The organism is Bacillus sp. HMSC036E02 (genome assembly GCF_001836235.1).
In the GTDB taxonomy this organism is placed as follows: domain Bacteria; phylum Bacillota; class Bacilli; order Bacillales; family Bacillaceae_G; genus Bacillus_A; species Bacillus_A cereus.
This window is the reverse complement of record NZ_KV827817.1, coordinates 1-48,214: the sequence shown is the minus strand read 5'-3', so window position 1 is coordinate 48,214 and position 48,214 is coordinate 1. Positions and strand designations below refer to the sequence as shown.

The following is a 48,214-nucleotide window of genomic DNA, read 5'->3' as shown; positions in this document are numbered from 1 at the left end:
AAACACAAGTCATTTGACTTGTGTTTTTTTGTATTGTTAAAAAGAATGGGAAAGAAGTAATGGTAATACAAACACGTTGCCCAAGAGTTAATCATATTATATAAAAGATGGGTGTATATTTTTCTGTAAATTGTTAAGGATTAGAAGTATAAAATAGGTTCACTTAAATAGGGAGGGAAGGTTATGAAATTACAAAGTGAAGTCTGTATTGTTTGTGAGACGAAAAGAAAAGAAGGTATATATGTTTATAATAATTTAATATGCTATGAATGTGAAAAGGATATGGTGAATACAGAGACAGATGATCCGAAATATATACATTATTTAAAGCAGCTTCGAAAATTAGAAGTATCATATTTTTAAATAGGCATATGCCTATTATTTTTTTTGTTCTGTATAATAGATAGAGAATGAATAATAAGGAAGAGATGTAGATGAATCAAAATCGTATGCCTTTATATGAGGCGTTAATAGAGTTTAAAGAAAGAGGGCCGTTATCTTTTCATGTTCCAGGTCATAAGAATGGTTTAAACTTCCCTCAGGAGGCAATAAGAGAGTTTAAAGATATTCTATCTATTGATGTAACTGAGTTAGCAGGACTAGATGATTTGCATAGTCCGTTTGAATGTATAGATGAGGCACAACAATTATTGGCTGAAGTTTATAATACAAAGAGGAGCTATTTTTTAATTAATGGTTCAACAGTCGGGAACTTAGCAATGATTTTGTCTTGTTGCGGGGAACATGATATTGTTCTTGTACAAAGAAATTGCCATAAATCAATTATTAATGCTTTAAAACTTGCGGGAGCAAATCCCATTTTTTTAGATCCATGGATTGATGAAGCTTATAACGTACCGGTGGGAGTTCGTAACGAAATTATTAAGAAAGCAATTGAAAAGTATCCAAATGCGAAAGCGCTCATTTTAACGCATCCTAATTATTATGGTATGGGGATGGATCTAGAGGCAAGCATCGCTTTTGCACATGCACATAAAATACCTGTTTTGGTAGATGAGGCACATGGGGCACATCTGTGCTTGGGAGAACCATTCCCGAAGTCAGCATTAACATATGGTGCAGATATTGTAGTTCATTCTGCACATAAAACATTACCCGCAATGACAATGGGTTCCTATTTACATATAAATAGTCACTTAGTAGACGAAGAGAAGGTTACTACTTATTTAAGTATGCTACAATCTAGTAGTCCATCGTATCCAATTATGGCTTCCTTGGATATAGCACGCTTTACAATGGCGCGTATAAAAGAAGAAGGTCACAGTGAAATTGTTGAGTTCTTACGAAAATTTAAGGAACAATTACGTTCTATTCCTCAAATCGCCATTTTAGAATATCCGTTGCAAGATGAGTTAAAGGTCACCGTACAAACTCGTTGCCAGTTATCAGGGTACGAATTACAGTCTGTATTTGAAAAGGTCGGTATATATACAGAGATGGCTGATCCGTACAATGTCCTATTTATTTTACCCTTACAAGTAAATGAGGGATATATGAAGGTTATAGAGATGATCCGAGTAGCATTGCAACATTATGAGGTGAAAGACAAGAGGGAATCTATTCGTTATACTTATAAAGGTGAATTCTCTCTTTTACCGTATACGTATAAACAACTAGATGGATATGAAACAAAGATAGTATCTATAGAAGATGCTGTTGGAATGATAGCGGCGGAAATGGTGATTCCGTATCCACCTGGAATTCCATTGATTATGTATGGAGAGAGAATTACTTCAGAGCATAAAGAGCAAATTATGTATTTAGAGAGAGCAGGAGCTCGTTTTCAATGTAATACGAAATATATGAAAGTGTATGATATAGAAAGTAGGTTTTAGGATGAAGGGATTATTTGTAACAATTGAGGGCCCAGAAGGTTCAGGTAAAACAACGTTAATCAAAAGCTTATTGCCATATTTTGAAAAAAAAGCACAAAAGGTAATGGCGACAAGAGAACCAGGCGGTATTGCAATTTCTGAGGACATTAGGACGATTTTACATAAACAAGAATATACGATGATGGAAGCACGTACAGAAGCGCTTCTTTATGCTGCTGCGCGCAGACAACATTTAGTAGAAAAAGTTATGCCAGCACTTAATGAGAACTACCTCGTGTTATGTGATCGTTTTATAGATAGCTCTTTAGCATACCAAGGCTATGCAAGAGGATTGGGTATGGATAAGGTATTTGAAATAAATCGTTTCGCAACAGAGGACTGTATGCCTAGTTTAACAATTTATCTAGACATTGAGCCTGAGGTTGGTTTGGCTCGGATTGAAAAAGATGCAGGACGTGAAGTAAATCGACTAGATATGGAAGATATCTCTTTCCATAAACGTGTGCGCGAAGGGTATTTACAAGTTGTAGAACGTTTCTCGGATCGTATTGTATTGGTAAATGCTGATCAGCCGATGGAAAAACTTATAGAAGAAGTTGTTCAGATTATAGAAGATAAATTGTTATAATAGAAGGAAAGAATGAAATAAGTGAGGTATGCATTATGACGAAGACGTGGGAGCAGCTTTCTGCTATACAACCCATCGGTGTAAAAATGTTGATGAATAGCATTGCAAAAGAGCGTATATCCCACGCTTACTTGTTAGAGGGAGGGAAAGGGACAGGAAAGTTTGCGACAGCAATTCAAATGGCAAAGAGTTTCCTCTGTTCTGAGCGAAATGGGGTAGAGCCCTGCCATGTATGTACAAACTGTAAGCGAATTGATTCAGGTAACCACCCTAACTTACATATTGTAAAACCAGACGGATTATCTATTAAAAAGCAGCAAATTCATGATTTACAAGAAGAGTTTTCAAAAACAGGATTAGAGGCAAATAAAAAATTATATATTATTGAGCACGCAGATCGTATGACAGCAAATGCGGCAAATACACTTTTGAAATTTTTAGAAGAACCAAGTAGTGATACAACTGCTATTTTACTTACTGAACAAAGTCATCAAATTTTAAATACGATTTTATCTCGTTGCCAAGTTGTTACGTTTAGACCGTTACCTACGGAATCTTTAATTAGAAGATTACAGGATGAAGGGATTACAGCATCTTTATCGACACTTGCTGCTCAACTTACAAATAGTTTTGATGAAGCTTTAGCTTTATGTAGTGATGAATGGTTTGCACAAGCACGAGCTTTAGTGATAAAATTATGTGAAGCGCTCGAAAAAGATAAAACCTCTATTTTTTTTGTACAAGAAAAATGGGGAAAACACTTTGGAGAGAAAGAACAATTACAGCAAGGTTTAGATATGTTACTCCTTATTTATAAGGATTTATTATATGTTCAACTTGGAGAAGAAGATCGTCTTGTTTTTCATGATCAGAAAGAGATGTTTGAATCGTTTTCCTATGCTCAGAAGCGCATTGTATCAGCTCTCTTTAATATATTAGAGGCAAAAAATAGAATCAACGCTAATGTAAATGCGCAGCTTGTGTTCGAACAGTTAGTGTTGCGGTTGCAGGAGGGATGACCGTTTTGTATGATGTAGTAGGTGTTCGCTTTAAGAAGGCCGGAAAGGTATATTACTTTGATCCAAATCAGTTCGATATCTCTGAAAATGAGTTTGTCATTGTAGAAACGGTAAGAGGTATTGAATACGGAAAAGTAGTTATTACCAAAAAACAAGTTGATGAAAACGACGTTGTATTACCGCTAAAAAAGGTTATTCGTATTGCAAATGAAAATGATCGTACCATTGTTGAAGAGAACAAACATGCTGCCAAAGAAGCATATCAAGTCTGTCAACAAAAGGTAGTAGAGCATAATCTTGATATGAAACTTGTAGATGTAGAGTATACATTCGATCGTAATAAGATTATTTTCTATTTTACTGCGGATGGTCGGATCGATTTCCGCGAACTAGTGAAGGACTTAGCCGCAATTTTTAGAACAAGAATTGAACTAAGACAAATTGGTGTTCGTGATGAAGCGAAGATGCTAGGTGGTATTGGTCCATGTGGTCGTATGCTTTGTTGTTCTACTTTTTTAGGGGATTTTGAACCTGTATCCATTAAAATGGCAAAGGATCAAAATTTATCATTAAATCCTGCAAAAATCTCTGGTTTATGTGGTCGCTTAATGTGTTGCTTAAAATATGAGAATGATGAATATGAGGCAGCAAAGGAACAACTTCCTGATTTAGATCAACGTATACAAACCCCGCATGGTACTGGCCGTGTTATCGGATTAAATATTTTAGAAAGATTAATTCAAGTGGAACTAGTAGACAAGGAACGGATAGTAGAATATACGTTAGATGAGTTAGTGAATAAAGGGGTCGTTTCGAGTCAAACCACAGATTAATGAGGTGGGTGCTTGTGGAGAAAAAAGATATTTTTGAATCGGTTTCTAGTATGGAAGAGCAAATTGGACATTTATATAAACAGTTGGGAGAGTTAAAACAGCATCTTGCAGAGTTGTTGGAAGAAAACCAGCATATAAAAATGGAAAATAACAATTTGCGACACCGTTTTGAAGAAGTGCAGAATAAAGAAAAACAAAAAACTCAAAAACGTAAAGAAGTGAAGCCGAAAACAGATATTGGTGAAGGCTATGACAATTTAGCGAGACTGTATCAAGAAGGTTTTCATATTTGCAATCTACATTATGGAAGTGTACGTAAAGAGGGAGATTGTTTATTCTGTCTGTCATTCTTAAATAAAAAGTGAAATTACCTTTCCAATTATAATTGGAAAGGTAATTTTTTATACATGAAATAGGGTAGGTTAAGGGTAAGAAAAGGAGCAGTATATGAATTTATATGAAGATGAACGTTTAGATTACTTATTAGCACAAGACATGAAGATTATACAAAGCCCATCAGTATTTAATTTTTCTTTAGATGCCGTTTTACTTGCAGATTTTGCATGGGTACCAATTCAAAAGGGGAATTTACTTGATTTGTGTACAGGTAACGCGGTTGTTCCCCTTCTATTAAGTACAAGAACAAAAGGAAATATTACTGGGGTGGAAATTCAAGAACGCTTATATGATATGGGAGTAAGAAGTGTTCAATACAATGGGTTGGAGGAAAGAATTCACCTCATACATGGAGATTTGAAAGATATGCCAGAGAAACTTGGGCGTCATCAATATGATGTTGTTACATGTAATCCACCATATTTTCAAACACCTCAAACTTCAGAGAAAAATATGAATGAACATTTAGCGATAGCTCGTCATGAAATTATGTGTACATTAGAAGATGTTGTATCTGCAAGTAGTCAGTTAGTAAAACAAGGTGGGAAAGTAGCGTTTGTACATCGTCCAGGGCGATTACTAGACATTGTCACATTAATGCGTAAATATAAAATTGAACCAAAGCGTGTGCAATTTGTTTATCCTAAGGTTGGAAAAGAAGCAAATACATTGTTAATTGAAGGAATTAAGGATGGAAATGCAGATTTGAAAATTTTACCGCCTCTCGTTGTATATGAGAACAATAACGAATATACAAAGGAGCTACGTTCGATTTTATATGGAGAAGAATAAGCACTTTTTTTATGTGGTAGAGTGCTCTGATGGAAGTTATTATGCTGGATATACAAACCATATAGAAAAGAGAATTCAGACTCATAATAGCGGCAAAGGGGCTAAGTATACACGCGTCAGGCTTCCTGTTGTTTTAAAATATGTAGAGACCCACGATGATAAGCGTACAGCTATGCAAGCGGAGTATTACTTTAAGCAATTAACGAGAAAACAAAAAGAGGCATATATGCAAAAAGGAGAACGTTATGTGGCAACAAAAAAGCTTTCAACAAAATGAAAAGGGAGTTTTATATTTAGTACCAACTCCTATTGGAAATCTAGAAGATATGACATTTCGTGCAATCCGAATTTTAAAAGAAGTTGATTTAATTGCTGCTGAAGATACGAGACAAACGAAAAAACTTTGTAATTATTTTGAAATTGAAACACCTGTTACGAGTTATCATGAGCACAATAAAGAAGTAAGTGGGAAGAAACTATTAGAGAAATTAGAGGATGGAAAGAATGTAGCACTTGTTAGCGACGCTGGTATGCCGTGTATTTCTGATCCAGGTTACGATATTGTCGTTGAGGCAGTAGCTGAGCAATATCATGTAATTCCGCTTCCAGGAGCAAATGCAGCCCTTACAGCATTAATTGCATCCGGTCTTGAAACAAAGCAGTTTTATTTCTATGGTTTCTTGCAGAGAAACAAAAAGGAACGAAAGATGGAGTTAGAAAAGCTTCGTTATGTACAAACTACAATGATGTTTTATGAAGCGCCTCATCGTTTAGACGATACTTTAATTTCGATGCAGGAAGTGTTGGGAAATAGAGAGATTGTATTATGTCGAGAGTTAACGAAAAAATTTGAGGAATTTATTCGAGGGACAATCGAAGAAGCAATTGAGTGGACGAAGCAAAATGAAGTACGTGGTGAGTTTTGTATTTTAGTAGCTGGTTCAACAGAAGAACCTGCTCCAGAAGAACAATGGTGGGAATCTCTTTCGGTATATGATCATATTGAATATTATATAAATGAAAAAAGTATGAATTCAAAAGAAGCGATTAAAACAGTCGCTAAAGATCGAGATTTGTCGAAAAGAGATGTATATCAAATCTATCATGTCGATAAAAAATAAGCTTCTCATAATTGAGAAGCTTATTTTGCTGTTTCGATATAATCTTGAAGTTCGTTTAAGATTTGCTCAGCGCCTTCTTTGCTTAAGATGATTTTACCTTCAGCTAAAGAAAGGTTACCGTCAGATACTTCACCAGTTACTTGGCAAGTCATGTTTGGTTTATATTTCTTTAAGATGATTTTTTCGTCATCAACATAGATTTCAAGAGCGTCCTTTTCTGCAATACCTAAAGTACGGCGTAATTCGATTGGAATTACTACACGACCTAATTCATCAACTTTACGAACAATACCAGTAGATTTCATAATTTTTTTCCTCCTAAATAAATAGTTTATAAGTTTCGAGTCTATTTTTAGATTCGTCATTTTTCGACAAAATACCCTATGGACATATGATACCAATCATTTACATTTCCGTCAATTCTTAAATTCTATATTTTTTAAAAAGATTTATAGATTTCTTATTTCTTATATATAATAGATTGAGAGGAAATTCCATAATTATTTACATTATTTTCTGAAAAAACAATAAATTAAAAGTGGAGATTGTATATTTTTGTGAAATATGAGCAATAGATGATAAAGATATCGAGCATTAAGACCTAAATTTAAAATTAGGTTGGCGTAAAGAAGATAAGTTAGATTTGGGCTGCTCGTAAAAGCCCAATTAATGTGGGCTAATAATTAGTGGGGAGGAACAAAAACCCTACTGATTAAAGTTTCACTTTATATATGAGTTTTTGATATACTGTTTATAAATACATATGAGGTTATTCGGGAGGTTCAAAACAATGACAGAGGAAAATAAGTCCTTTTATATTACTACCCCAATTTATTATCCAAGTGGAAAATTACACATTGGACATGCTTATACGACAGTAGCAGGAGATGCGATGGCACGATATAAGCGTATGCAAGGTTATAATGTGCATTATTTAACAGGAACTGATGAGCATGGACAGAAGATCCAAAAGAAAGCAGAAGAGTTAAATATTACGCCACAGGCATATGTTGATAACATTGTTGCAGGAATTAAAGAGCTTTGGGAGAAGATGGATATTTCTTATGATGATTTTATTCGTACAACTGAAGATCGTCATAAAGATGTTGTCGAAAAAATCTTTAAGCAATTAGTAGATCAAGGTGACATTTATCTTGATGAATATGAAGGTTGGTATTCTGTACAAGATGAGACGTTCTATACAGAGCATCAATTAGTAGATCCAATTATGGAAGGCGACAAAGTAGTTGGAGGAAAAAGCCCAGATAGTGGTCATGATGTAGAACTTGTTCGTGAAGAATCTTATTTCTTTAGAATGGGTAAATATGTCGACAGACTATTAAAGTTCTATGAAGATAATCCACATTTCATTCAGCCGGAGTCTCGTAAAAATGAAATGATTAATAATTTTATTAAACCAGGATTAGAAGATTTAGCGGTTTCTCGTACTTCATTTGACTGGGGAGTTCGTGTTCCTGGTAACCCAAAACATGTTATTTACGTATGGGTTGACGCATTATCTAATTATATTACGGCGTTAGGTTATGGAACAGCAAATGAAGAGAAATATAAAAAATTCTGGCCTGCAGATGTGCATTTAGTTGGGAAAGAAATTGTTCGTTTCCATACAATTTATTGGCCGATAATTTTAATGGCATTAGATTTACCTCTTCCGAAGAAAGTCTTTGCTCATGGCTGGATTTTAATGAAGGATGGAAAGATGAGTAAGTCAAAAGGAAACGTAGTAGATCCAGTTACATTAATCGATCGTTACGGATTAGATGCATTACGTTATTACCTACTTCGTGAAGTTCCATTTGGATCTGATGGTGTATTCACACCAGAAGGATTTGTGGAGCGTATTAATTTCGACTTAGCAAATGACTTAGGTAATTTATTAAATCGTACAGTAGCTATGATTGATAAGTATTTTAACGGAGAAATCCCTGCATTTAAAGAAAATGTGACGGAATTTGATGAAACGTTAGTAGCGTTTGCACAAGATACTTTGAAAAAAGTAGAAGAAGCAATGGAGAATATGGAGTTCTCTGTAGCGTTAGGATCTATTTGGCAACTAGTTAGTCGTACGAATAAATATATTGATGAAACACAACCATGGGTATTAGCAAAAGATGAGAATGATCGTGAAAAGTTAGCTTCTGTAATGGCTCATTTAGCAGAAGTACTTCGTCAAACAGGTATTATGCTTATGCCATTCTTAACAGTAGCACCAAGCAAGATGTTTGCTCAGCTTGGCCTTACTGATGAAGCTCATAAATCTTGGGAAAGTCTATCTACAATTGGCTGCATTCCAGCTGGAACAAAAGTAGAAAAAGGAAACCCAATTTTCCCTCGTTTAGAAATGGAAGTGGAAGTAGAGTACATTAAAGAACAAATGAAAAGCTCTGCTCCTAAAGTAGAAGAGAAAAAAGAAGAAGAACCGAAGGCAGAAGAAATTACAATTGATGATTTCTTTAAAGTAGAATTACGCGTAGCTGAAGTACTATCTGCTGAACCTGTGAAAAAAGCAGACAAGTTGTTAAAAATTCAACTAGACTTAGGCACAGAAAAGCGTCAAGTTGTTTCTGGAATTGCAAAATTCTATTCGCCGGAAGACTTAAAAGGTAAAAAGGTTATTTGTGTAACAAACTTAAAACCTGTAAAATTACGCGGTGAATTATCGCAAGGTATGATTTTAGCGGGTGAAGAGAATGGCGTATTGTCATTAGCATCAATTGACCAAAATCTACCAAATGGTACAAAAATCAAGTAATTAAGACAAGAAAAGAGATGTTTCACGTGTAACATGTGTGAAGCGTCTTTTTTCTTTTTACACTCTCTATTTTTGCATTAAGATTGTAGTATTGTTATCGTTAAGTTATTAAAGAACTTATTTTTGTAGAATAAACTTGATTTCAATATAAAAGGAGTTATGTATTATGTTGTTTGATACACATTCACATTTGAATGCAGAGCAATTCGAAGAAGATTTGCAAGAGGTTATTGCCCGAATGAAAGAAGCGGGAGTTACTTATACAGTTGTTGTTGGTTTTGATGAAGTAACGATAAAAAAGGCGATGGAATTAGCTGAAGCCTATGATTTTATTTACGCTGCGGTTGGCTGGCATCCAGTTGATGCAATCGACATGACAGAAGAACATTTAGCTTGGTTAGAAGAACTTGCTTCTCATCCTAAAGTCGTTGCACTTGGAGAAATGGGCTTAGATTATCACTGGGATAAGTCTCCAAAAGAAATACAGAAAGAAGTATTTCGTAAACAAATTGCATTAGCGAAAAAAGTAAATTTGCCGATTATTATACATAACCGCGATGCAACTCAAGATATTGTCGATATTCTAGAAGAAGAGAATGCAGCTGAAGTAGGAGGCATTATGCATTGCTTTAGCAGTAGCGTAGAAGTAGCAGAGCGATGTGTTGATATGAACTTTTTAATTTCGTTAGGTGGACCAGTTACATTTAAAAACGCTAAGAAACCGAAAGAAGTTGCTACGGAGATTCCATTAGAGAAATTGTTAATAGAGACGGATTGTCCCTATTTAACGCCGCATCCATTTCGCGGGAAACGAAATGAACCGAGTTATGTAAAACTCGTAGCAGAAGAAATTGCGAATTTAAAAGGAATTTCTTATGAGGAAGTAGCAGAAATGACAACTAAAAATGCAAAAGTTTTATTTGGTGTTGAATAAAAAGAACGGGGGAAACCTGTTCTTTTTTATTTTGAGAAAAACTAGTAGAAGTAATGAAGAAAATAAATGTGAATGATGAAGTGTTACAATAAGGACAGGGAACAAAGATTTTTCTATTCTATTTTTTAAAATATAAGAATGGGGAAAATAATAATGGAAAAGTCGTCATTTTTTTGTTTTACTAAGTAGAGACGAAATGAGTGTGGAGGCAAGCATGAAAATAAAAGAGATTATCGTTGTAGAAGGTAAAGATGATACAGTTGCGATTAAGCGTGCTGTTGATGCGGATACAATTGAAACGAACGGTTCAGCAATCGGTGATCATGTTATTGAGCAAGTTAAATTAGCGCAGCAAAAAAGGGGCGTTATTATTTTCACAGATCCGGATTATCCTGGAGAGCGTATTCGAAAAATTATTTCTGACAAGGTTCCTGGCTGTAAGCATGCTTTTTTACCGAAGGAAGAAGCGCTTGCTAAAAGGAAAAAGGGTGTTGGGATTGAACATGCTTCTAATGAGTCGATTCGCCGTGCTCTAGAGAATATACATGAAGAAATGGAAGCTTACACAAGTGAAATTAGTTGGAGTGATTTAGTCGATGCAGGCTTAGTGGGCGGAGAAATGGCAAAGAGCCGCAGAGAAAGAATGGGTAAGCTATTAAAGATTGGTTATACAAATGCAAAACAGTTACATAAACGATTACAGATGTTTCAAGTTTCAAAGGAATCATTTGCAGAAGCTTATAAGCAAGTAATACAGGAGGAAAAAAAATGAAGGATATCGCAACGCCAAATCGTACAAAAGACATTGTTGAAAAGTATGGATTTTCATTCAAAAAAAGTTTAGGACAAAACTTTTTAATTGATACAAATGTATTAAATCGTATTGTCGATCATGCAGAAATTGGTTCAGAAAGTGGTGCAATTGAAATTGGACCAGGTATTGGTGCATTAACAGAGCAATTAGCGAAGCGTGCTAAAAAAGTAGTGGCTTTTGAAATTGATCAAAGACTATTACCAATATTAGATGAGACGTTAGCGCCATATGGTAATGTTACAGTTATTAATAAAGACGTACTAAAAGCAGATGTACATGAAGTATTTAATGAGCAATTTGAAGAAGGGCAAGATGTAATGGTAGTAGCTAACTTACCGTACTATATTACAACGCCAATTTTATTTAAATTGCTTGAAGAAAAGTTACCAGTTCGTGGATTTGTTGTTATGATGCAAAAAGAAGTTGGAGATCGTTTAGCTGCTAAACCTGGAACGAAAGAGTATGGTTCTTTATCGATTGCCATTCAGTACTATACAGAGGTTGAAACAGTTATGACTGTACCGCGTACAGTGTTTGTACCACAGCCAAACGTTGATTCTGCAATTATCCGCCTTCTAAAGCGTCCTAAACCGGTTGTAGAGGTGACAGATGAAACGTTCTTCTTTGAAGTAGTACGAGCAAGTTTCGCACAGCGCCGTAAAACTTTAATGAATAATTTATCAAATAATTTAAATGGTTTCCCGAAAGATAAGGAGTTATTGGATCGAATTTTAACAGAAGTAGGAATTGATCCAAAGCGAAGAGGCGAAACGCTATCTATTGAAGAGTTTGCAACATTAAGTAATGCATTAGTTCTTCATAAATTATCATAAGAATATGAAAGGGACAGTTCAAGTTGAACTGTCCCTTTTGTCACCTTTCTCTCTCTAAATTCATACTTTAAAAACAGGTAAGATGGCCTAATGAGTTTGGAGGTAGGAGAATGGTTTTACATGTTGGAGAATTAGTGGAACGATATTCTCATAAGAGGGATATTCTTTTTCGTATTATAGAAATAAAAGGCGAGATAGCTATATTGTTTGGAGAAGAAATTAGACTGGTGGCGGATGCGCCACTTGAAGATTTAATTAGTATAGATCAAAGAGAACATAAAAAAAGGGTGAAGCGTGAGAAAGAAACAATGGAGCGCACGTATCGTTTGTTTCAACAAGATTATGTACTGATGAAACAAAGGCATGAACATACTTCAACTGGTGGATACACAAGTGAGGTAAATTATTTTCAAATGCCGGGACGTGTATTGCATATAGATGGAGACCCTTTATATTTGCGCAAGTGCTTAGATTTATATAATAAAATTGGCGTTCCTGTTCAAGGTATTCATTGTAAAGAAACGGAGATGCATGAAAAAGTAGTAGACTTAATAGATCACTTTCGCCCAGACATTCTCGTTATTACAGGACATGATGCATATACAAAATCAAAAGGAGTGAAGGGAGATTTAGCGGCATATAGGCATTCAAGGCATTTTGTACAGGCTGTTCGTGAAGTGCGAAAAAAATATCCATCATTGGATCAACTTGTTATTTTTGCTGGGGCATGTCAATCACATTTTGAGGCACTAATTCGTGCAGGGGCCAATTTCGCTAGTTCACCATCTAGAATTAATATTCATGCACTAGATCCTGTATATGTAGTTGGTAAAATTAGTTTTACTTCATTTATGGAGAGAGTCAATGTATGGGATGTCGTACGTAATACAATTACTGGTGAAAAGGGACTAGGTGGAATTGAAACGAGAGGGATTTTACGAACGGGATTACCTTTTCAACATTACGAAGAGTAAGCAGGATACATATGTATCTTGCTTTTTGTATGGAAGGATTTAAATGAATTTGGATAAAAAGAGGTAAGAACGTAAAGACTACGTAATGATACTTTTACAATATAGTATTTCTTCTATCTATTCAAACGCAGGATGATATTAGCTGTGAATCGCGGTTAATAATTAGGATAGATATATCGTGCTTTAAGTGTTCAATCTAAATTACAGCGAGGTGTAGCGAAGTATATGTCAAAACGTTTAGATGAAATTAAAAGCGAATTAGATCACCATCTTGGACAGCGACTTATGTTAAAAGCAAATAGTGGAAGAAGAAAAACTGTGGAGCAATCAGGTGTACTAGCAGAAACATACCGTTCCGTTTTTGTTGTACAATTGGATCAACAAGAAGATGCGTTGCAACGTGTATCTTATAGTTATGCAGATGTTTTAACAGAGACAGTAGAGTTAACATTTTATGGAGACCCTCATAATGAGGTCATTTTATAATCTGTATATCATTACATATATTCCCATAAATGAAAAGCTATATTATTTTGCATACTAACTATACCGTAGCAAAATAAGGAGGGACTCTGCATTGAGTAGACGAAGAGGTGTCATGTCAAACCAATTTAAAGAAGAGCTAGCAAAAGAGCTTGGCTTTTATGATGTTGTTCAGAAAGAAGGATGGGGCGGAATTCGTGCGAAAGATGCTGGTAACATGGTGAAACGTGCTATAGAAATTGCAGAACAGCAATTAATGAAACGAAACCAGTAGTTGTAAGATACTTTCTATGCTACGGTAGCCGAGGAGACATTCCTCGGCTTTTTGTACTCTAAAAGGTGCCATCATTTTACATAAGTAGTTTCATTCTGAATGCTTTTCGTTATAATTAGGGAAGTGTCATCGTCTTACTATAAATTTATGGTAAAATAAACGATAAAAGATTGAGTACATAGAGTGGGTGAATAGATTGAAGCTACTAGTGAAAGCACCAGCAAAGATTAATCTGTCGTTAGATGTACTGGGAAAAAGACAAGACGGATATCATGAAGTGAAAATGATTATGACAACCATTGATTTAGCAGATCGTCTAGAACTAACGGAATTAGCAGAAGACCGTATTGAAATTTTATCCCATAATCGGTATGTCCCAGACGACCAACGAAATTTAGCTTATCAGGCAGCGAAATTATTAAAAGAGAAGTTTAATGTAAAAAAAGGTGTATCTATTACTATTGAAAAAACGATTCCAGTAGCAGCTGGATTAGCAGGTGGAAGTAGTGATGCAGCAGCGACATTACGTGGTCTTAATAAATTATGGAATTTAGGGCTTACAATTGATGAGTTAGCAGAGCTTGGTGCAGAAATTGGATCAGATGTATCGTTCTGTGTATACGGAGGCACAGCAATTGCCACTGGAAGAGGAGAGAAAATTGAGCATATAAAGACTCCGCCTTCTTGTTGGGTTATTTTAGCGAAACCACATATAGGTGTATCTACTGCTGATGTGTATGGAAATTTAAAGTTAAATCGAGTTACACATCCAAATGTAGATAAAATGGTTGATGTCATAAATTCTGGTGATTATAAAGGAATTTGTGATACTGTTGGTAACGTTTTAGAAGATGTAACATTTGGAATGCATCCTGAAGTTGCCCGTATTAAATCACAGATGAAGCGATTTGGAGCGGATGCTGTATTAATGAGTGGAAGTGGTCCAACTGTATTTGGACTTGTACACCATGATTCACGAATGCATCGCATTTATAACGGATTAAAAGGATTTTGTGAACAAGTCTATGCGGTACGTTTATTAGGAGAGCGAGAAACGCTTGAATAAAGACGTATAATACGTTATGATTTGTTTAGAATATTCGTGATTTGAGGTGAGAGTATGAAAATTAGAAGAAGTACAAGATTAGTCGATATGACTTATTACTTGCTACAAAACCCTCGTCAGCTAGTATCTCTCACTTTTTTTGCTGAAAGGTATCAATCGGCTAAGTCTTCCATTAGTGAAGATTTAGTTATTATTAAGCAAACGTTTGAACAACAAGGGGTCGGCACATTGCAAACGATACCAGGAGCAGCAGGAGGAGTGAAATATATACCGTATATAAGTGAAGAAGAGGCAGATCTAATTATTGATGAGCTTTGTGGCTTATTTGAAAACCCAGATCGTATTTTGCCTGGCGGTTACTTATACATGACAGATTTATTGAGTAATCCTCGCCATATTAATGGCGCAGGTCGTTTGTTTGCTTCTGTTTTTGCTAGGCAACCAATTGATGCAGTTATGACGGTGGCAACGAAGGGGATTCCACTTGCTTATGCAGTGGCAAATTACTTAGATGTACCAGTTGTAATTGCAAGGAAAGATAATAAGGTAACAGAAGGTCCGACTGTTAGTATTAACTATGTGTCGGGTTCTTCTAAACGAATTCAAACAATGACGTTAGCAAAACGCAGTCTTCCAGAAGGGTCGAATGTTTTAATTATTGATGACTTCATGAAAGCTGGCGGAACAATTCAAGGTATGATGAGTATGCTAGAAGAATTCAAGGCTAATGTTGTTGGTATTGGTGTATTAGTAGAATCCACAGATATTGAAGAACGACTAATTAATAATTTTGTATCATTAATTCGTCTATCGGAAGTTGATGTGAAAGAAAAAACGATTCAAGTGGAAAAAGGGAATTATTCTCTTGCGCCATTTGATGAAGGGCTTGTAGAGGCGGAATAAAAGATAGAGCAGATAGCTCTATCTTTTTTATTTTATTTATAGATTATAAAATAGATGGACAAACTGCCTTTCGTACACTATTTTTAAAGAGTAAAATAAATAATAAAAGGGTGAAAAGTATGAAAGTTGTTCAAACAAGCAAGGCACCACAAGCAATTGGACCTTATTCACAGGGGATTATTGTAAATAACATGTTCTATAGCTCAGGACAAATTCCATTGATGGCAAATGGGGAGCTTGTAACAGGAGATGTAACAGTACAAACAGAACAAGTATTTCAAAATTTACAAGCGGTATTAGAGGAAGCAGGTGCTTCATTTGATACAGTCGTAAAAACAACAGTATTTTTAAAGGACATGGATGATTTTAATGCTGTGAATGAAGTGTATAGCTCTTATTTCTCTACTCATAAACCAGCTCGATCTTGTGTGCAAGTAGCAAAATTACCGAAAGATGTTTCCGTTGAAATTGAAGTAATCGCCCTAGTTAAGTAACCTTTTGTAAGCGATAACCTCCACTAATCTCTATATTCAACTACTTTAAAAATTTTTATCTTAAAAATTTTTAAAAAATTAAAGGGAAAATAGAAAATTTGTGGAATTTATACAAATATATCGCTTATTTAGAAAAGGGTGGTGAACACAAGATGGAAGTGACTGACGTAAGATTACGCCGCGTAAACACAGAAGGCCGCATGAGAGCAATTGCCTCTATTACTCTAGACCATGAATTTGTTGTTCATGATATTCGTGTAATTGATGGTAATAATGGATTATTTGTAGCAATGCCAAGTAAACGTACTCCAGATGGAGAGTTCCGTGACATTGCACATCCAATTAATTCTGGTACACGCTCTAAAATTCAAGATGCGGTTTTAACAGAGTATCATCGTTTAGGCGAGTTAGAAGAGGTTGAGTTTGAAGAAGCAGGTGCTTCGTAAAATTCGAATGAAAAGGGCTTTTGACAAAAAGCCTTATAATTTTGTAGCAAACTCCTGTAAGCATTTACAGGGGTTTGTTTTTTTTTGCTTTATATTTGGAAACTTCATAATTTATTAACATAAAAAGAAGAAACTACTAATTTTTTCAAAATCATTTTAAATAGTATAGCTTATTTCTTAAAAAAGATACTAAAGAGTAAAACATCTTATAAGAATTATGGTAAAATTTAATAGTTAAAATGTGTTTCTTGAAATATATGATGATTTAGGATAATATCTTTAATGGATAAATAGGTTGCGATGGAGGGTCTATATGTCAAACAGATTTGCAGTGATTCTAGCTGCAGGTAAAGGCACACGTATGAAGTCAAAGCTATACAAAGTGCTGCATCCTGTATGTGGAAAACCTATGGTACAACACGTAGTCGATCAAGTATCTCAATTAGGATTGCAGAAACTTGTAACGGTTGTTGGACATGGTGCTGAAATGGTACAAGAACAGCTAGGGAACGTAAGTGAGTTTGCATTACAAGCAGAACAACTTGGTACAGCACATGCTGTAGATCAAGCTGCAAATGTACTTGCAAATGAAGAAGGAACAACTTTAGTTATTTGTGGTGATACGCCTCTAATAACTGCTGAAACAATGGAAGCATTACTTCAGCAACATAAAGAAGCAGGAGCAATGGCGACGGTGCTAACAGCATACATAGAAGAGCCTGCTGGATATGGCCGTATTGTTCGTAATGAGAATGGTCATGTTGAAAAGATTGTTGAGCATAAAGATGCAAATGAGAAAGAATTAGCTATTAAAGAAATCAATACAGGTACGTATTGTTTTGATAATAAGGCTTTATTTGCTTCACTTTCTAAAGTTTCAAATGATAACGTGCAAGGTGAATATTACCTTCCAGATGTTATTGAGATTTTAAAAAATGAAGGTCATATCGTATCAGCTTATCAAACAGAGCAGTTCGATGAAACGTTAGGTGTTAACGACAGAGTCGCTCTATCGCAAGCGGAAATTATTATGAAAAACCGTATCAATCGAAAGAACATGGTAAATGGTGTTACAATTATTGATCCAAGTAACACTTATATTTCTGCTGATGCAATTATCGGTAGCGATACAGTTCTTCATCCAGGAACAATTATTGAGGGGAACACTGTAATTGGTTCTGATTGTGAAATTGGACCGCATACAGTAATTCGCGATAGTGAAATTGGAGATCGTACGACAATTCGACAATCTACTGTACATGATAGTAAGCTTGGTACAGAAGTATCGGTTGGTCCATTTGCACATATTCGCCCAGATTCAGTTATTGGAGACGAAGTACGCGTTGGAAACTTCGTGGAAATCAAAAAAACTGTCTTTGGTAATAGAAGTAAAGCTTCACACTTGAGTTATATCGGGGATGCACAAGTTGGAGAAGACGTGAATCTTGGTTGTGGTTCAATTACGGTGAACTATGACGGTAAGAATAAATTCAAAACTGTGATTGGTAATGGGGTATTTATTGGATGTAATTCAAACCTTGTTGCTCCAGTAACAGTTGAAGATGGTGCTTATGTGGCGGCAGGCTCTACAATTACAGAGAATGTTCCATCAAAAGCATTATCGGTAGCACGTGCACGTCAAGTTAACAAAGAAGACTATGTTGATCAATTGCTGAATAAGAAAAAATCATAATAATGTGGAGGGTTAATCTAGATGTCGACTCAATATCTAAATTCTAATTTGAAAGTATTCTCTTTAAACTCTAATAAGGAACTTGCTGAGCAGATTGCAAAGCATATTGGAGTAGGACTAGGAAAATGTTCTGTTGATCGTTTTAGTGACGGAGAAGTTCAAATTAACATTGAAGAAAGTATCCGTGGTTGCGATGTATTCATTATTCAATCTACAAGCTTCCCAGTAAACGAACATATCATGGAATTACTTATTATGATCGATGCATTAAAACGTGCATCTGCGAAAACAATTAATATTGTTATTCCTTACTATGGTTATGCGCGTCAAGACCGTAAAGCGCGTTCTCGTGAACCAATTACATCGAAACTTGTAGCAAACTTGCTTGAAACAGCAGGTGCAACTCGTGTAATCACTCTAGATTTACATGCTCCACAAATTCAAGGGTTCTTTGATATCCCAATCGACCACTTAATGGGTGTACCGATTCTTTCTGATTACTTTGAAACAAAAGGTCTTAAAGATATCGTAATCGTGTCTCCTGATCATGGTGGTGTAACTCGTGCGAGAAAAATGGCAGATCGTCTAAAAGCGCCAATCGCTATTATTGATAAGCGTCGTCCTCGCCCGAACGTTTCAGAGGTAATGAACATTATCGGTAATATTGAAGGCAAAACAGCGATTTTAATTGATGACATCATTGATACAGCTGGTACAATTACATTAGCAGCAAACGCTCTTGTTGAGAACGGTGCTTCTGAAGTATATGCTTGCTGTACACACCCAGTATTATCTGGTCCAGCAATTGAGCGTATTCAAAATTCAAATATTAAAGAGTTAGTTGTAACGAACTCTATCGTATTACCGGAAGAGAAGAAAATCGACAAAGTACATGAACTTTCAGTTGCTCCATTAATCGGAGAAGCAATCATTCGTGTATACGAAGAAGAATCTGTGAGTGTATTATTCAATTAATTGGATAGAATGAGACGTAACCAAAATTGGTTACGTCTTTTCGTATCGAAAAAAGAAAGTAGTGGTACAAGAATGAAATTGATAGTAGGACTTGGGAACCCAGGTAGAGAATATGAATTAACAAGGCATAATATTGGATTTATGGCCATTGATGAACTTGCGAAGCGTTGGAACATTTCTTTGAATGAACAAAAATTTAAAGGTGTATTTGGTGCAGGGTTTGTTAATGGAGAAAAGGTAATCTTATTAAAGCCGCTAACATACATGAATTTATCTGGGGAAAGTATTCGTCCACTCATGGATTATTATAAAATTGATGTTGAGGACTTCGTTGTTATGTACGACGATTTAGACATTCCTGTAGGTAAATTGCGTCTTCGCATGAAAGGTAGTGCTGGTGGACATAATGGTGTAAAGTCAACGATTTCGCACCTAGGAACACAAGAATTTCAACGTATCCGTATGGGAATTGATCGCCCGAAAAATGGAATGAAGGTAGTCGATTATGTATTAGGACGCTTTACATCTGAAGAGATTGCGGATGTTAACCATTCTATTGAAAAAGCAGCGGATGCATGTGAAGAGTGGCTAAATAAGCCTTTTCTTCAAATCATGAATACTTTCAATAGTTAAAAATGAGATTGGGAATATTTCTCTTTTGTTTTACCCATACTAGTAGTAATTGAATTTTTAGGAGGCTAGTATGGAAGGGTATTATTATTGCAGACACTGCGGAGGTAATGTAGGCTCCATTAACGCAGAAAAAGTATATAGCGACGTTTTATTTCAACTAACGGAGCAAGAAGTAGTAGAAATGATTCATTTTCATGAGAATGGAAATATATATATAAAAACGATTTGTGAATCGTGTCAAGAAACGCTCGCATCTTATCCTGAGTATTATGAGTATGAAAAATTTCTGCAATAAAATGTTGTCGCTTTGGCATGTCCAAAGCATTTTTCTGTTTTCCTTTTCCAAAATATTTGCATAAAATAGAATGACTTGCTCTTTATGTTGAGAGGAGTTTTAAAAATGATAGGTTTATTAGAGCAATTTTATAAAAATGAAGAGATACAATCGGTTATTAATGGGCTAGAAGATGGGTTAAAAGAACAACTTATATCAGGGATGGCAACGTCTTCTCGTTCATTATTAATGGCGGCTTTATATAAAAAAACAAAAAAATCACAATTAATCGTGACACATAACTTATACCAAGCACAAAAAGTACATGAAGATTTAGTGGCGTTACTTGGTGAAAAAGATGTGTGGTTATATCCAGTGAATGAACTGATAGCATCGGAAATTGGAGTTGCAAGTCCAGAATTGAAGGCGCAACGTATAGAAGTGTTAAATCGCTTGGCTGCGGGAGAGAATGGAATCATTGTAGCGCCAGTGGCAGGATTGCGTAGATTTTTACCAATAAAAGAATTGTGGAAGCAAAAGCAAGTTGAAATCAATCTAGGGCAAGAGATTGATTTAGATGCGCTCTTGCATACTTTACATCATATTGGCTATGAACGTAAGTCGATGGTAGAAGCTCCAGGGGAGTTCAGTTTGCGTGGGGGAATATTAGATATTTATCCTTTAACTGAAGAACTACCATTTCGTATTGAATTCTTTGATACAGAAGTCGATTCTATTCGATTATTTGATGTGGATGAACAGCGTTCTCAAGGTAAAAAAGAAAGCGTTAGGTTTGGTCCGGCAACAGAGTTTTTATTTTCACAGGAAGAATTAAAATCAGGAATTCAGCATCTTGAAGAAGGCTTGACTAAGACGATGCAAAAACTTTCTGATGATAAACTAAAGACTAAAGTGCTTGAGACGGTAAGTCATGAAATTGAGATGTTGAAAAACGGGCAAAGTATAGAACAGATGTTTAAATACTTATCTATTTTCTATAAAGAACCTGCTAGTCTGATAGATTATTTACCAGAAGATGGTGTTGTAATTTTAGATGAGATTTCCCGTATTCAAGAAACAGCATCACATCTTGAAACAGAAGAGGCGGAATGGTATATATCACTTCTTGGTGAAGGAACAATTATTCAAGATTTATCTTTCTCTCACCCATTCGAGGGGTTTCTTCATCATAAAAAAAGAAGTTTTGTATATTTAACGTTATTCTTGCGTCATATCGCACACACACATCCGCAAAATATTGTTAATGTAACATGTAAAACAATGCAAGATTTCCATGGACAGATGAATTTGTTAAAAACAGAAATTGATAGATGGAATGAAGGGCATTTTACGACTGTTGTACTCGGAACAGATGATGAACGTGTGAAAAAATTACAACATATTTTAAGTGATTATGATATTGAGGCAGATATTGTAGAAGGTACAGATATTTTATTGCCTGGAAGGTTACAAATTGCTGTAGGTGATTTACATGCAGGATTTGAAATGCCGATGCAAAAGCTTGTTGTCATTACTGAAAAGGAGCTTTTTCATAAGAAAGTTAAAAAATCAAAACGTAAACAAAAGCTATCGAATGCTGAACGTATTAAAAGTTATTCGGAATTAAAAGTTGGAGATTATGTAGTTCATGTAAATCATGGTATAGGTAAATTTTTAGGTATTGAGACATTAGAGATTAATGGTGTTCATAAAGATTATTTAAATATTAAATATCAAGGTAATGATAAGCTATACGTTCCAATTGAACAAATTGATCAAGTTCAAAAATATGTAGGATCTGAAGGTAAGGATCCGAAAGTTTACAAATTAGGTGGGAATGATTGGAAAAAGGTTAAAACGAAAGTTGAAAAATCTGTACAAGACATTGCGGATGACCTAATTAAACTATATGCTGAGCGCGAAGCTTCAAAAGGCTATGCATATACGCCAGATACGGCAGAACAACAAGAGTTCGAATCATCTTTCCCATACCAAGAGACAGAGGATCAGTTACGTTCTATTGACGAGATTAAAAAAGATATGGAACGCGGACGCCCGATGGATAGGCTCCTTTGTGGTGATGTAGGGTATGGAAAGACTGAGGTGGCTATTCGTGCGGCATTTAAAGCGATTATGGATGAAAAACAAGTTGCAATTTTAGTACCGACAACGATTCTTGCGCAGCAACACTATGAAACAATTCGAGAGCGTTTTCAAGATTATCCAATCAATATAGGCTTATTAAGTAGATTCCGTACGAGGAAACAACAAAATGAAACAATTAAGGGCTTAAAGGATGGAACAGTAGATATTGTAATCGGAACACATCGTATTTTATCTAAAGATGTTACTTATAAAGATTTAGGGCTTCTTATTATTGATGAAGAACAAAGATTTGGTGTGACACATAAAGAAAAAATTAAACAATTGAAGGCGAATGTTGACGTATTAACATTAACGGCAACTCCGATTCCGCGGACGCTTCATATGTCTATGCTTGGTGTGCGCGACTTATCTGTTATTGAGACACCACCAGAAAATCGTTTCCCAGTCCAAACGTATGTAGTCGAGTATAATCCAGCGTTAATGCGAGAGGCGATAGAGCGAGAGCTTGCAAGAGGTGGTCAAGTTTACTTCCTATATAACCGTGTAGAGGATATTGAAAGAAAAGCAGATGAAATTTCGATGTTAGTTCCAGATGCCCGCGTAACGTACGCACATGGGAAAATGAACGAAAGCGAATTAGAGTCTGTTATGCTATCATTTTTAGAAGGACAGCATGATGTTCTTGTAAGTACAACAATTATTGAGACGGGTGTAGATATTCCGAATGTAAATACGTTAATTGTATTTGATGCAGATCGTATGGGATTATCACAGTTGTATCAGCTTCGTGGGCGTGTTGGACGTTCTAATCGTGTTGCATATGCATACTTTGCATATAAACGTGACAAAGTGCTGTCAGAGGTTGCAGAGAAGCGTCTACAAGCAATTAAAGAGTTCACGGAACTTGGATCTGGTTTCAAAATTGCGATGAGAGATTTATCTATTCGTGGAGCAGGTAATTTGTTAGGGGCAGAACAGCATGGATTTATTGATTCTGTCGGATTTGATCTATATTCTCAAATGTTAAAAGATGCAATTGAACAGCGTAGAGGAACAGATGGGGCTGAAAATATAGTTAATGTTGAAATTGACTTAGAGGTAGATGCATACTTACCAGATGCTTATATTTCAGATAGTAAGCAAAAAATTATGATGTATAAACAATTTAGAGGTGTTTCTGCAATTGAGGATATTGAAGAATTGCAGGAAGAAATGATCGATAGATTTGGCGATTATCCACAAGAAGTTGGTTATTTATTACAAATTGCAAATATTAAAGTGTTGGCAATGAAAGAACAAATTGAATTAATTAAGCAGAATAAATTTGAAGTAACATTCCTGTTTTCTGAACAAGCAAGTCAAAATATTGATGGTGGAAAATTATTCATGCTCGGAAATAGTTTTGGACGTATGATTGGTTTAGGAATGGAAGGATCACAATTGAAAATTGTTATGAAAACAAATGGCTTAGAGACATCGAAGTGGTTAACGATTGCTGAAAATTTATTAAAAGGCTTACCAGATGTAAAAAAAGAAGTAATAAATGCCTAAAATAAGATAAAAAAATACAATTCGACGTGCATAGAAGAACTAATGTGTAAAATACTATATCTAACAGTTGGTGATTTTTACATGAACAGGTAAATTCACCACTTTGATCATCAGTAGAAAGTGAGGCAGCATTAGAATGAAAGCAACTGGAATCGTACGTCGAATTGATGATTTAGGCAGGGTCGTAATCCCGAAGGAAATTCGTAGAACTTTACGTATTCGAGAAGGAGACCCACTAGAAATATTTGTTGATCGCGATGGAGAGGTAATTTTAAAGAAGTATTCTCCAATTAGTGAGCTAGGTGATTTTGCAAAAGAATATGCTGATGCTTTATATGACAGCTTAGGACATAATGTGCTTGTGTGTGATCGAGATTCTATCATCGCAGTATCAGGTGTATCGAAAAAAGAATACTTAAATAAAAGTGTTGGCGATTTAATTGAAAAAACGATGGAAGAACGAAAGTCTGTTATTATGACGGATGAAAGTGATATTTCCATTATTGATGGTGTAACAGAAAAGGTTCATTCTTATACAGTTGGACCAATTGTTGCAAACGGAGATCCGATTGGAGCTGTCATTATTTTTTCAAAAGAAGCTATTATAAGCGAGATCGAGCATAAAGCGGTTAATACTGCTGCCAGTTTCTTAGCGAAACAAATGGAACAGTAAGGGTATATTGATTTTAGAAGTAGCAATCTTTCCTAATTATGATCTTTCTTTTTGAGAAATCAATTATTTGGAGATATATGTATATTGAATGAAGGTAGCACTTTGCTACCTTTTTTCGTTGAATATTTTTAACGTGTAGGAACTCATTATTACCCGTGTTGGGAAGGGAGTTTGTTCTTTTCTTTATGATATAATACGAGAGGTGAGAATAGAAAAAGGAGTTTTCTTGTATGGAAGCGAAGAAGTATCAAGCCTTTTGGCGTGGGGCTATTATATTAACGATTGCAAGTTTCGTTACAAAAGTATTAAGCGCTTTTTACCGTATTCCATATCAAAATATAGCGGGGGATATTGGGTTTTATATTTACCAACAAATTTACCCGTTTTATGGATTTTGTTTAATTTTAGCTACTTATGGATTTCCTGTTATCATTTCGAAAATGGTTGCAGAACGATTAGAGCGGGGAAAACAAAAAGAAGCAGAAGAAATTATTTGTGTATCTTTTTGGTTCTTATTAGGAATTGGTTTTATAGGCTTCTTGACATTGTTTTTTGGGGCCGAAACAATTGCGGTAGCTATGGGCGATATACACTTAGATAAGTTACTACGTGTTATTTCATTTTCATTCTTATTGATGCCATTTTTGTCTGTAGCAAGAGGGTATTTTCAAGGATTTAATAATATGATGCCAACGGCTGTTTCGCAAGTAATAGAACAAACAATTCGAGTTTCTATTATTGTATTTTTATCGCTATTCCTAATTGCTCACGGATTTGATTTATATACAGTTGGTGCAGGGGCTATGTTAGGCTCAATTGCGGGTGGTCTTATTGGGATTATTGTACTTATATTGTATATGCGTCAAGATTTTCGTTCTATATTCTTCAAAAGTGCAGCGAGAATTAAGGGTAAAAGGAAGATAGTTAAAATCCTTTTTTGGCAGGGGTTAGCGATTTGTGTTAGTAATTTAGTGCTTATTTTTATACAGATGGCTGATTCAGTGTCCTTTTACAGCTTACTTATTGGTGTGGGAGAACAGGCTGAAAATGCAAAGGTATTAAAGGGTGTTTATGATAGAAGTATTCCGCTAATGCAATTAGGTACTGTTGTGACGACTTCTTTCTCGTTGTCACTTATTCCGATTATTACAGCGGCGAAGGAAAGAGGAGATCTTTCCTTTATTCAAGAAAAGGTAAAGTTAGCAGTGAAAATAACATGTGTTATTGGACTTGCAGCAGCTATTGGACTAACTTGTATTATTCAACCTACGAATATTATGTTGTTTGAAAACAGTGATGGATCAGATGTTTTATCTATTTTATCGTTATCTATTTTATTTAGTTCATTGTCAATTACGACAGCTTCTATTTTACAAGGATTGGGGCAAACGTTTAAGCCAGCATTATTTGTTGTATTTGGAGGTTGCTTAAAGTTAGCGTTAAATTATATATTCATGCCTTATTTGGGTGTGAAAGGTGCAGCCTTTGCGACTTTATGTGCGTTAATTATAATCTCTGGACTAAATACTTTGTTGCTTACGAGAGCTGTATCAGGGTCACTTATCAATAAGCGAAATATGTTAGGGATAGTAATTAGTGGTATCTGTATGGGATTTGTATTAATGATATTCACACGTGTGTTACAGATGTCTGGATTAGTAATTGATACGGAACATAGAGGAAGCGCGACACTTGAAGCGTTGTTAGGTGTAGCCATTGGCGGATTGACATATATGTTTTTTATTTTGAAATTACGTGTATTTACAAAAAAAGAATTAGGAACCGTTATGAAACAAGAGAAAAAAGAAGGTTCATTGAAGAAGAGTGGATAGAGGTGACTGGTTGTGAGTGGAATCATTACTATTTTAGGTTTAGGAGCTGGTGAATTAGATCAGCTAACGATGGGTGTATATCGAAAAATAAAAGAAGCAGACCATCTGTTTGTTAGAACGAAAGAACATCCAGTTATAGAAGAATTGGAGAAAGAAGGCGTACAATATACGTCTTTTGATGCTGTATATGAAGCACATGATACGTTTGAAATTGTATATGAAACAATTGCGAATAAATTGCTAGAACAAGCTGAAGGTACAGAAATTATCTATGCTGTTCCCGGGCATCCACTTGTAGCAGAAAGAACAGTTCAGCTACTGTTGGAAAAAGGAGAAGTTTCAAATGTTGAAGTGCGAATTGAGGGTGGACAAAGTTTCCTTGATCCTATGTTTGCAAGTCTAAAGATTGATCCGATTGAAGGATTCCAATTACTTGATGCTACATCATTTGAAAGAGGGCAATTAGAACTGCGTCAACATTTAATCTTTTGCCAAGTATATGATGCATTCGTTGCATCTGATGTGAAATTAACATTAATGGAGATGTTACCAGATGATTATGAAGTGTATATCGTAACAGCTGCAGGAACTTCATTTGAACAAGTAAAGAAGGTACCGTTGTACATGTTAGATCATGAAACGGAATTGAATAATTTAACGAGTGTGTACGTGCCGCCAGTTCAGGAGCGTGCGTCCTTGTATCAACAGTTTGATGTTCTTAGAGAAATTATTGCGGAACTTCGTGGTCCAAATGGTTGTCCGTGGGATAAAAAGCAAACACATCAATCATTAAAGAAATATTTAATTGAGGAAGCTTATGAAGTGTTGGAAGCAATCGATGAAGAGGATGATGATCACTTAGTAGAAGAATTAGGTGATATATTATTACAAGTTATGCTTCATGCTCAAATCGGAGAAGATGAAGGTTGGTTCTCTATAGATGATATCATTCGAACTCTATCTGAGAAAATGGTTCGTCGCCATCCGCATGTGTTTGGAAATACGGATGTAAACAGCGCTGATGAAGTGATTGCAAATTGGGAAGAAATTAAAAAACAAGAAAAAGGATTCGTGAAAGAATCTGTTTTAAATGGTGTTCCCAAAAGTTTGCCGCAGTTACTACGCGCCTATGAAATTCAGAAGAAAGCTGGTAAGGTTGGATTTGATTGGGTTGATGTGCAACCGATGATAGAGAAAGCTTTGGAAGAATGGCAAGAGTTCCAACAAGAGGTTACAAATATGGATGAGAAAAAGATGCTGGGTGAGTTTGGTGATTTACTATTTGCATTTGTTAATATAGCTCGTCATTACAAAATAGATCCAGAAGAGGCGTTACGTTCAACTAATGAGAAATTTACTGGTCGTTTTTTATACATGGAGGCAAAAGTAGCTGAAATGAATAAAGAGATGAAAGATTTATCATTAGAACAGTTAGATGTTTTATGGGAAGAAGCGAAACAGACAGAGCGTTAATAGGGGGATTTGATATGCGTCTAGATAAGTTTTTAAAAGTATCACGTTTAATTAAAAGAAGAACATTAGCGAAAGAAGTAGCTGATCAAGGAAGAATATCTATTAATGGTCAAGTGGCAAAAGCAAGTTCTGATGTGAAAGTAGCTGACGAATTAACAATTCGTTTTGGTCAAAAAATAGTGACTGTGAAAATAAATGAATTAAAAGAAACAACTAAAAAAGAAGATGCAGCAAATATGTATAGCTTAGTTCGTGAAGAAAAAGTAAAAGCGGAAGAAGGCTTGTTCTAAAATCATTTATCCCCTCATACATTACTATTAGCTAGTAAAAACCTATGGGGGGATTTACGTGAATAATGGTTACTCACCTACGTCTTCTAATCAACAAAATGTTTCTGTAGAGCATGACATTATTATGCGTGGCAGGCGTATAATTGATATTACCGGTGTGAAGCAGGTAGAGAGTTTTGATAGCGAAGAGTTTTTACTAGAGACCGTAATGGGTTTTTTAACAATTCGTGGTCAAAATTTACAAATGAAAAATTTAGATGTGGAAAAAGGTATTGTGTCGATTAAAGGGAAAGTTAATGAGATGCTGTATATTGATGAAAATCAAGGGGAAAAAACTAAAGGTTTCTTTAGTAAGTTGTTTAAATGAGCTTAACAATTCAGTTGTATACAATGCTTTCAATGATTGGAATGGGTGCTTGGATTGGAGCGTCTTTAGATACATATCAACGTTTTTTAAAGCGCCAAGAACGTAAACGTTGGCTTGTATTTATACATGATATATTATTTTGGATTGTCCAAGCATTATCCGTCTTTTATGTATTGCTTCTCGTAAATGAAGCTGAGCTACGTATATATGTGTTTTTGGCATTATTATGTGGTTTTGCGGCATATCAAAGCTTACTGAAGGCACTATACATGAAGCTGTTAAATTTTCTCATCTATATTTTTATGCAAACAACATATTTTTTTGTTCGAATTATACAGCTACTCATGATAAAACCTGTTATTATTATAGCGCAGCTATTTATTGCATTTATATTATTCTTATTTCGTATACTGCTTTCAATTGGACATGTGTTATGGAAAATGGTGATTTGGATATTACTTTTCATATGGAAAGTTTTTTTCTGGCCTGTTCGATTTATTGCTTCGCTCATATGGAAACTTCTCCCTAATCGTGTTAAACTTTTTATAGTGAAACATATAGGGTTCCTGCAATATATAGCAAAATTGAAGGGACATATCTTCCAACTATGGGAGCATATAAAAAAGAAGTTAGGGGGACCTCGGAAATGAGGGAACTGAGACAAAGAACAATCGAAAAACAGAGTCCAAATCCTGTTAAAGAGCATATAATACAAACGGATGAGAACAGGAAGCGACTTTATCGCCGTTTAGCGGTTTTTCTTGTCTTTACTTTTACAATTATTGCGAGTATTGGTGTAACGTTTTATCAACAAAACAGTTCCATTAAAGCAAAAGAAGCAAAAGTTAAGGACATGAAAAAAGAACTGGATTCATTAACGAATAAAGAAAAAAGTCTAAAAGACGAAGTTCAAAAGTTAAATGATGAAGAGTACGTATTAAAGATTGCTAGAAGGGATTATTTCTTCTCTGGTAAAGGGGAGATAATTTTTCCTGTTTCTAAGTAGAGTATGTCTTATTGACACTATATTTTAGGATTATATATAATAAAGTAAAATTTGACTTTTTAACCACTAAGGAGGAGCATTTTTTTTATGTCAATCGAGGTAGGCAGCAAGTTACAGGGTAAAGTAACAGGTATTACAAATTTTGGGGCTTTTGTGGAGCTGCCAGAGGGCTTAACGGGTCTTGTTCATATTAGTGAAGTTGCTGATAACTATGTAAAAGATATTAACGATCACTTAAAAGTGGGCGACCAAGTAGAAGTAAAAGTTATTAATGTTGAAAAAGATGGAAAGATTGGTTTATCTATCAAAAAAGCGAAAGAACGTGAAAAAACAGAAGGAGATCGTCCACGCGGTGAATACCAACGCGGTGGTGATCAACAACGTTCTGGACGTCCACAACGTAATAATCGCTCTTTCAACAGAGATAATCGCGGTGGCGGTAACGACCGAGCTCCGAAAGAAACATTTGAGCAAAAGATGGCACGCTTCTTAAAAGATAGCGAAGATCGTTTAACTTCTTTAAAGCGTAACACAGAGTCTAAACGTGGTGGCCGTGGCGCGCGTCGCGGATAATAAGGACGTTTAGTTTTTAACATATAGAGAGGTACCCAGAGTGATGGCTCAGGGTGCTTTTTTATATGTTAAAAATATTTTTAAAAAAGTTTTTGAGATGTGTTGACTTTAATTAGTATCTGATGTAAGATACTAATTGTCCGTTAAATAAGACGACATGGCGGTGTAGCTCAGCTGGCTAGAGCGTACGGTTCATACCCGTGAGGTCGGGGGTTCGATCCCCTCCGCCGCTATATTTAATTTAACGGCCCGTTGGTCAAGTGGTTAAGACACCGCCCTTTCACGGCGGTAACACGGGTTCGAATCCCGTACGGGTCATCTAAAAAGATCATGCAAATTTGCATGATCTTTTTTTGTTAAATAAATTAAGATATACAACACTTCTACAAAATCATCCTATATTTTCTGAATGTTTAATTAAAATCTCAAAAATAACTTACATACCGTGTATATCTGTAGAGTTATTTCGAATAAAAAGTCGAACGATTATAAAAGTGAAAACTGTTGTTTTGACAAAAAAACCAACAATCATCTTTTATAATGACAGTAATTAAACTATGCAGGTGGTGTTAAAAATATGCCTAAAGCAGGAAGGAATACTATGAATACAAGTGCATTGGCAATGAATGAGAGTCAGCTTGGAGGAATAAAGTGGACGAGTAAGTTGCGAATGAAATTTGAGCAAGTTTTCTTTAGATGGGGATTTATTATTGTTGTTATTGGTTTTCTTTTGGGACGAGCATATATATTAACAAATATTTTACCGTTTGCACTGCCATTTTTTGCTGCTGTTTATGTTATGAAGCGGGATAAGATGCCGCTAGCATTTTTAGCTCTAATGGGAGGAGCTCTTTCGGTATCGATAGATAATTTGTTTTTTACCTTTGCATCTATCTTTACCTTCTTCATTTATAATATCTTCTTTAGTCGATTTACACGTAAAACTGTTGGACTTGTTCCATTTCAAGTATTTATCTCCGCATTAACCGCACACTTAGTTGTTGTATATTTTGCGCAACAAACTGTCACCATGTACGATTTACTCGTTAGTACCATTGAGGCTGGGCTTAGTTTCGTATTAACTATGATATTTTTACAAAGCGTCCCGCTTTTAGTGGAAAGGAAAGGAAAACAACAGGCATTAGAGACGGAAGAAATTGTTTGTTTGATTATATTACTAGCATCTGTTTTAACGGGTACAACAGATTGGTTTGTATATGATGCTTCTATTCAACATATTTTTACAAGGTATTTAGTGCTAGTATTTGCATTTATTGCAGGTGCTGCCACAGGATCCACAGTAGGGGTTGTAACAGGACTAATATTAAGTTTAGCAAATGTGTCTAGCTTGTCTCAGCTTAGCCTTCTTGCTTTCTCTGGATTGCTTGGTGGATTGTTAAAAGAAGGGAAGCGTTTAGGTGTTAGTTTAGGTTTATTAATTGGGACAAGCTTAATTACATTATATGTGGACAAACAGACAAATATTGTAACAACTTTAATTGAGTCAGGTGTAGCGATTGTTATCTTCTTATTAACACCGAAGCTTGTTTTGGATCGTATTGCTAAATTTATGCCAGGTACACAAGAGCATTCGCAAGATCAACAACAATATTTAAGAAGGATGCGTGATGTTACAGCAAATAAAATCAACCAATTTGCAAATGTATTTGCTGCTTTATCTAATAGCTTTTCTGTATATGGGTATGTAGAGGAAGAAGATAAAGAGACAGAAGCAGATTTGTTTTTGAGTACAATTACTGCGAAAACATGTCAAACATGCTTTAAAAAGGATCAATGCTGGGTAGTGAATTTTGATAAAACGTACGATTATATGAAACAAATAATGAATGAAACGGAAGAAGGAACCCTGCAACATAATCGTAAATTAGTTCGTGAGTGGGACAAGCATTGTGTGAGAGGGAAAAAAGTGACGGATTTAGTAGCGGGTGAATTAGATCACTTCTATGAGGGACAAAAATTACGAAAACAAATGAAGGAAAATCGTAGAATAGTAGCGGAGCAACTATTAGGTGTATCAAAGGTTATGGAGGATTTTGCTAAGGAGATACAACGAGAGCGTGAAAATCATCAAGTGCAGGAAGAACAGATTATGCAAGCATTCCGTGATTTTGGTGTCGAAGTAGAGCATGTTGATATTTATTGTTTAGATAGAGGAAGTATTGATATTGAAATGTTAATTCCAGTTGCATCTAATGAACATGGTGAATGTGAAAAGTTAGTTGCACCGATGCTTTCGGATATCCTTAAAGAAAATATTGTCGTTAAACATGAAGAAAAGTCTTCTTATCCAAATGGCCATAGTTTAATATCATTTGGTTCGGCGAAGACGTATTCTCTTGATACAGGATTGGCTACAGCTGCAAAAGGCGGTGGATTTGTTTCGGGTGACTCTTATGCGATGATGGATTTAAGTGTTGGTAAATATGCACTTGCAATTAGTGATGGTATGGGGAATGGGCAAAGGGCTCATATGGAAAGTAAGGAAACGGTGAAATTATTACAAAAAATACTCCAATCGGGCATTGATGAAGAAATAGCAATTAAGTCTATCAATTCAATTCTTTCTTTGAGAACGACAGAAGAGATGTTTACGACGTTAGATTTAGCTATGGTAGATTTGCGGGATGCGAGTGCAAGGTTTTTAAAGATTGGATCGACGCCGAGTTTTGTTAAACGCGCAAATAATATTTTGAAAATTGAAGCAAGTAATTTGCCGATGGGAATCATTGAAGATGTTGAAGTTGATGTGGTGGGTGAACAATTAAAAACGGGCGATATTCTTATTATGATGAGCGATGGGATTTTTGAGGGAGCACAGCATGTGGAGAATCATGAATTGTGGATGAAACGAAAAATTAAAGAATTGCAAACCGAAGACCCGCAAGAAATTGCTGATATCATTATGGAAGAAGTGATTCGCTCTTGTGATGGTTATATAAATGATGATATGACTATTGTAGTGGCAAAAGTGAAGAAAAATATGCCGAAGTGGGCTACGATTCCGATTGTAGGAATGCAGGCGCAGTAAAATGTAAGTGGAATGTTTATCTATAATTTGATTTTAAAAACCTAGGTGAATACCTAGGTTTTTTTGTGGAAAAAGGTAATGTTATTAATTTTGTGAATATACACGGAGGATGTAAGATAAAAATGTAATTTTTGTATATCTTTTTTTTGCACAATGTTTGTAAAAGTTGTACCATTGTAGACAAGGCAACTAACGTTGCTGTTCTTGTTTAATGAAAGGTGATTACGAAGTTGAAAGATACATTTGTTGAAAAAGTAGATGACTTTGTAAAGCAGCATGATGTATTAAAAAATGATTCAACAATTGTTGTGGGAGTTTCTGGTGGTCCTGACTCGTTAGCGCTTTTATATTATTTATTAGAAAAAAGAGCGGAAAAACAGTTGGAAATTGTAGTAGCTCATGTGGATCATATGTTTAGAGGTGATGAATCTCATGAGGATTTACGGTTTGTGCAGGGCCTCTGTGAAGAACTGGGAATTATTTGTGAAACGATAAGGATTAATGTATCACAATATCAACGGCAATACGGAATGAATGCACAGGTTGCTGCTAGAGAATGCAGATATGCATTTTTGGAAAGAATAATGAAGAAATATGATGCAAGATATGTTGCTCTTGGACATCATGGAGATGATCAAGTCGAGACAATTTTAATGCGTCTTGTAAGAGGGAGTACTCCGAAAGGATATGCAGGAATTGCAGTGAAGCGTCCTTTTCATAATGGGTATTTAATTAGGCCGTTACTTGGGGTAACGAAGGAAGAAATTGTTGATTACTGTAATAAGCTAAATTTAATGCCACGTATAGATCCGAGTAATAAAAAGGAAGTATATACAAGGAATCGATTACGTAAATATGTCCTTCCTCATTTGAAAGAAGAAAATCCACAAGTGCATGAGAAATTCCAAAAATTTAGCGTGCAGATGCAAGAGGATGAGGCTTATTTGCAGGAATTAGCTTTTGAGAAAATGAATAAAGTAATTACAAAAAAAAGTGATAAACAAATTAGCTTATCAATTCCTGCCTTTGAATCCATGTCTATGCCTTTACAAAGAAGAGGGATTCAACTAATATTAAACTATCTTTATGAATATAAGATTCCATCTTCTCTTTCTTCCATACATATTGACAAGGTGATTGAGTTTTTTAAGCGGACACAACCTTCAGGTTCACTTGATTTTCCAGGTGATTTGAAAATTGTTCGTACATACGAGGAGTGTAGCTTTAGATTTAAACAAGAAATTGTTTCTCCTTTTTTACAAGATTTATCAGTACCCGGGACCATTACGCTATTGAACGGGGATGAATTTGTAACAGAGGTGAGCGAAGATATACCAAGTAACATGAATGAAACAGTATTTGTTGCTAAGTATAATGATATATCATATCCACTTCGTATTCGTTCTAGGGAAAATGGAGATCGCATGTCAATACAAGGTATGAATGGCACGAAAAAGATAAAAGCTATTTTTATCGAAGCAAAAGTACCGAAAGAAAAAAGAGAAGAATGGCCGGTCGTTTGTGATGCAAGTGGGACCATTATTTGGGTACCCTTGTTGAAGCGATCTGCATTTGCAATTTCGAAAGAGATGGCAAAGAAGGATAAATATATGATTATTCACTACAAAAGCAAGGAGTCTTCCGGGAGGATAATGAAATGATGAATCAAGATATCGAAAAAGTATTAATTTCTGAAGAGCAAATACAAGAAAAGGTGCGCGAACTAGGTGCAATTGTTGCAGAGGATTATAAAAACACAGTACCTCTTGCAATTGGTGTATTAAAAGGCGCAATGCCATTCATGGCAGATTTATTAAAGAGAACAGATACATATCTTGAAATGGATTTTATGGCTGTATCTAGTTACGGTCACTCTACAGTTTCAACAGGCGAAGTGAAAATTTTAAAAGATCTTGATACTTCTGTAGAAGGTCGCGATATTTTAATCGTCGAAGATATTATTGATAGTGGTCTTACACTAAGCTACTTAGTAGACTTATTCAAATATCGTAAAGCGAAGTCTGTAAAAATTGTTACATTATTAGATAAGCCAACAGGCCGTAAGGTTGATCTGAAAGCGGATTATGTTGGATTTACTGTTCCACATGAATTTGTAGTAGGATATGGATTAGATTATAAAGAGCAGTACCGTAATCTTCCTTATGTAGGCGTATTAAAACCAAGCGTTTACTCAAATTAATTAAATATAGGCTTCACAATTGTATAGGAAAGTTTTTCTATGTTACGATTTACTATAGTGTTTATGCCGTGAGAGGAGGTTAGGAATGAATCGTATCTTCCGTAATACCATCTTTTATTTACTGATATTCTTAGTAGTAATTGGAATCGTGAGCTATTTTAATGGTTCGACACAAAAAACGACATCAGTTAGCTACGACAAATTCATTACTAAACTAGAAAGCGGTGAAGTGCGTAATGTGCAACTTCAACCGAAAAATGGTGTATTTGAGGTAAAAGGACAATTTAATAACTCTAGCCAAGGAGAACAATTTGTTACTTATGCACCAAATACTGAGGAATTACAAAAGAAAATTAATGATAAAGCGAAAGGTGCCGAAGTTAAGTATCAACCAGCAGAAGAAACAAGTGCCTGGGTAACATTCTTTACTTCAATCATTCCATTTGTCATCATCTTCATTTTATTCTTCTTCTTATTAAACCAAGCTCAAGGCGGCGGTAGCCGTGTTATGAACTTCGGGAAAAGTAAGGCGAAGTTATATAATGATGAAAAGAAAAAAGTTCGTTTCAGAGATGTTGCTGGTGCGGATGAAGAGAAACAAGAACTTGTTGAGGTAGTTGAATTCTTGAAAGACCCTCGTAAGTTCTCTGAAGTTGGTGCTCGTATTCCAAAGGGTGTCCTATTAGTTGGACCTCCAGGTACAGGTAAAACTTTATTAGCACGTGCTGTTGCAGGTGAGGCTGGCGTTCCATTCTTCTCTATCAGTGGTTCTGACTTCGTAGAGATGTTTGTGGGTGTCGGTGCATCACGTGTACGTGATTTATTTGAAAATGCAAAGAAAAATGCTCCTTGTATCATTTTCATTGATGAAATTGATGCAGTAGGGCGTCAACGTGGCGCAGGTCTTGGTGGTGGCCATGATGAGCGTGAGCAAACGTTGAACCAATTACTTGTTGAAATGGATGGATTCGGTGCAAACGAAGGTATTATTATCATCGCTGCGACAAACCGTCCTGATATTCTTGATCCAGCATTATTACGTCCAGGTCGTTTTGACCGTCAAATTACAGTAGATCGTCCAGATGTAAATGGCCGTGAAGCTGTACTGAAGGTGCATGCTCGTAATAAACCGCTTGATGAAAATATCAACTTAAGAGCAATTGCAACTCGTACGCCAGGATTCTCTGGTGCTGATCTTGAAAACTTATTAAACGAAGCTGCTTTAGTAGCTGCGCGTCAAGATAAGAAGAAAATTGATATGAGTGACATTGATGAAGCAACGGATCGCGTTATTGCAGGTCCGGCTAAGAAAAGTCGTGTTATCTCTGAAAAAGAACGTAATATCGTTGCTTTCCATGAAGCGGGTCATACTGTAATTGGTGTTGTTCTTGATGAAGCTGATGTCGTTCATAAAGTAACAATTGTCCCTCGTGGTCAAGCTGGTGGATATGCAGTAATGCTTCCGAAAGAAGATCGTTACTTCATGACAAAGCCAGAGTTACTTGATAAAATCACTGGTTTACTTGGTGGTCGAGTAGCTGAGGAGATTGTATTTGGTGAAGTGAGTACAGGTGCTCACAACGACTTCCAACGTGCGACGGGCATTGCAAGACGTATGGTTACAGAATTCGGTATGAGTGATAAGCTTGGACCAATGCAATTTGGTAGTTCGCAAGGTGGTCAAGTGTTCTTAGGAAGAGACTTCCATTCAGAGCAAAACTACAGTGATGCAATTGCACACGATATCGATGTAGAAATGCAAACGATTATGAAAGAATGTTATGCTCGTGCAAAAGACATTCTTACTGAAAATCGTGATAAGCTAGATCTTATTGCAAAAACGTTACTTGAAGTAGAAACGTTAGATGCTGAGCAAATCAATCATTTATGTGATTACGGCAGATTGCCAGAACGTCCAACATCTTCAGATGATGTGAAAGTAAACATCAACATGAAGAAAGACGATGAAGATAAGTAAGAAACGAAGGAGTGACTATCGTCACTCCTTTTTTGTTTGTTAAAACCTTTGTTAATTACTATTGAGAACTTAGTGGATAAAGTAATTTAAGTAAAACTAGTATTAAAAATTGAAATAGAGAGCAATCTTTTTGTAAAATGATGAGGATAGGAAAGCTGATTATATAAGTATGTGTGATATGATGTTTTTATAAGTTTTATACATACTGCACAAATATAGATTAAATAAGATAAGTGGTGAGAATATGATTTTTGTATTGGATGTAGGGAACACAAATGCTGTACTAGGTGTGTTTGAAGAGGGGGAACTTCGTCAGCATTGGCGCATGGAAACAGATCGTCATAAGACAGAAGATGAATATGGAATGCTTGTAAAGCAATTGCTTGAGCATGAAGGTCTTTCGTTTGAAGATGTGAAAGGTATTATTGTGTCTTCAGTCGTACCACCAATTATGTTTGCTTTAGAGCGCATGTGTGAAAAATATTTTAAAATTAAACCGCTTGTAGTAGGGCCTGGGATAAAAACAGGGCTAAATATTAAATATGAAAATCCGCGTGAAGTAGGCGCAGACCGAATTGTAAATGCAGTAGCAGGAATCCACTTATATGGAAGTCCGCTTATTATTGTTGATTTTGGTACGGCTACTACATATTGTTATATTAACGAAGAAAAGCATTATATGGGTGGAGTTATTACGCCAGGAATTATGATTTCAGCAGAGGCTTTATATAGCAGAGCAGCAAAACTTCCTCGTATCGAAATTACAAAACCAAGCAGTGTAGTTGGGAAAAATACAGTAAGTGCGATGCAATCGGGTATTCTTTATGGTTATGTTGGACAAGTGGAAGGTATTGTTAAGCGTATGAAAGAAGAAGCTAGACAAGAACCTAAAGTTATTGCAACAGGTGGATTAGCAAAATTAATTTCCGAAGAATCGAATGTAATTGATATTGTAGATCCATTTTTAACGTTAAAAGGTTTATACATGTTATATGAACGTAATGCAAATTTACAGCATGAGAAAGGTGAATAAATACGTATGAAAGATTATTTAGTAAAAGCGTTAGCGTTTGATGGAGAAGTGCGTGCGTATAGTGTACGTACAACAAATACAGTAAGTGAGGCGCAAAGACGTCATGATACATGGAGAACAGCTTCAGCGGCACTAGGGCGTTCTTTAACTGCGGGTACAATGATGGGCGCAATGTTAAAAGGTGAGCAAAAGTTAACGATTAAGGTAGAAGGTAACGGTCCGATTGGTCCTATCTTAGTAGATGCTCATGCAAATGGAGATGTACGTGGTTATGTAACGAATCCGCATGTTGATTTTGAAGGAACAGAACAAGGGAAGTTACGTGTATATCAAGCGGTAGGTACAGAGGGGTTTGTAACTGTAATTAAAGATATTGGAATGCGTGAGCCGTTTATTGGTCAATCTCCAATCGTTTCAGGAGAATTAGGAGAAGACTTTACGTATTATTTTGCAGTTTCTGAACAAACGCCTTCTTCTGTAGGTGTTGGTGTTCTTGTAAATGGAGATGATAGCATATTAGCGGCAGGTGGATTCATCCTTCAAATTATGCCGGGTGCGCAAGATGAAACGATTTCATTTATTGAAGACCGTTTACAAAAGATTCCACCTGTATCAACGTTGATTGAACAAGGACTTTCTCCGGAAGAGCTACTATATGCAGTTCTTGGAGAAGATAAAGTAAAAGTATTAGAAACAATGGATGTTCAATTTAATTGCACATGCTCACGCGAGCGTATTGAGAGTGTATTAATTAGTTTAGGTAAAACAGAGTTAGAGCAAGTTCGTGAAGAAGAGGAAGAGACAGAAGTTCACTGTCATTTCTGTAATGAACGATACAAGTTCTCTAAAGAAGATATTACAAATTTAATCGAGAATTTGTAATAAGGGAATTAAGAGGAGCAATCCTCCAAATGAATTGACAAACAGGGAATTTTCTGACAAAATCTAAATATAGATAAAACCAATAAAAATACTCGGTGTTAGGAGTGACAGGAATGCGAGTGGCACAATCAGTTTCAGAATTAATCGGGAAAACGCCGATCGTTAAGTTGAACCGCATCGTAGAATCAGACAGCGCAGATATATACTTAAAATTAGAATTTATGAATCCGGGGAGTAGCGTTAAAGATCGTATCGCATTAGCTATGATTGAAGATGCTGAAAAAAATGGATTATTAAAAGAGGGCGATACAATCATTGAGCCGACAAGTGGTAACACAGGAATTGGTTTAGCGATGGTAGCGGCTGCTAAAGGATATAATGCAATCTTAGTAATGCCAGAAACAATGAGTATTGAGCGTCGTAATTTATTACGTGCTTACGGTGCGGAATTAGTATTGACTCCAGGGCCTGAAGGAATGGGTGGAGCAATTCGTAAAGCGACTGAATTAGCAAAAGAGCATGGCTACTTTATACCACAACAGTTCAAAAACCAATCGAATCCAGAAATTCACCGTTTAACAACAGGTCCAGAAATTATTGAACAAATGGGTGACCAATTAGATGCGTTTATTGCAGGTATTGGTACAGGTGGAACGATTACTGGTGCTGGTGAAGTACTGAAGGAAGCGTATAAAGATATTAAAATTTATGCAGTAGAACCTGCAGATTCACCAGTATTATCTGGTGGGAAACCAGGTCCACATAAAATCCAAGGAATTGGGGCGGGATTTGTTCCGGAGACGTTGGATGTAGAAGTATATGATGAAATTATTCAAGTGAAAACAGAGCAAGCATTTGAATATGCGAGAAGAGTGGCTAAAGAGGAAGGTATTTTAGTTGGTATCTCTTCAGGCGCAGTTATTTATGCAGCAACAGAAGTTGCGAAAAAGTTAGGTAAAGGGAAAAAGGTACTTGTTATTATCCCGAGTAACGGTGAACGTTATTTAAGTACACCACTTTATCAATTTGAATCATAATTAAACGTGATTGAAAAAGCATCCTTGAAAAAGGGTGCTTTTTCTTTTGGGATTGGAAATAGGAAAAGAGTGAATGACTAGAAAACTTCATGTAAAATAAGAGGTAGTATAATTAAATTATTTTCACTAGCCTTCGAGTATAATCAATCTCTATATAAATAACTTATGTAGTTTGAGCTGGTTAATCTAAGAGGGTGGGATAAAAGAAGACGGGGTGTTGATATGCAACGAAGAAAATCTTTAGCGCTTTCTATTCCATATCAGTTAGATTTCTTTAAGCAATATAAATTTCTTTCTCAGGGTAAATCGCAACATATTTTGTTAGAAAGCGGCCGTGGCGGTCGTTATAACATTGTAGGGCTGAACCCAGTAGCGGTAATCCGAGGGAAGGATGAAACGTTACATATAAGTGAAAGTGGTAAGGAAACAATAAAACGAGGGAATCCGTTAGATTTAATGCAAGAATATATGGAACAATGGAAGACGGACTATAACCCAGAGTATCCGCCTTTTCAAGGTGGTGCAATTGGCTATTTCAGTTATGACTGTATCCGTTATATTGAAAAGCTGCCTTCTCTTGCGGAAGATGATATTAATATACCTGACATCTTCTTTTTATTATTTGATGACGTATTTGTCTATGATCAAAAAGAACAAGTGTTATGGGTTATTACGCATTATGTAGATAAATATGAAGAGGCAAAAGAACGGCTAAATGAGTGGAAGAGTCTTTGGATGACAGAAGCGCCTGAAGTGACTGTGCCCTTTGAAAGTCCTGAAAAGAAAAGTGAAGCAGTTGCTTTTACTGAAGCCGGCTTTATGAAGGCAGTTGAATGTATTCAAGAATATATTGGGGCGGGTGATGTGTTCCAAGTAAACTTGTCGACGAGACAAGAAAGAACGTTACAGACACACCCACTAGAAATTTATACAAGTCTTCGTGAAATTAATCCATCTCCATATATGGGTTACCTGGAGCTTGGGGATTTTCAAATTGTTAGTGGATCGCCAGAGTTGTTAATTAAGAAACAAGGAACTGAAGTAAGTACAAGACCAATTGCTGGAACGAGATCTAGAGGCGCGGATGAGCAAGAGGATGAAGAATTAGCAAGAGAATTAATTGAGAACGAAAAAGAAAGAGCAGAGCATGTAATGCTTGTGGATTTAGAAAGAAATGATTTAGGACGTGTTTGTAAATATGGCACTGTAGAAGTAGATGAATTTATGGTAATTGAGAAATACTCACATGTTATGCATATTGTTTCTAATGTGCGTGGTGAGGTGGAAGAAGATAAAGATGCTTTTGATTTAGTGAAGGCTGTATTCCCTGGGGGAACAATTACTGGTGCCCCGAAAATACGTACGATGGAAATTATTGAGGAATTAGAACCTGTTCGAAGAGGGATTTATACAGGTTCAATCGGTTGGATTGGTTATTCTGGAGATACAGAATTGAATATTGTAATTAGAACACTTCTTGCTAAAGATGGAAAAGCTCATGTACAAGCAGGGGCGGGAATTGTAATTGATTCAAATCCAGAAAATGAATATAAAGAGTCGTTAAAAAAGGCGATTGCTTTATGGCGTGCAAAAGAACGTAGCGAAGAAACGGTTAGGTGAGAGAAATGATATTAATGATTGATAATTATGATTCTTTTACATTTAATTTAGTGCAGTTTCTTGGAGAACTTGGACAAGAGCTCGTTGTTAAACGTAACGATGAAGTGACCATTTCAGATATTGAGAATATGAAACCAGATTTTCTAATGATTTCTCCAGGTCCATGTAGTCCTAATGAAGCGGGGATTAGTATGGAAGTTATTAAATACTTTGCTGGAAAGATTCCGATTTTTGGAGTTTGTCTAGGGCATCAATCCATTGCACAAGTGTTTGGTGGAGAGGTTGTCCGTGCAGAACGATTAATGCATGGGAAAACGTCGCTTATGCATCATGATGGAAAGACGATTTTTTCGGATATTCCTAATCCGTTTACTGCGACGCGCTATCATTCCCTTATTGTTAAGAAAGAGACGTTACCCGATTGCTTAGAGGTAACATCTTGGACAGAGGAAGGAGAAATTATGGCACTTCGTCATAAGACATTGCCGATAGAGGGTGTGCAATTCCATCCGGAATCTATTATGACTTCTCATGGGAAAGAGTTGTTACAGAATTTCATTTGTAAATACAGTCCAAGTGCAACATTATGTTAATTTACGTAAATGGTCAGTATGTAGAAGCAAGTGAAGCGAAAATTTCTCCTTATGATCATGGTTATTTATATGGTCTTGGAGTTTTTGAAACGTTTCGTATTTATAATGGTCATCCTTTTTTATTGGATGATCATTATGACCGTTTAATAGAAGCGCTGGATACATTGCAAATTAAATGGACAATGACAAAAAATGACGTGATGCTTATTTTGAAAGATTTACTTGCTAAGAATGAATTGAAGCATGCATATGTACGTTTTAATGTATCAGCGGGTATAGATGAAATAGGATTACAAACGGAAATGTATGAAGAGCCTTCGGTTATTGTTTTTATAAAACCTTTAACAGCTCCAGGAGATGTAGTGGAAAAAGAAGGTGTTATTCTAAAACAAGTGCGAAATACACCGGAAGGAACATTTCGTCTGAAGTCTCATCATTATTTAAATAATATTTTAGGGAAGCGTGAAATTGGAAATGTTGTGAGTAAGGAAGGTATTTTTCTTACTGAAGCAGGTTATGTTGCAGAGGGTATTGTTTCCAATCTATTTTTTGTGAAAGGTGATGTTTTATATACACCTTCGTTAGAGACAGGGATTTTAAATGGTATCACTCGTGCGTTTATTATAAAGAGTGCTGAAGAATTAAATATAGAAGTAAAGGAAGGTTTCTTTACAAAAGATGAGCTACTTTCAGCGGCTGAAGTCTTCGTAACAAACTCCATTCAAGAAATTGTTCCGCTTTATCGTATAGAAGCGCAGGATTTCCCGGGTAAAGTAGGAGTGGTTACAAAAAGTTTAATGTACCTTTATGGAATGCAAAGAGAGAAATTATGGAGCAGAAATGAATTACGAAGAGGAGATGTGTAGTTTGAAGTGGGATTATGATTTACGCTGCGGCGAATATACATTGAATTTAAATGAAAAGACATTAATTATGGGGATTTTAAATGTAACACCAGATTCGTTTTCTGATGGTGGGAGTTACAAGGAGGTAGATGCTGCGGTACGTCACGCAAAAGAAATGCAAGGTGAAGGTGCTCATATTATTGATATTGGTGGCGAATCTACTCGCCCGGGTTTTGCTAAAGTATCGGTAGAAGAAGAAATAAAGCGAGTTGTCCCGATGATTCAAGCAGTTTCAAGAGAAGTAAAATTGCCTATATCTATCGATACATATAAAGCTGAAGTTGCAAAACAAGCAATTGAGGCTGGTGCTCATATTATTAATGATATTTGGGGAGCGAAGGCGGAGCCGAAAATTGCTGAAGTCGCAGCTCATTACGATGTACCCATCATTTTAATGCATAACCGCGATAACATGAATTATCGTAATTTAATGGCGGATATGATTGCTGATTTGTATGACAGTATTAAAATTGCTAAAAATGCTGGTGTGCGAGATGAGAATATTATTTTAGATCCAGGTATCGGTTTTGCTAAAACACCTGAGCAGAACTTAGAGGCGATGCGTAATTTAGAACAGTTAAATGTGCTAGGTTATCCGGTTCTCTTAGGTACTTCGAGAAAGTCCTTTATTGGGCACGTATTAGATTTGCCAGTAGAGGAACGCCTTGAGGGAACGGGAGCTACTGTTTGTCTTGGTATTGAAAAGGGCTGTGAGTTTGTTCGTGTCCATGATGTGAAAGAAATGGCGCGTATGGCTAAAATGATGGATGCGATGATTGGTAAGGGGGTAAGGTAATTGGATAAAATTTATATCCATGATATGGAGTTTTATGGTTATCATGGCGTGTTCCCAGAGGAGAATAAATTAGGTCAGAGATTTAAAGTTGACTTAACGGTGGAGTTGGATTTAAAGCGTGCAGGGGAAAGTGATGACTTAGAGCATTCGGTCAATTATGGAGAGCTTTTCGAATTATGTAGAAAAGTTGTTGAGGATAGAAAGTATAAGCTTGTGGAGAGTATCGCTGAAAATATTGCTGCAGATATATTAAAACAATATGAAAGTATTTCGCGCTGTACAATTAAGGTAATTAAGCCGGATCCACCGATACCGGGTCATTATCGTGCTGTAGCAGTAGAAATTACGAGAGAACGTCCATGAACAATATAGCTTACATTGCATTAGGGTCAAATATTGGAGAGCGTTATACGTATCTAACCGAAGCGATTCAGTTTTTAAATAAAAATCCTTATATTCAGGTTGATGATATTTCATCTGTATATGAAACTGAGCCAGTTGGCTATACTGACCAAAGTTGCTTTTTAAATTTAGTTATAAAAATTTCTACCAATTTATCACCACAAGAATTATTGAAAGTAACACAAAAAGTAGAAAATGACCTAGGAAGAAAAAGGGAAATTAGGTGGGGGCCGAGGACTATCGACCTTGACATTTTACTTTATAATCAAGAGAATATTGAAGCAGAGAATCTTATTGTTCCGCATCCGCGGATGTTTGAAAGAGCTTTTGTTATCGTTCCGTTGTTAGAAATTAATCAAGATATAAAACAAAACATTTCATGTTCACAAGTAGAAGAAATGAAAAGGCGAGAGGGAGTAACGGTATGGAAGCAGAAAAATGGGGAAGACGCATTCGTGCTTTTCGAAAGCTAAAAGGTTACACACAAGAAGGTTTTGCTAAAGCACTAGGGGTATCTGTATCTGTTTTAGGTGAGGTTGAGAGAGGGAATAGATCGCCTTCTCAAGATTTTGTAGTAGAAGTTGCTAAGGCATTAAATGTTTCGATAGAGGAATTAATGCCAAAGTGATTGTACAGGAAGGAGTAGATTGATTGTTAAAGATTGCAAATATCGAGATGAAAAATCCGGTTGTACTAGCACCGATGGCGGGAGTGTGTAACTCTGCATTCCGTTTAACAGTAAAAGAATTTGGTGCCGGCTTAGTTTGTGCTGAAATGGTAAGTGATAAGGCAATATTACTTAATAATAAAAGAACATTAGATATGTTATATATCGACGAGAGAGAAAAGCCATTAAGTTTACAAATTTTTGGTGGAGAGAAAGAAACTCTTGTAGATGCTGCGAAATATGTAGATAAATATACGACAGCAGACATAATTGATATTAATATGGGTTGTCCAGTGCCGAAAATCGTTAAATGTGATGCTGGAGCAAGGTGGCTTTTAGACCCGAATAAAATATATGAAATGGTAGCAGCGGTTGTAGATGCTGTTGAAAAGCCGGTTACAGTTAAAATGCGTATCGGTTGGGATGAAGAACATATTTTCGCAATAGAAAATGCTAGGGCTGTTGAGCGTGCTGGTGGCCAAGCTGTGGCGGTTCACGGACGTACACGAGTGCAAATGTATGAAGGAAAAGCGGATTGGGATATTATTAAACAAGTAAAACAATCTGTAAATATCCCGGTTATCGGAAATGGTGATGTCGCAACGCCGCAAGATGCAAAGCGTATGCTTGATGAAATTGGTGTAGATGGTGTTATGATTGGTCGTGCTGCTCTTGGAGATCCGTGGATGATTTATCGTACGGTAAAGTATTTGGAGACAGGTGAATTAATGCCGGAACCAACAGTGCGCGAGAAAATTGATGTATGTATGTTGCATCTAGATCGTCTTATCGACTTAAAGAATGAAAGTGTCGCTGTAAGAGAGATGAGAAAACATGCAGCTTGGTATTTAAAAGGTGTTCGTGGTAATGCGAGTGTACGTAATGGTATTAATGCTTGTAACACACGGGAAGACCTTGCGAATGTGTTAGGTACATTTGTAGAAGAAGTGGAAGCGAAACAACAAACAATTTACGTTGGTTAATAATGGACATAGGAGATTGACATTCTTCTATACACTTCCTATAATTACGTGAAAGAAAGAAGAGCTGCCAGTTAGTTGCTGGCAGTTTTTCTAGTTGAGTAGAAAATGCTATACTGTATATATTGTAAAATTAAATAGAGCTGGAGTGATATCAATATCATGGATAACATGAACCACGAAGAATTAAACGACCAATTGATTGTTCGTCGTGAAAAGCTACATAATTTACGTGAACAAGGAATTGACCCGTTCGGTAAAAGATTTGAACGCACAAATTCAACAACTGACTTAGTGAGTCTATATGGAGAGTTCTCTAAAGAGGAATTAGAGGAGAAGGAAATCGCTGTTTCTATCGCTGGTCGTATTATGACAAAACGCGGAAAAGGGAAAGCTGGATTTGCACATGTTCAAGATTTACATGGACAAGTTCAAATTTATGTTCGTAAAGATGCTGTTGGAGATGACGAGTATGAATTATTTAAAACAGCAGATTTAGGTGATTTAGTAGGTATTGAAGGTAAAGTGTTCAAAACAAACGTTGGAGAACTTTCAGTAAAAGCAACAGGCTTTACGCTATTAACGAAATCTCTTCGTCCATTACCAGATAAATACCATGGATTAAAAGATGTTGAACAACGCTACCGTCAACGTTACTTAGACTTAATTACAAGTATGGAAAGTCGTGAAACGTTCGTTACTCGTAGTAAAATCATTCGTGAGATGAGAAGGTACCTAGATGACAACGGTTATCTTGAAGTGGAAACACCTATGATGCATGCAATTGCAGGTGGAGCTTCTGCGCGTCCTTTCACTACACACCATAATGCGTTAGATATGGAATTATATATGCGTATCGCAATTGAGCTACATTTAAAGCGTCTTATTGTGGGTGGTTTAGAAAAAGTATATGAGATCGGCCGTGTATTCCGTAATGAGGGTGTATCAACTCGTCATAACCCTGAGTTTACGATGATTGAATTATATGAAGCATACGCTGATTATAAAGATATTATGAAGTTAACAGAAGATATGGTTGCTCATATCGCGAAAAAAGTACTGGGTACAACAACAATCCAGTATGGTGATTATGAAATTAATCTAGAACCAGAATGGACACGTCTTCATATGGTAGATGCGATTAAGCAATACTCTGGAGCTGATTTCTGGAATCCGATGAGTGTAGAAGAAGCGCGTGAACTTGCAAAAGAACATAATGTCGAAATTAAAGATACAATGGAAGTTGGTCATATTATAAATGAATTCTTCGAACAAAAAGTAGAAGATAAATTAATCCAACCAACATTTATTTACGGTCATCCGGTAGAAATCTCGCCGCTTGCGAAAAAGAATGATGAAGATCCAAGATTTACAGATCGTTTCGAATTATTTATCGTTGCGCGTGAACATGCAAATGCATTCACTGAGTTAAATGATCCAATCGATCAAAAAGAACGTTTTGAAGCGCAATTAAAAGAGCGCGAACAAGGTAATGACGAAGCTCACATGATGGATGACGATTATATTGAAGCTCTTGAGTACGGTATGCCTCCTACGGGTGGATTAGGAATCGGTATTGATCGTCTAGTTATGTTATTAACAAATGCACCATCTATTCGTGATGTATTATTATTCCCTGCTATGCGCCATAAACAAGACTAAGCTTTGGAGATTTCTCCAAAGCTTTTTTTATTTGAGCATGATTTGCGTGGGTATAGTAAATCTTGATAGTGCGAGAAATTATATTTATATAGAAGAAATGTGCTGTTTTTATACTTTTTTACTAAGTTAAAAATTTTATTAGAAAAACTATTGCATTTTAATAATCAAACTGGTATATTTATATTCGTTGCCACGAAAGGTAACAAACAAAACAAACGAAAAACAACTTATTGAAAAAAGTTGTTGACGAAAATATAACGAAATGTTATATTGATAAAGTCGCTTCTGAGCGACAAAGTAGTTCTTTGAAAACTGAACGAAACAA

At 35.9% G+C, this 48,214-nt stretch carries 50 protein-coding genes and 2 tRNA genes; 51 read left to right on the top strand and 1 reads right to left on the bottom strand.

Annotated elements, in window-relative coordinates; translation table 11 throughout:
* Positions 1–183 precede the first annotated feature (183 nt).
* The 9 genes from HMPREF2590_RS08235 (at position 184) to rsmI (ending at position 6,645) form a co-directional block, all read left to right on the top strand.
* Complete coding sequence (locus tag HMPREF2590_RS08235; RefSeq protein ID WP_000776279.1) at positions 184–363, top strand: sigma factor G inhibitor Gin; 180 nt, start codon at positions 184–186, stop codon at positions 361–363.
* 71 nt (positions 364–434) lie between these two features.
* On the top strand, positions 435–1,856 hold the full coding sequence (locus tag HMPREF2590_RS08230) for an aminotransferase class I/II-fold pyridoxal phosphate-dependent enzyme (RefSeq protein ID WP_001075293.1): 1,422 nt from the start codon (positions 435–437) through the stop codon (positions 1,854–1,856).
* A 1-nt stretch (position 1,857) separates the two neighbouring features.
* The gene (gene tmk, locus HMPREF2590_RS08225) at positions 1,858–2,484 is read left to right on the top strand and encodes a dTMP kinase (protein ID WP_000677214.1); all 627 of its coding nucleotides are present in this window, start codon (positions 1,858–1,860) and stop codon (positions 2,482–2,484) included.
* A gap of 35 nt (positions 2,485–2,519) precedes the next feature.
* Entirely contained in the window at positions 2,520–3,503 is a 984-nt protein-coding gene (gene holB / locus HMPREF2590_RS08220; protein ID WP_000169563.1) for a DNA polymerase III subunit delta', read from the top strand.
* A 5-nt stretch (positions 3,504–3,508) separates the two neighbouring features.
* Entirely contained in the window at positions 3,509–4,336 is an 828-nt protein-coding gene (locus HMPREF2590_RS08215) for a PSP1 domain-containing protein (RefSeq protein WP_000272429.1), read from the top strand.
* Between the two features lie 14 nt (positions 4,337–4,350).
* Positions 4,351–4,701: a DNA replication initiation control protein YabA gene (yabA, locus tag HMPREF2590_RS08210; protein WP_000412063.1), complete on the top strand. Its 351-nt coding sequence runs from the start codon at positions 4,351–4,353 to the stop codon at positions 4,699–4,701.
* Positions 4,702–4,783: 82 nt separating this feature from the next.
* Positions 4,784–5,524, top strand: coding sequence for a tRNA1(Val) (adenine(37)-N6)-methyltransferase (locus tag HMPREF2590_RS08205; RefSeq protein WP_001055366.1), 741 nt, complete (start codon positions 4,784–4,786; stop codon positions 5,522–5,524).
* On the top strand, positions 5,511–5,801 hold the full coding sequence (locus tag HMPREF2590_RS08200; protein WP_000414350.1) for a GIY-YIG nuclease family protein: 291 nt from the start codon (positions 5,511–5,513) through the stop codon (positions 5,799–5,801). The genes HMPREF2590_RS08205 and HMPREF2590_RS08200 overlap by 14 nt, the downstream gene beginning before the upstream one ends.
* Positions 5,770–6,645 carry a 16S rRNA (cytidine(1402)-2'-O)-methyltransferase gene (gene rsmI / locus HMPREF2590_RS08195; protein WP_000267821.1) on the top strand — a complete coding sequence of 292 codons (876 nt, stop codon included), beginning with the start codon at positions 5,770–5,772 and terminating at the stop codon, positions 6,643–6,645. Before HMPREF2590_RS08200 ends, rsmI begins: the two co-directional genes overlap by 32 nt.
* A 20-nt stretch (positions 6,646–6,665) precedes the next feature.
* Here the strand turns inward: rsmI and HMPREF2590_RS08190 are convergent, their stop codons facing one another.
* Positions 6,666–6,950, bottom strand: a complete 285-nt coding sequence (locus tag HMPREF2590_RS08190; protein ID WP_000843036.1) for an AbrB/MazE/SpoVT family DNA-binding domain-containing protein — start codon at positions 6,948–6,950, stop codon at positions 6,666–6,668.
* A gap of 485 nt (positions 6,951–7,435) precedes the next feature.
* Here HMPREF2590_RS08190 and metG point away from each other — a divergent pair, with 485 nt between their 5' ends.
* From metG to lysS, 42 genes are all read left to right on the top strand, one after another.
* The gene (gene metG, locus HMPREF2590_RS08185) at positions 7,436–9,418 is read left to right on the top strand and encodes a methionine--tRNA ligase (protein WP_000134135.1); all 1,983 of its coding nucleotides are present in this window, start codon (positions 7,436–7,438) and stop codon (positions 9,416–9,418) included.
* A gap of 166 nt (positions 9,419–9,584) precedes the next feature.
* A complete protein-coding gene (locus tag HMPREF2590_RS08180; RefSeq protein ID WP_000895844.1) occupies positions 9,585–10,352 on the top strand; it encodes a TatD family hydrolase in 768 nt (255 codons plus the stop codon).
* Positions 10,353–10,566: 214 nt separating this feature from the next.
* The gene (gene rnmV / locus HMPREF2590_RS08175; RefSeq protein ID WP_000692835.1) at positions 10,567–11,124 is read left to right on the top strand and encodes a ribonuclease M5; all 558 of its coding nucleotides are present in this window, start codon (positions 10,567–10,569) and stop codon (positions 11,122–11,124) included.
* Positions 11,121–11,999 carry a 16S rRNA (adenine(1518)-N(6)/adenine(1519)-N(6))-dimethyltransferase RsmA gene (gene rsmA, locus HMPREF2590_RS08170; RefSeq protein WP_000651548.1) on the top strand — a complete coding sequence of 293 codons (879 nt, stop codon included), beginning with the start codon at positions 11,121–11,123 and terminating at the stop codon, positions 11,997–11,999. The genes rnmV and rsmA overlap by 4 nt, the downstream gene beginning before the upstream one ends.
* A gap of 110 nt (positions 12,000–12,109) precedes the next feature.
* Complete coding sequence (gene yabG, locus HMPREF2590_RS08165) at positions 12,110–12,973, top strand: sporulation peptidase YabG (RefSeq protein ID WP_000242868.1); 864 nt, start codon at positions 12,110–12,112, stop codon at positions 12,971–12,973.
* A 225-nt stretch (positions 12,974–13,198) separates the two neighbouring features.
* Positions 13,199–13,459, top strand: coding sequence for a biofilm formation stimulator Veg (gene veg, locus HMPREF2590_RS08160; RefSeq protein WP_000044347.1), 261 nt, complete (start codon positions 13,199–13,201; stop codon positions 13,457–13,459).
* Between the two features lie 91 nt (positions 13,460–13,550).
* Complete coding sequence (gene sspF, locus HMPREF2590_RS08155) at positions 13,551–13,730, top strand: acid-soluble spore protein SspF (protein ID WP_002094215.1); 180 nt, start codon at positions 13,551–13,553, stop codon at positions 13,728–13,730.
* Between the two features lie 196 nt (positions 13,731–13,926).
* Positions 13,927–14,796, top strand: coding sequence for a 4-(cytidine 5'-diphospho)-2-C-methyl-D-erythritol kinase (gene ispE / locus HMPREF2590_RS08150; RefSeq protein WP_000772104.1), 870 nt, complete (start codon positions 13,927–13,929; stop codon positions 14,794–14,796).
* 54 nt (positions 14,797–14,850) lie between these two features.
* Positions 14,851–15,699: a pur operon repressor gene (purR, locus tag HMPREF2590_RS08145; protein WP_000702466.1), complete on the top strand. Its 849-nt coding sequence runs from the start codon at positions 14,851–14,853 to the stop codon at positions 15,697–15,699.
* 119 nt (positions 15,700–15,818) lie between these two features.
* On the top strand, positions 15,819–16,193 hold the full coding sequence (locus HMPREF2590_RS08140) for a RidA family protein (protein ID WP_000869811.1): 375 nt from the start codon (positions 15,819–15,821) through the stop codon (positions 16,191–16,193).
* Between the two features lie 152 nt (positions 16,194–16,345).
* Positions 16,346–16,639 carry a septation regulator SpoVG gene (gene spoVG / locus HMPREF2590_RS08135; RefSeq protein ID WP_000454041.1) on the top strand — a complete coding sequence of 98 codons (294 nt, stop codon included), beginning with the start codon at positions 16,346–16,348 and terminating at the stop codon, positions 16,637–16,639.
* Positions 16,640–16,952: 313 nt separating this feature from the next.
* The gene (glmU, locus tag HMPREF2590_RS08130) at positions 16,953–18,332 is read left to right on the top strand and encodes a bifunctional UDP-N-acetylglucosamine diphosphorylase/glucosamine-1-phosphate N-acetyltransferase GlmU (protein WP_000071033.1); all 1,380 of its coding nucleotides are present in this window, start codon (positions 16,953–16,955) and stop codon (positions 18,330–18,332) included.
* A gap of 21 nt (positions 18,333–18,353) precedes the next feature.
* Positions 18,354–19,307, top strand: coding sequence for a ribose-phosphate diphosphokinase (locus tag HMPREF2590_RS08125; RefSeq protein WP_000107420.1), 954 nt, complete (start codon positions 18,354–18,356; stop codon positions 19,305–19,307).
* A 72-nt stretch (positions 19,308–19,379) separates the two neighbouring features.
* Positions 19,380–19,940, top strand: coding sequence for an aminoacyl-tRNA hydrolase (gene pth / locus HMPREF2590_RS08120; RefSeq protein WP_003311537.1), 561 nt, complete (start codon positions 19,380–19,382; stop codon positions 19,938–19,940).
* Between the two features lie 70 nt (positions 19,941–20,010).
* Complete coding sequence (locus tag HMPREF2590_RS08115) at positions 20,011–20,235, top strand: anti-sigma-F factor Fin family protein (RefSeq protein ID WP_000399438.1); 225 nt, start codon at positions 20,011–20,013, stop codon at positions 20,233–20,235.
* Positions 20,236–20,340: 105 nt separating this feature from the next.
* Positions 20,341–23,871 (top strand): transcription-repair coupling factor, encoded by a 3,531-nt coding sequence (gene mfd, locus HMPREF2590_RS08110; protein WP_000579679.1) that lies wholly within the window; start codon positions 20,341–20,343, stop codon positions 23,869–23,871.
* A gap of 136 nt (positions 23,872–24,007) precedes the next feature.
* A complete protein-coding gene (spoVT, locus tag HMPREF2590_RS08105) occupies positions 24,008–24,544 on the top strand; it encodes a stage V sporulation protein T (RefSeq protein ID WP_000648302.1) in 537 nt (178 codons plus the stop codon).
* Positions 24,545–24,774: 230 nt separating this feature from the next.
* Positions 24,775–26,376, top strand: coding sequence for a putative polysaccharide biosynthesis protein (locus HMPREF2590_RS08100; RefSeq protein WP_070861386.1), 1,602 nt, complete (start codon positions 24,775–24,777; stop codon positions 26,374–26,376).
* Between the two features lie 12 nt (positions 26,377–26,388).
* A complete protein-coding gene (gene yabN, locus HMPREF2590_RS08095; protein ID WP_000014241.1) occupies positions 26,389–27,849 on the top strand; it encodes a bifunctional methyltransferase/pyrophosphohydrolase YabN in 1,461 nt (486 codons plus the stop codon).
* A gap of 14 nt (positions 27,850–27,863) precedes the next feature.
* Entirely contained in the window at positions 27,864–28,139 is a 276-nt protein-coding gene (locus HMPREF2590_RS08090) for an RNA-binding S4 domain-containing protein (protein WP_001234876.1), read from the top strand.
* Positions 28,140–28,197: 58 nt separating this feature from the next.
* Positions 28,198–28,506: a sporulation protein YabP gene (yabP, locus tag HMPREF2590_RS08085; RefSeq protein WP_001059104.1), complete on the top strand. Its 309-nt coding sequence runs from the start codon at positions 28,198–28,200 to the stop codon at positions 28,504–28,506.
* Entirely contained in the window at positions 28,503–29,156 is a 654-nt protein-coding gene (gene yabQ / locus HMPREF2590_RS08080; protein ID WP_000059777.1) for a spore cortex biosynthesis protein YabQ, read from the top strand. The genes yabP and yabQ overlap by 4 nt, the downstream gene beginning before the upstream one ends.
* A complete protein-coding gene (gene divIC, locus HMPREF2590_RS08075; RefSeq protein WP_001208738.1) occupies positions 29,153–29,512 on the top strand; it encodes a cell division protein DivIC in 360 nt (119 codons plus the stop codon). Before yabQ ends, divIC begins: the two co-directional genes overlap by 4 nt.
* Positions 29,513–29,599: 87 nt before the next feature.
* Entirely contained in the window at positions 29,600–30,085 is a 486-nt protein-coding gene (locus HMPREF2590_RS08070; protein WP_000021451.1) for a S1 domain-containing RNA-binding protein, read from the top strand.
* A gap of 159 nt (positions 30,086–30,244) precedes the next feature.
* Positions 30,245–30,318 (top strand) — tRNA-Met (locus HMPREF2590_RS08065).
* A gap of 13 nt (positions 30,319–30,331) precedes the next feature.
* A tRNA-Glu gene (locus HMPREF2590_RS08060) sits at positions 30,332–30,403 on the top strand.
* A 259-nt stretch (positions 30,404–30,662) separates the two neighbouring features.
* Complete coding sequence (gene spoIIE / locus HMPREF2590_RS08055; protein ID WP_001123552.1) at positions 30,663–33,134, top strand: stage II sporulation protein E; 2,472 nt, start codon at positions 30,663–30,665, stop codon at positions 33,132–33,134.
* 230 nt (positions 33,135–33,364) lie between these two features.
* On the top strand, positions 33,365–34,795 hold the full coding sequence (gene tilS / locus HMPREF2590_RS08050; RefSeq protein WP_000655460.1) for a tRNA lysidine(34) synthetase TilS: 1,431 nt from the start codon (positions 33,365–33,367) through the stop codon (positions 34,793–34,795).
* A complete protein-coding gene (gene hpt / locus HMPREF2590_RS08045) occupies positions 34,792–35,334 on the top strand; it encodes a hypoxanthine phosphoribosyltransferase (RefSeq protein WP_000981844.1) in 543 nt (180 codons plus the stop codon). The genes tilS and hpt overlap by 4 nt, the downstream gene beginning before the upstream one ends.
* Positions 35,335–35,419: 85 nt before the next feature.
* Complete coding sequence (gene ftsH / locus HMPREF2590_RS08040; protein ID WP_001079671.1) at positions 35,420–37,312, top strand: ATP-dependent zinc metalloprotease FtsH; 1,893 nt, start codon at positions 35,420–35,422, stop codon at positions 37,310–37,312.
* A 244-nt stretch (positions 37,313–37,556) separates the two neighbouring features.
* A complete protein-coding gene (locus HMPREF2590_RS08035) occupies positions 37,557–38,345 on the top strand; it encodes a type III pantothenate kinase (RefSeq protein WP_000578368.1) in 789 nt (262 codons plus the stop codon).
* Positions 38,346–38,351: 6 nt separating this feature from the next.
* Positions 38,352–39,227, top strand: a complete 876-nt coding sequence (hslO, locus tag HMPREF2590_RS08030; protein ID WP_000656372.1) for a redox-regulated molecular chaperone HslO — start codon at positions 38,352–38,354, stop codon at positions 39,225–39,227.
* 113 nt (positions 39,228–39,340) lie between these two features.
* A complete protein-coding gene (gene cysK, locus HMPREF2590_RS08025) occupies positions 39,341–40,264 on the top strand; it encodes a cysteine synthase A (RefSeq protein ID WP_001261719.1) in 924 nt (307 codons plus the stop codon).
* A 222-nt stretch (positions 40,265–40,486) separates the two neighbouring features.
* Positions 40,487–41,884: an aminodeoxychorismate synthase component I gene (gene pabB / locus HMPREF2590_RS08020; RefSeq protein WP_001189719.1), complete on the top strand. Its 1,398-nt coding sequence runs from the start codon at positions 40,487–40,489 to the stop codon at positions 41,882–41,884.
* A 5-nt stretch (positions 41,885–41,889) separates the two neighbouring features.
* Positions 41,890–42,477, top strand: a complete 588-nt coding sequence (gene pabA / locus HMPREF2590_RS08015) for an aminodeoxychorismate/anthranilate synthase component II (RefSeq protein ID WP_000602296.1) — start codon at positions 41,890–41,892, stop codon at positions 42,475–42,477.
* A complete protein-coding gene (gene pabC / locus HMPREF2590_RS08010; protein ID WP_000909871.1) occupies positions 42,471–43,343 on the top strand; it encodes an aminodeoxychorismate lyase in 873 nt (290 codons plus the stop codon). The genes pabA and pabC overlap by 7 nt, the downstream gene beginning before the upstream one ends.
* Positions 43,318–44,178, top strand: coding sequence for a dihydropteroate synthase (folP, locus tag HMPREF2590_RS08005; protein WP_002097868.1), 861 nt, complete (start codon positions 43,318–43,320; stop codon positions 44,176–44,178). The genes pabC and folP overlap by 26 nt, the downstream gene beginning before the upstream one ends.
* Positions 44,179–44,541 carry a dihydroneopterin aldolase gene (gene folB / locus HMPREF2590_RS08000; RefSeq protein ID WP_000358062.1) on the top strand — a complete coding sequence of 121 codons (363 nt, stop codon included), beginning with the start codon at positions 44,179–44,181 and terminating at the stop codon, positions 44,539–44,541.
* A complete protein-coding gene (gene folK / locus HMPREF2590_RS07995) occupies positions 44,538–45,053 on the top strand; it encodes a 2-amino-4-hydroxy-6-hydroxymethyldihydropteridine diphosphokinase (RefSeq protein WP_001059447.1) in 516 nt (171 codons plus the stop codon). Before folB ends, folK begins: the two co-directional genes overlap by 4 nt.
* Positions 45,005–45,208, top strand: coding sequence for a helix-turn-helix domain-containing protein (locus tag HMPREF2590_RS07990; protein ID WP_000387024.1), 204 nt, complete (start codon positions 45,005–45,007; stop codon positions 45,206–45,208). The genes folK and HMPREF2590_RS07990 overlap by 49 nt, the downstream gene beginning before the upstream one ends.
* 23 nt (positions 45,209–45,231) lie before the next feature.
* Positions 45,232–46,230, top strand: coding sequence for a tRNA dihydrouridine synthase DusB (gene dusB / locus HMPREF2590_RS07985; protein WP_000912251.1), 999 nt, complete (start codon positions 45,232–45,234; stop codon positions 46,228–46,230).
* 159 nt (positions 46,231–46,389) lie between these two features.
* Positions 46,390–47,889, top strand: coding sequence for a lysine--tRNA ligase (gene lysS / locus HMPREF2590_RS07980; RefSeq protein WP_000369668.1), 1,500 nt, complete (start codon positions 46,390–46,392; stop codon positions 47,887–47,889).
* Positions 47,890–48,214: the final 325 nt, after the last annotated feature.

Coding starts and splice junctions, on each gene's coding strand:
- hpt (WP_000981844.1), top strand. CDS start 34,792: ATGATGAATCAAGATATCGAAAAAGTATTAATTTCTGAAGAGCAAATA.
- hslO (WP_000656372.1), top strand. CDS start 38,352: ATGAAAGATTATTTAGTAAAAGCGTTAGCGTTTGATGGAGAAGTGCGT.
- pabA (WP_000602296.1), top strand. CDS start 41,890: ATGATATTAATGATTGATAATTATGATTCTTTTACATTTAATTTAGTG.
- HMPREF2590_RS08230 (WP_001075293.1), top strand. CDS start 435: ATGAATCAAAATCGTATGCCTTTATATGAGGCGTTAATAGAGTTTAAA.
- veg (WP_000044347.1), top strand. CDS start 13,199: ATGTCAAAACGTTTAGATGAAATTAAAAGCGAATTAGATCACCATCTT.
- rsmI (WP_000267821.1), top strand. CDS start 5,770: ATGTGGCAACAAAAAAGCTTTCAACAAAATGAAAAGGGAGTTTTATAT.
- HMPREF2590_RS08180 (WP_000895844.1), top strand. CDS start 9,585: ATGTTGTTTGATACACATTCACATTTGAATGCAGAGCAATTCGAAGAA.
- HMPREF2590_RS08035 (WP_000578368.1), top strand. CDS start 37,557: ATGATTTTTGTATTGGATGTAGGGAACACAAATGCTGTACTAGGTGTG.
- tmk (WP_000677214.1), top strand. CDS start 1,858: ATGAAGGGATTATTTGTAACAATTGAGGGCCCAGAAGGTTCAGGTAAA.
- ftsH (WP_001079671.1), top strand. CDS start 35,420: ATGAATCGTATCTTCCGTAATACCATCTTTTATTTACTGATATTCTTA.
- rsmA (WP_000651548.1), top strand. CDS start 11,121: ATGAAGGATATCGCAACGCCAAATCGTACAAAAGACATTGTTGAAAAG.
- HMPREF2590_RS08100 (WP_070861386.1), top strand. CDS start 24,775: ATGGAAGCGAAGAAGTATCAAGCCTTTTGGCGTGGGGCTATTATATTA.
- spoVG (WP_000454041.1), top strand. CDS start 16,346: ATGGAAGTGACTGACGTAAGATTACGCCGCGTAAACACAGAAGGCCGC.
- folP (WP_002097868.1), top strand. CDS start 43,318: ATGAATTACGAAGAGGAGATGTGTAGTTTGAAGTGGGATTATGATTTA.
- HMPREF2590_RS08140 (WP_000869811.1), top strand. CDS start 15,819: ATGAAAGTTGTTCAAACAAGCAAGGCACCACAAGCAATTGGACCTTAT.
- HMPREF2590_RS07990 (WP_000387024.1), top strand. CDS start 45,005: ATGGAAGCAGAAAAATGGGGAAGACGCATTCGTGCTTTTCGAAAGCTA.
- HMPREF2590_RS08200 (WP_000414350.1), top strand. CDS start 5,511: ATGGAGAAGAATAAGCACTTTTTTTATGTGGTAGAGTGCTCTGATGGA.
- rnmV (WP_000692835.1), top strand. CDS start 10,567: ATGAAAATAAAAGAGATTATCGTTGTAGAAGGTAAAGATGATACAGTT.
- HMPREF2590_RS08115 (WP_000399438.1), top strand. CDS start 20,011: ATGGAAGGGTATTATTATTGCAGACACTGCGGAGGTAATGTAGGCTCC.
- glmU (WP_000071033.1), top strand. CDS start 16,953: ATGTCAAACAGATTTGCAGTGATTCTAGCTGCAGGTAAAGGCACACGT.
- HMPREF2590_RS08205 (WP_001055366.1), top strand. CDS start 4,784: ATGAATTTATATGAAGATGAACGTTTAGATTACTTATTAGCACAAGAC.
- HMPREF2590_RS08125 (WP_000107420.1), top strand. CDS start 18,354: ATGTCGACTCAATATCTAAATTCTAATTTGAAAGTATTCTCTTTAAAC.
- HMPREF2590_RS08070 (WP_000021451.1), top strand. CDS start 29,600: ATGTCAATCGAGGTAGGCAGCAAGTTACAGGGTAAAGTAACAGGTATT.
- divIC (WP_001208738.1), top strand. CDS start 29,153: ATGAGGGAACTGAGACAAAGAACAATCGAAAAACAGAGTCCAAATCCT.
- spoIIE (WP_001123552.1), top strand. CDS start 30,663: ATGCCTAAAGCAGGAAGGAATACTATGAATACAAGTGCATTGGCAATG.
- HMPREF2590_RS08090 (WP_001234876.1), top strand. CDS start 27,864: ATGCGTCTAGATAAGTTTTTAAAAGTATCACGTTTAATTAAAAGAAGA.
- yabG (WP_000242868.1), top strand. CDS start 12,110: ATGGTTTTACATGTTGGAGAATTAGTGGAACGATATTCTCATAAGAGG.
- lysS (WP_000369668.1), top strand. CDS start 46,390: ATGGATAACATGAACCACGAAGAATTAAACGACCAATTGATTGTTCGT.
- pabC (WP_000909871.1), top strand. CDS start 42,471: ATGTTAATTTACGTAAATGGTCAGTATGTAGAAGCAAGTGAAGCGAAA.
- cysK (WP_001261719.1), top strand. CDS start 39,341: ATGCGAGTGGCACAATCAGTTTCAGAATTAATCGGGAAAACGCCGATC.
- purR (WP_000702466.1), top strand. CDS start 14,851: ATGAAAATTAGAAGAAGTACAAGATTAGTCGATATGACTTATTACTTG.
- folK (WP_001059447.1), top strand. CDS start 44,538: ATGAACAATATAGCTTACATTGCATTAGGGTCAAATATTGGAGAGCGT.
- pth (WP_003311537.1), top strand. CDS start 19,380: ATGAAATTGATAGTAGGACTTGGGAACCCAGGTAGAGAATATGAATTA.
- pabB (WP_001189719.1), top strand. CDS start 40,487: ATGCAACGAAGAAAATCTTTAGCGCTTTCTATTCCATATCAGTTAGAT.
- HMPREF2590_RS08235 (WP_000776279.1), top strand. CDS start 184: ATGAAATTACAAAGTGAAGTCTGTATTGTTTGTGAGACGAAAAGAAAA.
- spoVT (WP_000648302.1), top strand. CDS start 24,008: ATGAAAGCAACTGGAATCGTACGTCGAATTGATGATTTAGGCAGGGTC.
- metG (WP_000134135.1), top strand. CDS start 7,436: ATGACAGAGGAAAATAAGTCCTTTTATATTACTACCCCAATTTATTAT.
- HMPREF2590_RS08190 (WP_000843036.1), bottom strand. CDS start 6,950: ATGAAATCTACTGGTATTGTTCGTAAAGTTGATGAATTAGGTCGTGTA.
- mfd (WP_000579679.1), top strand. CDS start 20,341: ATGATAGGTTTATTAGAGCAATTTTATAAAAATGAAGAGATACAATCG.
- yabQ (WP_000059777.1), top strand. CDS start 28,503: ATGAGCTTAACAATTCAGTTGTATACAATGCTTTCAATGATTGGAATG.
- holB (WP_000169563.1), top strand. CDS start 2,520: ATGACGAAGACGTGGGAGCAGCTTTCTGCTATACAACCCATCGGTGTA.